Genomic DNA, 57,671 nt, shown 5'->3' with positions numbered 1-57,671 from the left:
ATCTGACAGCAAAGAGCCGCATCTCTATCTGATCGACGGCTCAAGCTACATATTCCGCGCCTATCACGCCCTGCCGCCCATGACGCGGCCTGATGGCACGCCGGTAAATGCGGTTTACGGCTTCTCCAATATGCTGTTCAAGCTGCTGCAGGACCTGAATGACGGGGAAAAACCCACCCACCTTGCAGTCATTTTTGATGCCGCGCGCAAAAACTTCCGCAACGACATCTATGCTGAATATAAAGCCCACCGCCCACCGGCACCGGAGGACCTTGTCCCGCAGTTCTCCATCATCCGCGACGCCGCCGTCGCCTTTGGTGTGCCCGCGATTGAGATGGAAGGTTATGAGGCAGATGACCTGATCGCCACCTATGCCCATCAGGCGCGCGAAAAGCGCTGGCGCGTGACCATCGTCAGTTCCGATAAAGACCTGATGCAGTTGCTCGACGACGGCACAGATATGTTCGACAGCATGAAGAACAAACGCTTCGGGCCTGAGGGCGCGCTGGAGAAATTCGGTGTCGCGCCTGACCGCGTGGTCGACGTGCAGTCGCTTGCAGGGGACAGCGTGGATAATGTGCCCGGCGTGCCCGGTATCGGTGTCAAAACGGCGGCCCAGCTCATCAACGAATATGGCGACCTTGACACGCTGCTGGAGCGCGCGGGCGAGATCAAGCAGAACAAGCGGCGCGAAAACCTGATCGAATATGCCGAGATGGCACGCATAAGCCGCCAGCTTGTGCGCCTTGCCAAGGATGCGCCGGTTGACTTTGAGCTGGCGCACATGACGCTTGAAGACCCGGCGCCAGAGCCCTTGATGGCTTTCCTAGACGCGCAGAACTTCCGCTCGCTCAAGGTCAAGGCAACGCACTATTACGGGGTGGATGTAGGCGCGGACCCGATCACCGACGCCATTACCGTTGAAGAAACCGAGTATGAATGCGTGACCGAGATGGCCACGCTGGAACGCTGGATCAGGATGGCGACACAAAACGGCGTTGTCGCCGTGGATACCGAGACCACGTCGCTCAACCCCGCACTGGCGGACCTTGTCGGCGTGTCGCTGTCTGTTGATCCCGGCAAGGCGTGCTATATCCCCGTCGGCCATGCGATGAACGGCGGGGACCTTCTGGCCGAAAAACCGAACCAGCTTGATAAAGCCACAGTGATCAAAGCACTGAAACCGATGCTTGAAGACCCCAGCGTTCTCAAGGTCGGCCAGAACCTGAAATATGATATGTCTATTCTGGCACGCGAAGGCATCCTGATCAGCCCGATTGACGATACCATGCTGATATCCTATGCGCTGGACGCGGGCAAACACGGGCACGGCATGGATGAACTTTCAAGCCTGCATCTCGACATTACGCCAATCCCGTTCAAGGAAGTTGCGGGTACCGGTAAAAACCAGATCACTTTTGACCAGGTTCCGCTTGATAAAGCCACCGACTATGCCGCCGAAGATGCCGATATCACCGGTCGCCTGTGGCGTATCCTCAAGCCGCGCCTGGCCCAGGAAAAAGTCACCACGGTATATGAGACGCTCGAGCGCCCGCTGGTGCCTGTGCTCTCCGCCATGGAACGTGAAGGCATCAAGGTTGACGTCAGCGTGCTCAAGAAACTGTCGAACGAATTTGGCGCGGGCATCGAGCGGCTGGACAAGGAAATCCAGGAGATGGCTGGCAGGCCGTTCAACGTGAATTCTCCCAAGCAATTGGGCGAGATCCTGTTTGACGAGCAGGGCCTGCCGGGCGGCAAGAAGTCAAAAAAAACCGGCGCGTGGCAAACCAATGTGGATGTGCTCGAAAAACTGGCTGCCGAAGGGCATGACATCCCGCAGAAGGTAATGGAATATCGCCAGTTCTCGAAGCTCAAGAGCACCTATACCGACGCGCTGGTGCATCAGGTGAACAGCCGCACCGGGCGCGTGCATACAAGCTTCCATCTGGCATCCACCACCACGGGGCGTCTGTCATCCAACGACCCGAACCTACAGAATATCCCCATCCGCACCGAGGAAGGCCGCAAGATCAGGCAGGCGTTTGTAGCCGATGAGGGCAATATTCTCATCGCGGCTGACTATAGCCAGATTGAGCTGAGACTACTGGCCCATATCGCCGACATCGGCACGCTGAAGCAAGCGTTTGCCGACGGCACCGATATTCACGCCATGACGGCAAGTGAAGTTTTTGGCGTACCCATCGAAGGCATGGACCCAATGGTGCGCCGCCAGGCCAAGGCCATCAACTTCGGTATTATCTACGGTATTTCAGCCTTTGGGCTCGCACGTCAGCTTGGTATCAGCCGGGGTGACGCGCAAGGCTATATCGATGCCTATTTCGAGCGTTTCCCCGGTATCCGCAAATATATGGACACAACGGTCGAATTCGCCAAGGAGCATGGCTATGTCAGCACGCTCTTTGGTCGCAAGTGCCATATCACAGCGCTGACCGACAAAAACCCGATGCGACGCGGCTTTGGCGAACGCGCAGCCATTAACGCACCCATTCAGGGCTCTGCCGCAGATATTATCCGCCGTGCCATGATCCAGATGCCCGACGCGCTTGAGCAAGCGGGCCTGACGGACGTGCGTATGCTGTTGCAGGTGCACGATGAACTGGTGTTCGAAGCGCCCGAAGGGCTGGCGGAAAAAGCCATCCCGGTGATCCAGAAAACCATGGAGCACGCCGCCCTGCCCGCGCTTGAGATTTCCGTACCACTTGATGTGGACTGTGGCACCGGCAAAAACTGGCAGGAAGCACACTAGGGAACCACGTGACTGTGACAGCAGCAACAAGCCGGGCGGCGAGCGAGAGTGTTAGCTATCCCGCCGGTTTGGCCGCGTCATAATAGTGGTTTTCACCCTCGTCGGCATATCCATCCAGCAACGACAAGCCAGCCGCTGCCAGCACTCGCTCATAGCTGTCAGCGCCAAGCGAAACGGAGCGCCGACCGGTAAGCTGGTCATCCCATTCGCAGCGCGCGCGTGGGGCGCTGAACAGAAACCGGCCGCCCGGCCGGAGGGCCGTCGCGACCCGGTGGATCAGCTTTCGCTGGTCCTCTTCCGCCAGCAAAAACATCAACCCCACGGCAACGGCCGCATCGAACTGACGGTTAAAAAAGCGACTGTTCTGCGCTGCCTCGCACGCACTTGGTGCGTCAGGGAAATTGCAGCGGAACGCATCCAGCAGGGTCGGTGATGCATCGATACCAAATATGTGAAAACCTTCTTCATGCAACACTTTGCTGATCGGCACGCCCGAGCCGCAGCCAATGTCTGCGACCGCGCCGCGCCGGGGCAGGTTATCCCGCGTCCACGCGCGAACGAGTCCCGCACCGATGTTGCTGCGAACCGACTGGAACTGTTCGGCAACACCTTCCCAGCCTTCTGAAAGGTCTGCACTCATGTGTCTAACCCCCTTAACGCCCGTGGTTTTCTATATACCGTGCCAGTGTTGGTGCAAATGTAGCTTGTCCCATCACTGTCACCCTTTGCGGCAAACGCTTTTTTGATGTGACGCCGTCATCTGTAATATTCCATACTGCGGGACAGGGTCAACAAAGGGGATAGGGATGGGCAAACGGGCCATCGCGTTCATCACGGCATTACTCATCAGCCTGCCGGCGGCGGCAGAAGGCACGCTGTCGGACAATATCGTCATCGATAGCCAGGTGCTGGGCTATGCACTACAGTTCCGCGCCTATATCCCGGAAGGTACCAAAAAAGACGACGCATTGCCGGTTGTCTTTGTCTCTGACGGGCAATGGTATATCAGCGATGGCGCCATGGTAGATGTGCTTGATCGTGAGATTGCCGCAGGCACCCTGAAGCCTGTCATCGCCATTTTTGTCGATAGCGGTGAGCCCGGCAACCCGGCGAATAATCGCCGCAATGACCAGTTCATGTGCGACCCCACCTATGCGCAGTTCTACCGTGATGAGCTGATCCCGACAATCGAGCACGCCTTCCCGGTCAGCCGCGCGCGCGAGGACCGGCTGATCATGGGGCTGTCGTTCGGCGGGCTCAACGCCGCCTGCTTCGGGCTGATGATCCCCGACAGCTTTGGCCTGATCGGCATGCACTCGCCGGCCAGCGGCAAACACCTCAAGCTTTTAGCCGATATGTACGGCGACCGGGAAACCCTGCCGCTAAAGCTGTTTTTCTCCACCGGCACAAGGCGCGACAACACCAAGGAAGCACGCAAATTCCACCGCGTACTGAAGCGCAAGGGCTATGATGTGACCTATATTGAGGTGCCCTTCAGCCACGACTGGGACAACTGGCGCCCGCTCGTTGATGACCTTTTGCTCACTTTTTTTGCGACAAATCAGTGACTAACCTTGCCTAAGTGATCATCCGGGGCCATGTTACCGGTGTCTGCAGCCTCCCCCCTGCCTTTGGCTGTGACCCGACGAGGCACGCGTTAGCACCTCGTTTTTTAAAAACAGCGAGGCATTTCATGCATCTTAGCAAACAGAATACGTTTGGGCTGGCCCTTTTGCTTGGCACCGTCGTCGCGCTCATGCCGCTGGCGATCGATATGTACCTGCCCGCCTTTAGCGCCATCGGGGCGCATTTCGATACCAAACAGTCGCAAGTCGAGCTGTCGCTGACCGTCTATTTTATTGGCGTGGCGCTGGGACAGCTTGTGTATGGCCCACTGTCTGATCGGTACGGCCGCCGCGTGCCCATGCTCATCGGCTTGGCCATTGCGGCCGTCACCTCGGTCGCCTGTGCTTATGCGCCCACTATTGAATGGCTTATTGCCGCCCGTTTTTTCCAGGCTATCGGCATGTGTGCGGGCGGGGTTATTTCGCGCGCCATCATCCGCGACATGTATGAACCCATCGATGTCGCCAAATTCTTCTCCCTGCTGATGCTGGTGATGGGCGTGGCCCCTATCCTGGCCCCCATCCTCGGGGCGCAGATGAGCCTGTATTTCGGCTGGCAATCGATTTTCCTGCTTATGGCTGCTGTCTGTGTGATGGACATGCTGTCGGTGTTTTTCCTGCTGCCAGAAACCCATGAACCGAACCCCGGGGTACGTCTGAGCACCACCTTCAGCACTTACCGCGATATCCTGCGGGACCGGCATTTTGTCGGCTACTCAATGGCTGGGGGCGCCGCGTTTTCAAGCATGTTCGCCTATATCACCGGTTCGGCCTTTGTGCTGATCGACTATTATGGTGTGCCGCCTGAGAAGTTCGGCTTTTTGTTTGGCATTAATGCCCTGGGTTTCATCATTATGAGCCAAGTCAACAGGGTCCTTTTGAAGCATTATAGCTATAAGGTCATTTTCCACACTGCCCTCAAGGTATTGTTCGCAGCCGGCATTGCCTTGGCTGTCGGCGGCGTGGTCGGCGTAGCGCTTCCGCTGTTCCTCATCCCACTGTTTATCTTTGTCGCAGCGCTGGGGGTCATCGCACCCAACGGTATGGCTGGCGCGCTGGAGGGGGAAGCAAGACGGGCCGGAGCAGCATCGGCTCTCGCGGGGTCGCTACAGTTTTCGTTGTCGTTTGTATTTTCAGGTGCTGTCGGCCTTGTGCACGCCAAATCGCCCCTGCCCATGTGCCTGATCATGCTATCCGGCGCAACGATTGCAATGCTGTTTGCGCGCATGACCAAAGGCACTGCGCGCCGCGCTGCTTAACAAAAAAGGGGCAGCCTTGGGCTACCCCTCGGTCGATAATTTATCTGTGTGCTTCACTCAAAAACGTTGGTGAACACGTAAAAAAGTGCCGCTGACAGCAAGGCAGAAGCAGGCACCGTGATAACCCACGCAGCCGCAATGGTCAGCATCTCACGGCGGCGCACCAAGCGGCGGCGCTCACGCTTTTTCTTATCGCTCGCACTTTTCTTGAGTTTTTGGTTGGGCTGGGTCGACAGGTATTCACGCAGGAAACCCACGCCAAATACACCGCCCACAGCAATATGGGTGGAAGATACCGGCAAGCCCAGCCAGCTTGCGCCAATCACCGTAATGGCTGCCGACAACGCGACACAGAAAGCACGCATCTGGTTTAACTTGGTGATCTTTTCGCCGACCGTACGAATGAGCTTGGGGCCAAAAAGCAACAAGCCAATCGAAATACCGATCGCACCGATGATCATAACCCAAAGCGGTAAGGATACCTTCCCGGTGCCCATGTCTGTGCTTTGTGCGGCACTGACGATTGCCGCCAGCGGGCCAACCGCATTTGCCACGTCATTGGCACCGTGCGCGAAGGATAGAAGCGCCGCAGAGCAAATCAGCGGTACAGTGAAAAGCTTTGCCACTGATTTACGGCGGTTCTCAAGCGCAAAAGAACTTTTGGCCACCAGCGGTTTTGTAGCAACCCATGTGAGAGCCGCAGCGCCAAAGCCGATCAACCACAACATACCTGTGCCTGGAACCCACAACTTTTTCAGCCCCTTCATCACCAGATACATCGAAAATGCGCCCGCCATAATGGCAATAAAAACCGGCACCCAGGTACGGGAGGCTTCCAGCATGTCGTCTTTCGCCAGAATGAGCTTTTTGATCATGAACAGGAAAAGTGCCGCAACCACGCCGCCGAGAAGCGGGGAAATCACCCAACTTGCAGCAATGGCACTCATCTTCACCCAGTCGACGCTGGCCATACCGGCGGCGGCCACACCGGCACCGACGACACCGCCTACAATAGAATGGGTGGTGGATACAGGCGCACCAAACCATGTGGCAAGATTAAGCCACAGAGCGGCAGCCAGAAGCGCACCCATCATGGCCCAGATGAAGGTCATCTGGTCAGCCATGGCGGAGGGATCAACGATGCCCTTGCGAATGGTCGACACCACATCGCCGCCCGCAAGAATGGCTCCGGCCGCCTCAAAGACCGCGGCAATCAACAAGGCGCCAACCATAGTCAGTGCTTTGGACCCCACCGCAGGCCCAATATTGTTGGCAACATCGTTGGCACCGATGTTCATCGCCATGTAGGCACCGATCACAGCCGCCGCGATGACAAAAATTCCTGTTGGGCTGTCGGCCTGCGTAGCCGCTGTATAAATGAGCACAAGCACCAGAAAGACCACAGAAATACCCATGTTGGACATCGACCGGCCCTGTGCCCGCGCACCCGCTTGAAAGCCCTGCAGCTTTTCAAGATCTACATTGACCTTATGTTTTTCCATGACCTGCCCTTCCGTTGCTGGCAACCCCCGCGCCGCTTTTCGCGCCTTATAACAGCGCCGCGCAGAAAAGTAATAAAAATGTCATTATCTCGGCGTGTGCAATAAAAAAGGCGGCCGAAGCCACCTTTTTAAACCCTTATCGCACAAACGCTTAGTAGCGGAAACGCAGCGTCAGCCCATAAGTGCGCGGATCGCCGAGATAGGCGTTCAGGCTACCACCTGGAATGGTCGAATCGAAAGTGTCCACCACATAGGCTTCATTGAACAGGTTCCGTGCCCAAAGTTGCAGCGACCATGCGCCGTCGACATCACCCACACCGACACTGGCGCCGACGAGGAAGTAAGCATCCTGGAACTGACGCTCATCCTGGCTAACAGAAAGGTTGGTATAGCTGTTGTAGTAAACCTCAGTACGGAAGAAACCTTCGAGGTTGTCGTTGATCGCACGGCGGTACATCGCCGTTGCGTTACCGGTAAACTTCGGTGTCTCGGACAGTCGTTCGCCGGAAAGGTCCTGCAGTGGACGCAGGATACCGCCGCCTTCAGGTGCTACGAACTCACATCCGGTAGCGTCGTGCGCCGGGCATGGGCCGTTGGTGAAGTTGTCGTATTCCGCCGTCCAGAGCCAAGTGAAACCACCTGTGAACAACAGTTCAGGCGTCGCCTGGAACTTGCCGTCAAACTCGAGGCCCTGTGCTTTTGCGTCCACGTTGCCGGGCACGAAGCTTGAACCTGTGAAGATGTTTTCCTGGAAACCGTCAACCTTCTGGTCAAAGAGCGCAAAATCAAGGCTCATGCGGTTGTCCATAAGGCGTGCCTTCAGGCCCAACTCCCATGCGGTGGCAATTTCCTTGTCAAACTGGAAATCACCAACACGGGCGGCGGCGCTATCAAGCGCAAAACCACCAGCCTTGTAACCACGCGAATAGCTTGCGTAGACGGTGACATTGTCATCCAGTTCCATGTTCGCGATCAGGTTACCCGAAATGTTATTGTCGGTGAAACTGTCGTTCACATTCTCCGCAGGCGGGAAGAACTGAAGCCCGGTGAGACCGAGAAGCGGGTTATAGTCAGGGTTGGTCGCAACTGCACTGGCTTGCGCCGTGGCTGTCGGAATAACCGTGGACTGGATCACCTCAGGTGGCACACCTTGAGCTGTCGCCTGGGCAACAGCTTGCTGCACAGCCTGACCGACAAAAATTTCCACAAAATCAAGTGCCGCAAACGGGTCATTGATAACAATGTCCGAATCCATCGACTTCTTGTCATGTGTATAGCGCAGGCCACCTGTCAGGGTGAAGCGGTCAGTCACGTGCCAGTCAACCTGCACAAACGCGCTGAAGCTTTCATTATCCTGATTGAACAGACCTTTTTGCTGACCGCTGCCGTCCGCGAGGAACACGCCCGCAGGCAGACCAAGCCCGGCTTCAAGCTGGCTGATGGCACCGCCCGAGAGGATATCTGCGAACGGACGAAGACCCGGGCCCTGAATGGTCTGGTTATCGGCTGTCAGGTCCTGATTGAAATAATAGATGCCTGCCATCCACTCCACCGGACCATCGGTCGTGGAGGTAATGCGCAGTTCCTGCGTGAAGGTATCGTAATCCTGATCCAGCACCCGGCGCTTGTTCAGTTGCAGGTCGGAGAAGTCGGCATCGATATCCTGAAGTTCACGGTATCCGCGATACGCTGTGATCGACGTCAGGGTAAAGTTCTCAAAGTCGATATCGATCTGGCCGGAGACGCCATACGATTCGAGATTGCCGACGATCACTTCACCGTCAATCGCGGTTTGTCGGTCCTTGATATCCGGCGCACCATTAATTTGCGAGCCAAGAACGGTCAAAGCCTGCTGCGAACCGGGGGCAACAACATAAAACGGTGCCGCACAGCATTCCTCGTTCAGGTCGCTATAGTCGCCAATGATGCGGATACGCGTTGTGTCCGTTGGCTCAAACAACACCTGGCCACGCAGGCCATAGCGGTCACGCTCGTTGAGAATGCGGCCGTCAAGGTTTTCGACCGTGCCGTCCCGTTTGTTAACGTTCGCGTCAAGTCGTACCGCCAGCTTGTCTTCCATAATCGGAATGTTGACCGCGGCTTTACCGACTTTTGAGTCATAGTTGCCGTAGGTCAGTTCGCCTTCAAGCTCAAGATCGTAGTGCGGGGCCTTGGTGACATAGTTGATCACCCCCGCCGACGTGTTTTTACCGAACAGGGTGGACTGCGGCCCGCGCAGAACCTCGACCCGTTCCATACCAAGGAAGTCATTGACAGACGCGCCGTTACGCGACCGGTAAACACCGTCTACAAACACACCTACGGCTGGCTCAAGACCAAAGTTGAAGGTGGAGGAGCCGATACCCCTGACCGAAAAGCTGGTGTTCGACGCTGACGCGCGCTGAACGATTTGCAGGCTTGGTACAAGCGTCTGCAGCGAGCCGAGGTCACGCGCCTGTGCAAGTTCCATGGTGCTGCCACCGATGGCCGACACTGCAACGGGCGTTTCCAAAAGTGTGGCTTCGCGCTTTTGTGCGGTTACGAGAATTTCTTCCAGTGCATAACCTGCACTGGTCTGATCGTCCTGCGCAAAAGCGGCGCCGGTAACCAACATCGCACCTGCGGCTGTTGATAGCATAAGTTGAGCACACCGCACGCGTGTGCGCCGTTCATTACTGAATTGCATACTTCCCTCCCTTGGACCTTGAACCGGCTAGGGCTGGCACCCGTATCGCCGGTTTAAAACAATAGTGCCTCCTGATTTACGGGCACGTCAAGCAACAGTGATAGCAATTCCCGAGATTTGAGGAGCCAGTGTCACTCTCGCACCACACACCAATTTCGGCAGGTTTTAGGCAAAGCTGGCCGGGGAGTCAGGATTCCGTAACGTCATATTATACTGCTTTTTCGGATCATGCCTGAAATGCAGGCCGAATGATCAAAGCCGCATTTTTATCAAAAAATCGTGCTTGTGGCGGAAAGCTGGAAGCAAGGTCAGACAGCCGCCCCAATCACCCTGCCAGCGCCACACATTTCTGCCGGCAGAATAGCTATGCAGCTTCTGATGAAGGAAGCTGAAACCGACATAAAAAAGGGGCAGCCAAGCCACCCCTTTTCCGTCTTTTCCAAATAAGCCCATGGGTTTGGGCAAATTATTCCCTAAAACGATGCCACGATCTTGGCATAAACCATACGACCACGCGGATCATGCGTCCGGCTTTCGTAGCCGCCGTTGGTCATGACATAAGGTGGTGCCTTGTCAAAGGCGTTGATTACACCGAGCTGCAGGCTGGAGCCTTCCAAGCCATCGCTGAAAGCGCTGAGCTGCAGGGTGTATTGTGCATCAACGGTGGTCATCGAACCAACACGGTTGCCAGGATTCTGGTCATCGTCCATGCCGCTGATGTGGCGGACATAGAAGCGGGCGTCATGGTTCTCATTGGCCCATGCCAGACCCGTATTGATGCGCCATTTTGGTGTCGGGCTACCGAAGTTTGCGAAGTTACGGTTGCCAGCACCGTCAATCTCGCCTGCCTGTGGATCGTCCAGATCATACTTCAGGACGTGGGTTGCCTCGAAGAACGGCATGAAGGTACCCATATCGGTGTCCATATTATACTTCACCGATGCATCAAAGCCCTGTGTTTTCACGCTTGACGCGTTGAGATAATCCACAACCACCATGATGATGCTGCCTGACACGCCATCCGGGCCACTGCGGATAACCCGCGTTGGGTCGGTTGGGTTGGCGTTCACCACAGCCTGATAGTTTTCCTGAATGATCACATCGCTGAACTTGTAGTTCCAATAGTCGACATCAATCTCAAGCCCTGTACCTTCCGGGCTCCAGGTGGCGCCGAAGTTCCACGCGTTACCTTGCTCCGGCACGATGTTGCGGCCCCCGGCAGGTGCCACCGACCGTACCGCAGCAAAGGCGGTGCCGCCCAGCGGATCTGTAACCTGGTTCAGCGACGTGCCACCACCAGAGACCTGCAACACGCTCGGCGCACGGAAACTGGTTGAATAGCTACCCCGCAACGCAAGATTGTCATTCGGCCGGAACAACAAGGAGACTTTAGGGTCAGTTGTTGCACCAATGTCACCGCCATACATCTCGTGACGCAATGCCAGCGATAGATCAAGCTTGTCGGTAATCGGCACGAGTGATTCCGCGAAGATACCAACCGCTGAGCGGTTTTCACCGAAATCAGAGTTCCCGATCACGAATGCAAAGCCGTCGGCATTTGAGATATCGTCATAGTCACGACCCCAGAATTCATCGCGAACCTGGATACCCAGCGCAAGGCCGATATCGCCGGCAGGCAGTGAACCGACGGACCCGGAGACAACAGCATCAAAAACCGTGGTCTTGGATGTGCCGTCGATCACTTGTTCACCAATGACATAGTCAAGGATGTTCTGGCTGTTCGGCGCTGTGGTGTAGCTGGTTGCGAAAGGATTGTAGAACTCACACCCCGCTGTACCCGGCGCGACAGATCCAATCCCCGCGTCACAGGCGCCATACCCGATCAGCGCACGCTGGAAATTCGCGGTAACCACATCACGCGTGCGAATTTGATAGCTGTTTTTCGCATGGGTTACACCAAAATCATAGCTCCAGGTATCGCTGAGGCTACCGGTCAGTTCCACATTCATGCGGTACGTCTCGGAGCTGAACATATTGTTTGAGACGGCGCCGCCGTTACCGATGGCACGGCCAAGGAAGCTTACACCTTCACCAAACGGGTTTTCCGGGTGGTATGCTGGCACGCCCGCCGACCCGATCTGCAGATACGGGAAGGTTGGCGAGTTGCCGCGGATCGCGCTGGTATCGGCCCAGCCACCTTCAAGGCGAAGCTGGTGGCCGTCACCAAGGTCCTGTGTGATTACCGCGTAAGCTTGCTTGCGCTCTTCCTCAGGGACAAGGCTGTAGTAGTCACCGAAATTGAAGCCGCAGGTGCCAACATTCAAGCCATTCCCCAGGGGAACAGCGACATCAGGGATACCGCCGAATTCCTCACAACCATAGGGGTCGATGACAGGTGCTGTGGTGCCGATGGCCGCAATGATAGACGGCACATAATAAGAGCCCGGGTTACCCAGCACGGAACTGTCGTCAGCCACAGTACTGAAGCGTCGCTCAGCCGTTGTGAGCGGCGACCGGTCATAATAGCTGAACGCCCCCATAAAGTGAGTGTTCTCGCCACCAAAGCCGAACTTGGCTTCATAGAGCTGGTCGCTTTGGCTGCCCTCATCGGTCACCATCTGATATTTTGCGCTAACTTCAACACCTTCGAACTGATCATCGGTGATAAAGTTGACCACGCCGGCCACAGCATCGGTACCGTAAATGGCGGCAGCGCCGTCTTTCACAATCTCGATCCGGCGGACCGCGATTTGTGGCACAAGGGACGACGTATCAACAAAAGCGATACCATCGTTTGTGGTCGTACCAGCCACCACCTGACGGCGGCCATTCAACAAAACAAGCGTTGAGGCCACCCCAAGGCCGCGCAGGTTGAAGTTGGATGTGCCTGATGTTCCGTTCTGGGTGAAAGCATCCGGGTTGTTCTGCGCACCATTGTTGATGGTGAGCGTCTGGACAAGATCGGCCACATTGCTGGCACCAATCTGGTTCAGGTTTTCCGACCCTATCACCGCAATAGGTGACGGGCTATTGAACTGGTTTTTACCTTTAAGATACGTCCCCGTCACAACGACTTCCTCGATCTCCATCATGGAGTCGGATTCATCTTGGGCATATGCCGGGTTCAGTGCAGATAGACAGATACAGCCTGCGGCAAGCGCAGTTGTGTTAAACAAGCGGTTCTGGCGCATGTTTCCCCTCCGTTATGTTAAAAGCACCAAAAAAGTGCTTTTCCTTCCCACTATAAGTGGATAGGTCAAAAGCAAGTGCCGTCAAGGAGGGGGTGATGATTCTGAATTGCGGCCGCGAAGGTGTGGCATAAGGGCCACAGTTTTGGCGCCCTACTGGCTCAGCCTCACCCCGGTTAATTGGGGTGGATGAGCGCCTGTTTGACAAAAATCTCCGCCTTGCCGCCTCCGAGGCGATGGTCAAGGTACGGCGTCAGGTAGGCTTTGACGATATCGGGATCAATAGGACGATTTACATTAAAGTGCTGACGCGAGAGCACCGTCAGGGCCGCGTTAAAATCAGACCGCACCTGCGGTAACCGGGTGCGCACAAACTCAAAGTCGCTGGTATTGTCCATCACCAATACAAAATGCAGCGCCACCTGACCTTCCACAACACCACGTTTGATAACCGAAAGATTGAAAGGCACCATGTCAAGCTGGGGCTTGCCGACAATCTTCTCGACTTTTTCGCCGGCTTCTTCAAACGCAAAGACGGACGTGGCACCACCTAGCGCCATGATCGGCGCCAAACCCGCCCAAACCAACAGAGATAAAAACCGCATCGCTATATTGCTTCCTGTCTGTCGCCATGAATGCTGACATGCACTCTGCACCGGGATACCTGAAAGATCACTTAACATCATTCCGGCCTTTTCCAAAACCGGCCCACCGCACGCTATAATAACCTGCATTTTCGTATTCGTCTTTTTTTGCAATATTTGTTGCATTAAGCGATGAATAATTGTCTTTTTTTGCAATAAACTGGAAGCAGGAAATGATGGGAAATTATTTTTTTCGCTAACCCTTTGTTATAAATAACTTAATTTGCAGAAAATTTTTTGGCACGGCCCTTGTATATATAGAAGCACCTCTCGAGCAGGGGTGCGGGAATGGGTAATTTATTTACTCGACCCCCAATCGTGCACCTGTTCCCGCGTACCCTGCCGAGAGGTCCTATTTATCAGAATGTCAAAAAAGCCGCGCAGTCCTGTGCGGTTTTTTGTTTTCAAAAACCATTACGCCGACAGCATCGTTGCCGGTACCCGGGCCTCACCAGTTTTCACATGAATGAATTACTCAGCACAGTCCGGCAAGCCTGTCAGACAAAAAGGCTGACGCTGGATGAAGACGCGCCGGATTGCAGGCGTGCAAGCCCGGTCTGCAGATTGGCCAGTTGCGCCTGCTGGTATGGAGATACCGTGCCTTTGTTGGCATTGCCGTTTTTAAGCTGCTCGATAAGCGGATTATAGTCGAGCGACCGGTAAGCCCGCTGCACCGTGGATACCGCACTATCCAAAAGGCCCAGCACATACTTAGCTGCCTGCTTGTCATTGATATGAATGGCGCCATCAAGGCCCAGCGCAAACACGCCGCCCACATCGTCTTCAGGGGCAATATCGTCATCATCATCGCTGGAAATGTCGAACACTTCATTTTTCGGCAGGATACGGCCTGGCTCCAGCCCGATACGTTCCAGAAGGTCGCGGTCGCCCTTGCCCTTAAAAAATTCGATCGGCACGCCGTCATCAAGCGCACTGATTTTAATTTTCTGGCCTTCATCGGTATTGGACACCTCAACCTCAAGCTTGCCAAAGCCAGCGATACGCAGTTTCCGCTTCAAATCATCAAAGGTGTCGCCCTCGTCAAGTTCGACACGCTTTTTGGTGCCACCATCGACGGAGATATAAAAATAGTCATCGACCTTGGCCGAGGTTTGGGTCTGGATATCCAGGGTCTCGTCAATCTGCACAGTGCCTTGCGGCAGGCCAAGTTTTTCAAGGACAGAATCGCCCTTGCTGGTAAACGCCACACCGCCGACGGTGGAACTGGCAAGGCTTTCGCCAAACTGTTCAATGTCTTCAACGGCGCCACTGGTGCCATTGATGCGCGCCACAAAGCCGTCGCTGGAGCCGCGCCCGGTTTCACCCGCGAAGGTACCACCCGTCGAGCCTGCCACATATACCGTACCGTCAGACACCGTCACATCCGCAATGCGGTCGGTGGCAGACGTCGACAGATAGCTGGTGAAGTCGGCGCTGAGACCCGTAGCCCCTGACAGCGTCAACCCGCTGACAAAACCTTCAAAGCCACCTTCCGCCGTGCCGTTTACCGTCGCGGCACCACCGGCATCAAGGCTGGCGTTTTTGGTCACGCCGGCAATATAGACCTTGCCGTTTGTGTTATCGATTGTGACACCCTGCACCGATCCGCCGGAGCCCAGGCTGCCCAAATCAACACTTGATGTCTGGTTGGTCAGGTCGCTGCTGTCGATGCGGCGTATCACGGCATTGCCGTCTTCTTCACTCGCGACCACAAGGTTGCCGTTTGCGTCCACCGCAATGCCCTTGATGGCTTCGTTATCGCTGGTACCAAAAACGGTCGAATCCTGCAGTGTGCCCGTGCTTGAAAGCTTGAGCAGCAGGGCGTCAGACCCGCCCGAGAAACCGGATGTCGCACTAATGCCTGATTTGGTATACCCACCGACAAAAATTTCGCCCGCCGCATTCACTGCAACACCCGACGCGCCGGTCTCGCCATAGGTGTCTAGCTGGTAGCGGAAAATCTCATCGCCGCGCTTGCTGATCTTCTGCACATAAAGGTCTGTGCTGTTGATCACATCACCGCTTGAAAGCGCGCTGTCGGTCTGGCCGACCAGAATAACGTTATCGTCCGCGTCCACCGTGATGCTCTGCACGTTTGCACTCTTGGCCGCGCCCAGAAGGCGGGAAAATACCACATTACCTTCGCTGTCGAATTTGGTGAGAAACACATCCTCGTCCGACGCGGTGTTAAGCTGGTGGCCGAAACTGCCCGAAGACGTGCCCACAACATAGATCCCGCCTTCACTGTCGACTGCAACACGTTTGGCCTCAGTGTCAGCATTGACCTTGTTGTCGCTGTCGATGTTGGTCAGCGAACCTGTATTGTCGGTATCTTCCGCCTCATCGGTCTCTTCATCGTCCTCTGTTGCCTTTGCAAGGGCATCGGCGAGCATCTTGTCGCGCATTTCCTTGATCTTGGGGTCGATGTCGTCGTCGTCTTCTTCCTTGACGAGGCCCTTGACCTCGGTCGCGGCATAGTCAATCGCCGCAAACGAGGTGGTGTCGTCCACAGTGATGGTGCCATCAAGGTTGTTCAGTTCGGTGATGCGGCTAGTAACAGCATAGTCATCATCCAGCTGCTTGACCGCACTGGCCACATAAAGTGTCGGCGCGGATGCCGCCGCCGACAGGCTCACTTCTTCTGTGATCGTGCTGTCGATCTGCAGGGCATAGCGCCCGCTGCTGCCGTCCCGGCGCACGTCGAAGCGTGTCTGGTGTTTGATATATTCTTCGCCCTCGTCATCCAGCGCGGTCAATGCCTCGATCTTGGTGTTGACAAAATCCTTGATGTTATTGAGGGACAGCGTGCCGGACATCTCGCCCAGGTCGATGGTGATGTCGTCCGTCGCACCACTTTTACTGATGGAAACCGTAAAGACTTCCGTGCCCGTCAACCCGTTGATCGCCGCATTCGGATCATCGGTAACAAGGCTGCCGTCAAAGCCGGTCTCGTTTTTGCCCAGCCGGGTCGATGCTTCGGTTTTATACTGCTTTTCGCCCAGAAACAGTTCCAGCTTTTCAAGCTCGGCGGTGGAGAGATAATCCCTGACCTCGGCAAGCCCGCTTTGAAACTGCTCATTGAGCCGTGCCAGCGACGCGCTCGAGGTCGCATCCTCAGAGGCATATTCCGCCAGAATGCGCAGGTTAGAGAGCGCTTTGAAAAGCGCAAACGTCGCCTGTTTGTCAGCATTGTCCGCAACAGACTTCAGGTCATCGGCCTTCAGGTCGATAAACTTTGTCAGGTCGCGGACTTCGCGGATCTGCTGGGTGAGTGTTTTGGTTTCTTCTGTCTGCTGCCATGGCGGCACGACACCGTCATCACTGGAACCGAAATTATAGGCGGCACGGTCCTCGGCCGACAGGGAAGCAAGTGTACGCTGGGCGATCTTGGCGTTGGCAGAGGCGGAGATCAGCGACGAGTCGACGCCCACAATCTGGAACGTGCTGCTTTGGCCACCAAGGCCAAATAGTCCACCTGAATTTGAAACGCCAAAAAATGCCATGGTTTCAATCTATCAGCATTCTGCTCTACTTGCTAAGCAATCGGTTTCACCCATATTGCAGTATCAGCAACGCGGCAAATTCTGCCGCATAGGCAATATGTTCCCCACGAAATTGCCCTGTCGAAACAAACGACTCGGATCCGAGGGAATTTTTTGCCCTTCAATTGCTTTTTACCGCAATTCTCCCTACATCTCTTGCAAGGACCGTGACAATCAGCCTGAGACGCACAGGCAAGAGACAGGCGAGACAAGGAACAGATCAATGAATGCCCTTTTTACCCTACTCGACAGCTTGCTTGGCTTTTATGCCCTCATTCTCATCATCAGCGTGGTCATGAGTTGGCTGGTTGCCTTCGGCGTGATCAATGTGCAGCAGCAGTTTGTGCGCTCGGTGATGTATTTTCTCCATGCGGTAACGGAACCGGCGCTGAGGCCCATCCGGCGCTTCCTGCCCAACATGGGTGGGGTTGATATTTCGCCCATCATCCTCTGGTTTGTCATCTACGCGCTTCGCATCCTGCTCAAGCACGACATCGCGCCGCTTTTCGGTGTGAATGTCTACTGACACGTCAAGCGTTAGCCTCGCGGATATCGCGGTAAGCACACCTGAGGGTTTGCGCCTGCCCGTCCGCCTCACACCCGGCGCCCGCAAGGACAGCCTCGACGGCTTCACCGAGACCGCGGACGGCCTGCGCCTCAAGGCCTGCGTGACAGCAGTACCCGAAAAAGGCAAAGCCAATGCAGCGCTTGCAAAGCTGCTGGCTAAAAAACTCAGGTTGCCCAAGACTTCCATACGCCTTATAGCGGGGGAGCAATCCCGGAATAAAATGCTCCTGCTTGAGGGCACGCCGGACAAACTGTTAGCTGCGCTCGACGCCAAATTTCGCGACCTTGGGCTTTTGGGTTAGCCGCCACCGCGATGGGCCGCCGGGCGCACCCAAGGAGACGCCCATCCATGGCAACCACACCTGACAATATTATTGACGGCAAGGCTTTTGCCGCCCGCGTACGCGCAGACGTTGCTGCAAGTGTTGCCACTCTCAAGGCCGACCACGGCATCACGCCCGGCCTGGCCGTTGTGATCGTGGGCGAAGACCCGGCGAGCCAGGTTTATGTGCGCAACAAGGTCAAACAAACCGCAGAGGTGGGCATGTACAGCATCCACCACGAGCTGCCCGCGGACACCGCGCAGGAAGCTCTGGTCGCCAAAGTGCGGGAGCTGAACGCAGACCCCGCCATCCACGGCATTCTTGTGCAACTGCCCTTGCCTGCGCATATCGATGAAGCCGCTGTGATTGAGACCATCGCGCCCGAGAAAGACGTCGACGGTTTCCATGTGGTCAATACCGGCCTTCTCGCCACCGGCGGGCGCGGTATGGTGCCCTGCACCCCGCTGGGTTGCATCATGATGCTGAAGGACCGCCTGGGTGACCTTTCGGGGAAAAAAGCCATTGTGGTTGGGCGTTCCAACATTGTCGGCAAGCCGATGGCCCAACTGCTGCTAGATGCCAACTGTACCGTCACTATTGCCCACAGCCGTACGCGAGATCTCGCCGGTGAAGTGCGCGCCGCCGATATCGTCGTCGCCGCCGTCGGACGGCCGGAGATGGTCAAAGGCGACTGGATCAAGGACGGTGCCACCGTGATCGACGTGGGCATCAACCGCATTGACGCCCCCGAACGCGGTGAGGGTAAAACCCGTCTTGTCGGCGATGTGGAATTCGAGACAGCCGCCAAACACGCCGCTGCCATCACCCCGGTGCCGGGCGGTGTGGGGCCCATGACCATCGCCTGCCTCTTGAAAAATACCGTGACAGCCGCGTGCCGACAGAACAATATCGACCCCGACAGTGTTTAGGGCATAACGGAAACACAGGGGTAAAGGGGCGGGCAGCCGCTCCCCAAAGGGGAACCAGCGCTTATGTATGAAGCTTTCATCGCCGCCTTCATCGGCCTGTTTGTGATTGTCGATCCCATCGGCATCGCGCCCGTTTTTGCGGGCCTGACCCAAAACATGCCCAAGGCCGTTCAGCACAAGATGGCGATCAAGGGCACGGTGATCGGCACGCTGATCCTTATTTTCTTCGCCCTTGTCGGCAAACCCTTCCTCGGTGCGCTGGGTATTTCGATGGACGGCCTCCGGGTCGCGGGCGGCATTATGCTGTTCATCATCGCGCTTGAAATGGTTTTCGAAAAACGCACCGAACGCAAGCAAGAATCGGCTGAGAAAATGGACGACTATTTCGAGGACATCTCCGTCTTCCCGATCGGCCTGCCGCTACTGGCCGGCCCCGGGGCCATCGCCACCATTATGCTGACCATGTCGACGTATGAACATGACCTGATGGCGCAGGGCGCGGTGCTTGCGGCGCTCGCACTGGTGATGATTATCACTCTCGTCATCTTTTTCACTGCCGGCAAGGTGATGGACCTTCTGGGGCCGACCGTGAATGCGGTGCTGACCCGCCTGCTGGGCGTTATCCTTGCCGCCCTTGCCGCACAATATGTTCTGGACGGGCTGAAAAACACCTTTCTGGGGTAACGGATTCGCGCGCTATAGGCCATTGCACACATTTTACCGGAAACTGTCATATTCCTGCACATATCCTGCACAGGTTCTGCACATCACGCTGTGACCGAGGCACGCGTTGACAGCCCCCCGGCTTTCGGTCACTCTCGCCCGCAAATGGAACCATCAGTGTAGGGACAAGATGAAAAATATATTCACTATATCGGCCGTGGCTTTTGCGCTTGCGGCTTGCGGCGACGCTCAGAATACTGAGGAAAATCAAAGCACTGCGCCATATGAAATGAGCGCCGAAGCCTTGGGTGCACATATCAAGGAACTCGCCTCCGACGCATATGGCGGCCGCGCGCCTGCCTCCCCGGGGGAAGAGTTGACCGTGCGCTATATCGAGCAACAGTTCAAAGACGCGGGCCTGAAGGGCGCAAACGGTGGCAGCTTCATACAGGACGTGCCGCTTGTCTCCGTGGAGACCAAAGGCGCCCCTGTGATCACGCTTTCAAAGGACGGCGAGACGCTGGAACTGGCCTACCGCAACGACCATGTGCTCTGGACCCGGCACGAACAGACAGCAACCAGCGTGGCAGACAGCGAGATGGTGTTTGTCGGCTACGGCATCAATGCCCCAGAACGCGGCTGGAACGACTATGAAGATATTGATGTAAAAGGAAAAACCGTTGTCATCCTTGTCAATGACCCCGGCTTTGCGACCCAGGACGCCGACCTGTTTGAAGGCAACACCATGACCTATTATGGCCGGTGGGACTATAAGTTCGCCGAAGCCGCCCGCCAGGGTGCCGCCGCCGCCATCATCCTGCATGACACCAAGCCTGCAGCGTACGGCTGGGGTACGGTCGACAGTAGCTGGACCGGACCGCAGTTTGACATGGTGCGCGACGACAAGGGCGCGTCGCTGGCCGAGGCCGAAAGCTGGATCACCACTGAATCCGCCGACAAGCTGTTTGCGCTCGCCGGTCTCAACCGCGCTGAACTGCAGGCTGCGGCCACAAGACCCGGCTTCACGGCGGTGCCAATGGGGGTGAATTTCTCGGCCGGGTTTGCGTCTGAAGTCAACCACATCAACTCGCGCAATGTCGCCGGCTACATCAAGGGCAGCGAACATCCGGATGAAGTGTTTATCTATATGGCACACTGGGACCATATCGGCACCGACCCCAATGCGGAAGGCGACGGCATCTATAACGGCGCCCTTGATAATGCCAGCGGTACCGGTGGTCTGATCGAGCTTGCCCGCGCTTATGCGGGTGCCGGCAGCACGCCGGAGCGCTCAGTACTTTTCCTCGCTGTCACGGCAGAAGAGCAGGGTTTGCTGGGGTCGGCCTATTATGCTGCCAACCCGCTGTTCCCGCTAAATAAGACCGTCGGCGGCATCAATATGGACGGGCTTAACTATTATGGCCCCACGAAGGACGTGACCGTGATCGGTCTCGGCAATTCAGAGCTGGATGAGTACCTTGATCAGGCCGCAAAGATGCAGGACCGTGTGCTTGTCGCTGATCAGGAACCGGAAAAAGGTTACTTCTACCGCTCTGACCACTTCGAGCTGTCAAAACTTGGCGTGCCGATGCTGTATCCCAACTCGGGTTACGATCACCGCGAAAAGGGCCGCGCCTATGTTGACGGCCTCGTCGCAGACTATCTGGAAAATCGCTACCACCTACCCGCAGACGAATATGATGCCAGTTGGGAGCTTTCCGGCGCGATTGAAGACCTTCAGCTTTATTATAATACCGGACGTCTGGTGATTGATGCGACCGACTGGCCAAACTGGAGCGAAGGCAGCGAATTCAAGGCACTGCGCGACAAGCAGCGTACCGGTGAATAAAATCTGTCATTAAAGAACGGCAAAAGGCGGTCCCCGTGGCCGCCTTTTTTCATACATTGTCTGCGAGCATCTGTGTTCAGCTCGCGGCCATTTCCTAAACTAATGTCCCTCTTCTCGCACCGATCACGCAGTTTTAGTCTGACTTCAGGGTATTTGAGGGGACACGGCACATGAACAAGCGCTTTAAAGCCCTTGCCTTGATAGCACTTATGCTGAAAGCGGCTCCGGCGGCTGTTGCCGATTGGCGCAGCGGCTTAAACCTTGAGGATGCAGACCTCAAGTTATTTCGTATGGTCATGATCAGCGAGGGTGTGGAAGCCGGTGCCATGGAATATGGCTGGACCCGCATCGGCGACCGTTATCTGGTAGAGGACCGTACTCATATGGTGCCCGATACCCTTGAAAGCGCCAGCGCCCTTATCGATGCACAAACCTTGCTGCCCTATAATGTGATGATCAAATTCTCCATGACCAGAAGCATGATGAATGTGGATCTGCGCTGGGCCGACGGGCACAGGCGCGGCCAGATGATAACCCGTGGCACAGACAAAAGCGAAACCGTGCGTGACATTGATCTTGTTGAGGACAAGCATGCCCCCCTCCGCATGGCCGCTATCGGATTTATTGCCGCCATGCCGCTGGACGAAGGCTACCGAACGTCTTTTGACTGGTTCAACACCATGGCCAATCGCGTCGAAAAAGTGCGGGTTGCGGTCGCTAGCCGGACGCGGGTGTCATCCCCCGCCGGCACCTTTGTAAGCCACAAAGTGGAGTTGCGAGGCGTTGCGCCGGGGAATAATCTCTATATCACTGCCGCGAAACCACGCCGTATCGTACGCATTGATGTGGTTGGACAGGATATGTATTTCCTGCGCGCGCCGGATTAATCCGAATAGCCGAAGGCCCTGAGGGTCAGCAGCACCACCGACAAGGTCACTGCCGAGCCACCTGTCGAGATCAGCACCGTGGTGGCCGCCCGGCGGGAGCCTACACCGTGTTGCATGGCAAAACTGTAGGCGATCATGCCGGACGGCAGCGCCGCCATCAGCGTGGCCACGCCTACCCACATGTCCGCCAGCATCAGCCAATAATGCGCGACTGAGAAGACAATGACCGGCAGGACAAAAAGCTTGAGAACCATGGCCACGGCTGCCTGCATAAGGTCCCCCGATATCTGCACGCGCGAAAGCGCAAGCCCTGCTGCGAACAAGCCCACAGGCGACGCCGACGCCGCGGGCAGGCCCACAAGCCGCTCAAGCCACAAGGGATAGGGCAAGCCAAGCGCAGACCAGGAAAGCCCCGTGAGAAGGGCGAGGATAATCGGATTTTGCCGAATGCTCATGAAGGTGCGCACCAATATGCCGGGACCGTCCCCGCGTCCCTTGGCATGTTCGATAATGATCGTGGTGGTTGGCAGCAGCGTGAGCGAATGGAAGCTCAGCAGCACAAGGAAAAGCCGCACCCCTTCCGCACCGTATGCGCCTTCAATGATCGGGATACCGACAAAACCGCCGTTGGCGAAGCAGGCGGAGAGCGCAAAGATACCCTGCTCGGCAAGGGTAAGGCGAAACACAAACCGCGCGATCACCACCGCGACACCGTAAAGGAACAGCAGCGAGCCATAATAAGCGCCCACCAGCACCAGTTCACTGGGCTGTGGCAGATCGCGGGGCGCAAGCGAACTGAACAGAAGCGCGGGGATGGCGATATACCAGACAAAAGCGATCAGGATCGCGCTGGAGCCTTCAGGGAAGAGCCGGGTACGGCCAAGACCGTACCCAAGCATGATCAGGAGGAAAACCGGGGCGATAATGGTCAGGATATCAGCCACGGAACCTCGCTTGTTTTATAAGGCGCCTATGCCGCACCGGTTATTCGTATGACGGCGGCAATGGCACATTGCCGCGACGCTTGAGTAGCTGGAGCCTGAGTGCATTCAGCTTGATAAAGCCCTGTGCGTCGCGCTGGTCATAGACTGTGTCCTCCTCAAAGGTCACATGCGCCATTGAGTACAGGCTTTTCGGACTCTTGCGGCCCACAACATGTACACCGCCCTTGAACAGCATCAGCCGAACCGTGCCGACAACATGGTCCTGGCTCTTGTCAATAAGCGCCTGCATCATCTCACGCTCCGGCGAGAACCAGAAACCGTTATAAATCAGCTCGGCATATTTGGGCATGATTTCGTCCTTGAGGTGCATGGCACCGCGGTCAAGGGTGATCTGCTCAATGCCCCGGTGGGCCGCCAGCAGGATAGTGCCGCCCGGCGTCTCATAGATGCCGCGTGACTTCATGCCGACAAAACGGTTCTCCAGAAGGTCAAGCCGGCCAATACCGTGCTTCTTGCCGTGCTCATTGAGCGCGGTCAGGAGCGTGGCCGGGCTCATGCTCACACCGTTGATGGCAACAGCGTCACCCTTCTCGAAATCAATCTCGATATACTCCGGCTCGTCCGGTGCGGTCACCGGGTTGTCGGTCCGGGCGTAGACATATTCTTCCGCTTCCACCCATGGGTCTTCAAGCGCCTTGCCTTCACTGGACGTGTGCAGAAGGTTGGCGTCCACGCTGAACGGCGCTTCGCCGCGCTTGTCCTTGGGCACCGGAATCTGGTGCTGTTCGGCAAAGTTGATCAGGTCGGTGCGGCTGTGCAGGTCCCACTCACGCCAAGGTGCAATCACCTTGATATCGGGGTTGAGCGCATAATAGCCAAGTTCAAACCGTACCTGGTCATTGCCCTTGCCGGTCGCACCGTGGCAGACGGCATCAGCGCCCACTTCACGTGCAATCTCGATCTGGCGCTTGGCGATCAGCGGCCGCGCGATCGCGGTGCCCAGCAGATACATGCCTTCATAGACCGTGTTGGCGCGGAACATGGGGAAGACGTAGTTTTTGACGAAATCTTCGCGCACGTCCTCAATGTAAATTTCTTTGATACCCAGCATTTCCGCTTTTCGTCGTGCCGGCTCAAGCTCCTCACCCTGCCCCAGGTCTGCGGTAAAGGTCACAACTTCACAGTCGTAGGTCACTTGCAGCCACTTGAGGATGATCGAGGTATCAAGCCCGCCTGAATAGGCAAGCACAACTTTTTTCACTTGGTCCGACATAGGGAAACTCCGGTAATGCGTTTTGCACGGCGCAGTATAAGTAGGCAAAGGCTTTGGTCAATTGCCTTGCACGTTTATTTTTTAGGACTTTAGTGCAGAAAAACTTGTTTTTGGACACGCCAGAGCGAATTGCACTGAAAATAGAGGGCGAGCAACCCAAGCGCCAGATAAAAGCCCCCGGCACGCTCGGCAGTTGTCGGATCACGACTTATGCTATATGATACGCCAGCCTTTCAAAAGGAAAGGACGCGCAAAATGCGCGGGACGTTAGCTAGAGAACTGGCCATGCTGAGTGTGAATACCAATTCGGGCGCCTTGTCCGCCCTGCGCAATCTGGAAGCCAACCACAAGTGGCTTGAGACATTGCAGGAGCGTATCGCCACCGGCTATAAGGTCGGCTCCGTCACCGATGATGCAGCAACTTATTCGATCGCGCAGCGCATGCGCGGCGACCTCGCAGGCCTGAATGCCGCCATTGGCAGCATCGACCGCGCCACCGTTGCCGTAGACGTTGCGGTTGTCGCTACCGAAAGCATTTCCGACATTCTGACCGAGATGAAGGGCAAGATGGCCTCACTGGTCAGCGCGCGCGAGAACGGTGACGACAGCGCCGCTACCGCCTACACCCGCGACCTTGACGCCTACCGCGACCAGATCAAGACGATTATCTCAAGCGCTACCTTTAATGGCACCAACCTGATTGACCACAGCAACGGGGTGATCAGCGCGCTGGCCAATTCAGACGGCAGTGACACCATCGATTTTGAGCATCAGGACCTGTCGTTTGGCGGGGCGCTTATCACGCTGACCGATGACAGCGATTATTCTATGGCGGAGCTTGAAAACTCAATCAAAAATGTGAACGCAGCCATGTCGCACTTCGGCACTGCCTCGCGGCGGCTGGAAATTCAGAAGGAATTCACCAACAAGCTGCATAATGTGATCGAGGAGGGCATTGGCCGCCTTGTGGACGCCGACCTTGCCCGCACCGCCGCCGACCTTCAGGCCGCGCAGATCAAGGAACAGCTCGGCATTACAGCGCTGAGCATCGCCAATCAGGCACCGCGCAGCCTGCTGACGCTTTTTGGGCTGAAGTCCTAGACGGGTTTTCCGCCTTAGCCTGTCACCCAGCCAAGCGCGCTGTCGCTTTCTTCCACATGCACAGGGGCAGGGACCGCAGCGTCCGCTTCACGCGCGAGCTGCGCCTTGGATTTTTTCTCGGACGCTGACTTGAGCTGGCCGCAGGCCGCCATGATATCGCGCCCGCGCGGGGTACGAATGGGCGCCGAGATGCCGCCTTCATACACAATGTCTGAGAAACGCTGGATCTGATCCCAGTCGCTGCACTCATAAACGGTGCCCGGCCAAGGGTTGAACGGAATGAGGTTCACCTTGGCGGGCAGCTTGTATTTGCGGATGAGGCGCACCAGTTCCCGCGCGTCGGCGTCGCTGTCGTTCACGCCCTTGAGCATGGCATATTCGAACGTGATGCGGCGGGCATTATGCGCACCGGGGTAATTGGCACAGGCGGTCAGCACCTGATCAAGCGAATATTTTTTGTTGATTGGCATAATCTCGGAACGTACATCGTCGCGCACCGCATGCAGGGATACCGCCAGGTTCACACCAATTTCCGTGCCGCAGCGTTCCATGTGCGGCACCACGCCGGAGGTGGACAAGGTGATGCGGCGGCGGGAAAGCTGGATACCCTGATCGTCCATAATAATCTCGAGCGCTTTTTTGACATTGTCGAAATTATAGAGCGGCTCACCCATGCCCATCATCACGATGTTGGTCACCCGGCGGCCAGCCGTGGGGTTTTTCCATTCGTCAAGGTCATCCCGCGCGATCATCATCTGCGCCACAATCTCGCCCGCTGTCAGGTTACGCACAAGGCGCATGGTGCCAGTGTGGCAGAACTTGCAATTGAGCGTGCAGCCAACTTGGGATGACACACAGAGCGTGCCGCGGTCTTCCTCAGGAATATAAACCGCCTCGGCCTCATTGCCGTCAGCAAAGCGGATAAGATATTTGCGTGTGCCATCGTTCGAATATTGCGCTTCGACAATCTCTGGCCGTTTGATGACAAAATGCTCGGCCAGTTTGGTGCGTACATCCTTTGACACATTGCTCATGTCGTCAAAGCTGGTGACACCGTGGTGGTACACCCAGGACCACACCTGATTGGCGCGCATGCGCACCTGCTTCTCGGGCACGCCGATCTCTGCGATCACAGTTTTCAGTTCCTCACGGTCGAGGCCAAGCAGGTTGGTCTTGCCGTCAGCGTCAATCACAAGGCGTGGGGAAATAATCGGCTCATGGCCGTTGGGGGTAACTTGCATCATATGTCTCCTGCCTTTTGTGGGCATATGCTCACGCCAGGGCGTTTCGGGCAGCGGGCGTTCCACCACGGCTGCGGGCTCAAATATGGCCGCGCTTATACGCCTGCACCGCCCCAATGTAAAGATCAGTGATTGACGGCTATGGCCGCGCTTCATAAGCTTTCAACGCAACCCCGCACGAGGACCGCCACCATGCCAGTGCCCACGGGCTACACCATCGCAGCCGCCCAATATACCGCCAGACGCGGCGACATAAGCGCGAACCTTGGCAGCCATATGCGCATGGCGGGCATGGCCGCGCAGGCGGGGGTGGATTTTCTGGTATTCCCCGAGCTTTCCGTCACCGGGTATGAAATGGACTTGGCCGAAAGCCTTCAAAGCACGCCGGATGATGCGATGTTCGCCCCCTTGCAGACGTTTGCAAGCCAACATGATATGCGGGTGATGGTGGGCATGCCGCTGCGTGCACCATCGGGCAAACCCTATCTGGGTTCTGTCATCCTCGGCGGTGCCGCGCCGGTGGCCTACCACAAGGTGCATGTGCACAAAAGTGAGGAACCCTATTTCCAGCCAGACGACAAGGTAGGCATGGCCGAACACAAGGGCACAAAGCTTGGCCTTGCCATCTGTGCCGACCTCAACCACCCAAGCCACGCCGCCCGTGCCGCCGATTGCGGCGCAGACATCTATGCCGCCAGCGCGCTGATCTCGGTAGAAGGCTATGACCGCGAAGCCAAAATGCTGGAAGGTTACGCGCGCGCACACGATATCGCCGTGATGCTATCGAACTACGCCGGCAAAAGTGGCCCCTACACTCCGCCTGGCGGCAGCGCCATCTGGGCACCGGGCGGCGAACAGGTCGCCATCATGAACGATACGCAGGAAGCGCTGGTGCTCGCCACCCGCACCGAAAGCGGCTGGGTGGGCAGAACTTTGATTTCCAATAACTGAAACACGGCGGACGATTATACATCAATCCGGGTTCAGTTGCAGGCCTTGGTAATGGCGTTATAGGCCGCGGTGAAGCCTGACAGCGAATAGGTGTCCGTCGTGTTGGTGCCGCGCTGGCTGGTAGCCTTGACCACAAGGTTTGCGCCCGCTTTCATGGCGGCCACCACAGCGGCGTCATCCTTCGGGTCATAGGCCCAAGCGCCCGAACCTTCGGTGAAGAAGCGGAAGCTGTGGCGACCATCAACCGAGATGCTGGCTTCACTGCCACGGCGGATCGGGTAGCCCACCACTGCGTTCACTTCACCCGTGACACCAAATTTTGGCCGGTGGGTGACGGTCATATATATCTGGCCGCGGGTGGCGTTTTTCCGGCTCGCCGTACTGCGTTTCGGGCTTGAGATGATGTAACAGGTCTTGGCGCCATTTGCCGTACCTGCCATGGCGTCCCAATCACGGTAGCTGCCCAGCAGGCGTGGTTTGCCCTGCGCCTCGGCACCCGCGCTCAGCATAAAGGCGCTCATAAACAAAGCCAGAAGCAGAAATGAAAGTCGCATACGTCCCTCTTTTACCATGTCATCCCTTGTACCGTGTCATCAAACGGGTTTCCCCGCCCGCCGGGCCTTGCGGCTAACGGCTTTATTCCTTTGCTTCCCGCCTGGCCCGGCGCTCAAGGCGGCTGAAACGGCCACCATGCACGTGCGCAGGCTTCTCGACAGGGTCTTGCCCGGCCATCAACGGCCGATCGGCAAAACCGCCAAGCATGCGCAAACGGTCATACATGACTATAGCACCAGCTGTCGCCACGTTAAGGCTGAACTTTGTCGGTATTTTGATCATATAGTCACAGCGCGCCGCCATCTCGGCGCTGAGGCTCCTGCGCTCGGCCCCAAGCACATAGACCGCGCGGGTCGGGTGGCGAAAGCTGGGCAGGTCTATGGCGTCATCGGTGATCTCGATGCCGACAAGCTTGCACCCCTGCGGCACGTCCACCTCCGCCGCGCTGGCGTAAGCATAAAACGGGATCTGGGTGTGGGTTTTGCTGGTGTCGGCAAAGTCAGCGGTCACCGGCGCGCCCGAATGCTGCGCAACTGCGGGCTTGACCGCAAAGGCGAAGCTGGCGCCAAAACCGTGGGCGGTACGAATAAGGTTGCCCATATTACCCTCCTTGGACACCCCGTCGATCCCGATACCAAAATAGCCGCGCATGCGCCCTCACACTCCTGACAATTACGTGCTGACGTCCTGATCACCCGCCCGGACCGTCTCGGGCTTTGCTTTAGCATAGGGATGCGCCGCTGCCAAAAGGCATGACACAACAAGCACCACGGATGCGATGATCAGCGACAGCTCAAGGTTCCACTCAAAGGCAAAACCGGCAGCAATGCTGGCGATGGGCAACAGCCCGACAGACATGAACATCAGGATGCTCATCACACGCCCCAGAAGCTTCTCCGGCGTGGCTTTTTGCAGATAGGTAGTGAAATGCACCCAGATATAACTGTCGCCGCAGCCGGCGATGAAAAACACCAGCATCGCCCACCAATAGGGTGGATACAGCACAATCAGGCCGATGGTCGCGCCTGAGAAGGTGAAGATGAGGAACATGACCCGCACGACATCCTCGTCGCGCGGCCATTTGAACATGCCGCCCGCCATCGCGCCCAGAAGCGCACCGCTGCCGTAAGCCGCGATCTCAAGCCCGTACACATAGGCGCCTTCCTCAAAACGTGCGTCCGCCAGCGCCGGCAGGCCGATAAAAATCGGCGCCTGAAAAAAGGTTTCCAGTATGGCGATGCCGATGAAGCCAAGCCTGACGGTGGGGTTGGACCACACCCAGCGGATACCCTGCCAGATGGCAGACGCCATGGATTGGCCCGCCTCGCCCTCGTCCTTGTCGTATGAACGCGCCCGGATGAACAGGAGCGTGAGGAATGAAAACGCAAAGGTCAGTCCATCAAGGAAAAAAGCGCGCGCGAGGCCGATACGGTCCTCGGCAAAACTGCCGCCCGCTTGCGTCGGTTCGTGGCTCACGGTGCTGGCTTCCCCCGCGATCACAATACCCGCGATAACGGGGCCGATGATCACCCCCAGCCACATGGTGGTCTGCACCAGCGAGTTACCCGCCTGCAGATCATCCTTTTTCACAAGGCTTGGTACAATTGAGGTGGTGGCCGGATAAAAGAATGCATCGGCCAGACCAAAAGCCACCGCCGCGATAAACACAATCTCTATCGTGACCGAATCGGCATACAACAAATAAGCCAGCAGCATCACGAGGCCCAGCCGCAATATGTTGGTCCACAGCATGACACTGCGCGGGTTGGTGCGGTCCACCAGCGCACCGCCCCACAGCATCAGTACCGCCCGTGGCAGACCTTGCGCCGCGAAGACCAACCCCATCAAAAGCTTGCTGCCGGTCAGTTGCAGCACCAGCCATGGGAAGGCCAGCATGCTGATATGATCGCCGATAACCGACACAAACTGGCCAAGCCAGTAAAAGAGAAAGTTGCGATCTTTAAGAAGCTGCAGCATAACAGGGTCCGATATTCATAGGTTCGGCGGGGTCGCCATCTAGCCACGGCATCTGCGGTGCGGCAAGGCCGGATAGCTCCTGCATCCCGCATGTAAAGGTTTTGTGATCACATGGCTGATAAAAAAGCAACATCCCCCTGGCTCAGGCTCGGCATCGACTTTGGCCCGCTGATTGTCTTTTTCATCAGCTTCAAGTTTGGCGACATGTTTATCGCCACCGGGGCCTTCATGATCGCCAGCGTGGTGGCCATGGTGGCCTCGCGGGTGCTCACCGGTCATATCGCCCCCATGCTGAAGGTTACCTTCGTGATTGTCATGGTCATGGGTGGCCTGACGCTGTACCTGCAGGACGAAACTTTTGTCAAAATGAAGCTGACGGTGATCAACAGCCTGATTGCCATCATCTTGCTGGCCGGGCTTTTCACAGGGCGGCTTTATATCAAGATGGTGATGGAACTTGCACTTGAGATGGATGATGAGGGCTGGCGCAAGTTTACCCGCAACTATGTTCTTTTTCTCATAATCATGGCTGTGGTCAACGAGTTGATCTGGCGTACGCAGTCAGACGACTTCTGGGTCAACTTCAAGACTTTCGGCTACATGGGCGCAACTTTCATCTTTATCATGGCACAAATGCCCATGCTGATGAAATACATGCCCGAAGAAGACGCAGAAAAAGAAGAGGACAGCGGCAAGGCCTAGCGGCTGATGACCCCAGACGCATCCGGCGGGTTGGTAAACGGCGCAAAGCCACTTTTGCCGCGCACCGCCCTGTGGTGGTTCAGAACCCAATGCACACTCGGGAACGCAAGTTCATCCCAAGGGATATCTTCCCAGTCGAACAGCGCAACTTCCAGGCTTTCTATACCCGGCGCAAACTCCGGCGTTTTCAAGGTTGCCCGGTACATCAGATGCACCTGACTGATGTGCCTGACCGAATACACCGCCAATAGGTCGGTAATCTCAATATTAGCCGTGGCTTCTTCATAAGCCTCGCGTGCAGCGCCTTCATCGGGCGCTTCGCCGTTTTCCAGAAAGCCTGCCGGGATGGTCCAACGGCCTTTTTGCGGGAAGATGGCCCTGCGGCATAACAGGATTTTACCCGCGTGTTCCACCACAGCACCCGCAATGATACGAGGGTTTTCATAGTGAATGAAACCACAATCACTGCACACAAGCCGTTCGCGCTCGTCCCCGTCGGGGACACGTTTTTCAAATGTATCGGGAATACCGGTTGCGTTTGCCATACGCCGTAAGATAAGCCATGCGCCGCCGCCGTCCAGCGTCAATTAACGCTGGCAGCAATTCATCAAAGGCTTAAACGCGAATATCGATGATCTGACCCAAACGCACATCACGCTGCACACCGCCCTGCTGCGACAGCCGACCAACGGGTGCCTCGCGGGTATTGGCGTTCAACTGGCTGACTTTTTCGCTGGCAACCTGAAGCTCGCGCGAGCTGGAGAGTTCCCCTGTCCGGCCAGACCCTCTCGACTGTTGTGCCGGGGCCTGCCTGCTGGTGTCGGATTGTTCCCGCGCCTGCTGGTTCAGCTTGTCTTTGATCAGGTCGCTGGGCCGTGGCGTCAGGTCGGCGCTCGGGCGCACTTGCGCCTTCTTGCCAGCATTTGCCTGCAACTGTGCCTGCAGTTGAGACTGCAAACCGGTGGAATTTGAATTGATTTCAACCATCGCTCAGACCACTACACAATAATACTGACAACTCAGTTCTGGCAAATTTATGCGCTGGATAAGGCCACGGACTTCTTCGGACCAGTCGAATACATAGCTGGCAGACATGCTAACGGCTAATTGTCACCAGAGTATTAAAGATCGGGATTCGCCCTCAAATTGTCAAGTAGAGCCTTGAGCGGCGCGGCTTTCCCCGCTTCCACAACACTGATGCCGCGCTCAAGCGCCGCGACAGCCGCCTCCTGATTCCCCAGCGACAACTGCGAACGCGCCAGCATCATCCAGCCTTCCGGATCATCCGGGTTGTCCTCAAGACGGCCAGCCAGCCGCGCGATCATGCTGTCGATAAAGGCGGCGCGGTCTTCTTCGCTCATGGCGGCAACCGCAGCCATCTGATCATTGCTCAGTTTTGGTGGCTTGACCCCCAGCGCAGAAAGCTTCTGCCGCACAGACCCCATCCACGGCGCGTCAGGTGCCGACCGGTCAGCCAAAGCCGTCCACGTGGCGCGGGCCTTATCGGCGTCACCCATCTGTTCATAGGCAAGGCCCAGATAATATTGCGCCGCCGGATGATTGGGCGCCTCATTGAGCACCCGCGCCAGCACCAGTCTTGACGCTGGTGTGATACGCCCGCCCGCCATCGCCAGCATGGCTTCAAACTGGTGCACGCGCCACTGGATCTCGTTTGGCTGAAGCTCTGCCAGCCGCGCAAAGGCGTTGGCAGCGGAGGAATAATCCCTGATTGCCCGCGACGACTTTGCCAGCACATCCCAGGCCTTCACGTCTTCGGGGTTTTCATCCAGATGCTTGCGGATCGACTTCAGCGCCTCGCCGTAGGTCGGGCCGCCTTCCTCGATCTCGGTGTGGCGGCCCTCAGCAACGAAGCCGGGTTTGGCGGGCAGGTCAGGCCTGCCGACAAACCAGTAAAATACCACCGGCACCAGCACCAGAACACCTGCGATCGGCCATAGTGCCTTACCACTGCCGCGCGACAGTACGGACCCTTTACCCGCACGGGCCGCCTTGAGGATACGGCGTTCAATTTCTACCTTCGCCGCTTGCGCTGACGTATCGTCGATCACACCGCGCGCCACATCTGCGTCGAGCTCCCTGAGCTGCGACCTATAGTGGCTGACAGGATCAAGGCCCTGTGCCGTTTTGCCTTCCCCGCGCAACAGGATCATGAGCGCGGTTACCAGTATGAGGCCAAGGAAAAACCAGATCATTTTTCGCTCTCCTCATCGGCCAGAATATGTTTGAGCTCCGCCTCTTCTTCCGCGCTTAAGGGCGCAGGCGGTCCTGCCCTGCGGCGGCGGGCAAGGGCAATCAGCACCAGTGCAAGGAACAGGAACGGCGAAGCCCACAGAAAATAGGTTCGGGGCTTCACCGGTGGTTCCAGCAGCACCCAATCGCCATACCGGGCCACCAGATACGCGCGTACATCGTCAGCGCTGTCACCCTTTGCGATACGCTCGCGCACCACCTGCCTCAGGTCGCGCGCCAGATCAGCGTTCGAATCCTCAATCGACTGGTTCTGGCACACAAGGCAGCGGATATCTTTCATCAGCTCCCGCGCTGTGGCTTCCATGGCGGGGTCGTCAAGCGGCTTTTCGTCCACCGCCACGGCAAAGGCTGCGCCCGTCAGCATCAACATAACCAGCAGCATACCCACCCGGCGCATCATTTTACTGCCTCATAGGCGGGCAGCAATTTGGTCTCAAGGCCATCACCCACAATCGGACCCCAATGGCGGTAGCTAATCATGCCGTCACCACTGATGACAAAGGTTTCCGGCACGCCGGTCACGCCAAAATCGATGGCGAGGCGACCGTCACGGTCTACCGCCGCGCGGCTGTAGGGGTTGCCAAGCTCCTCAAGGAAAGCTCGCGCCTTGGCGGGGTCATCCTTGTAGGCCACGCCAATGATCGTGGCACCGTGCTCACCAGCCAGCTTCATCAGGTTTTCATGTTCAGCTCGGCAGGGCACACACCAACTGGCAAAAAAGTTCACCAGCACAGGCTGGCCTGACTTCAGGGCCTCATGGCCAATCTCTGTCTCAGCGGGCATGAGGCCGGGCAAGGTAAATTCCGGCACCGCTTTGCCGATCATCACACTTTTGATCTCGTTGGGGTTGCGGTCCTCCAGCGTCATCATGCGCAGGAACACGGCAAACAAGGCAAGGACAATGATCAGCGGCAGGAAACGTTGCATGGCTTAGCCTTTCGCCCCCTTTGCCTTGGGCGCGCCAATGCGCAACCGCCGGTCGGACAAGGACAGCATACCGCCCAGCATCATCATCAGCGAGCCGATCCAAAGGCCGGAGATAAACGGTTTGAAATACAGCCGTACAGACCAGCGGCCGGACCCCGCCGCCTCGCCGATCACCGCGTAAAGGTCACCCCGCACCAGTGGGTAAATCGATGCTTCCGTGGTGTTCATTACCGGGTCTGTATAGAGGCGGTCTTCGGGGGTGAGCGCGGTCACCGCGCGGCCATGGCGGCTGACGTCAAAATAGCCACGCACTGCTGTGAAGTTTGGCCCGGCCACAGGGCTAACACCACCAAACTTGAAGTCAAAGCCGCCAACTTCTGCGGTATCGCCCGGCGCCATCACGACCAGTTTTTCTTCCGTCCAGGCTTCGGAGATGGTGATGCCGAACAGAATCACTGCAAGGCCAAGGTGTGCAAGGCTCATGCCCCAGCTGGCGCGCGGCAGGCCCCTGAGCCTCTGCCATGCGCTGTCCGGCTTTTTGAAAAGCTGGATACGCTCGGTGATTTCAAGGAATACGCTCACGCTCAGCCACACGGCGAGGCTAAGGCCAAAGGCCGTCATGACCGCCCCGCCCACGCTTTGCCACCAAATGACAAGCCCTGCCACGGCGGCCACCACAAGGGCAGGCACCACGATCTGCGCCGCCCGGCCAAGCCGCCCGCGTTTCCACGCCAGCAAAGGGCCAAAGCCAAGTGCGACAATCAGCGGGCTCATCAGCACCGCTGCCGCATATTCAAAAAACGGCGGGCCGACGCTCAATTGCCCGGCGCCCAGCGCCTCGACAAACAACGGATAGAGCGTGCCCACCAGCACCACCGCCGCAAAGGTCGACAGCAGGATGTTATTGAGCACCAGCGCGCTTTCGCGGCTGACAAGGCCAAACACCCCGCCAGGCGCCAGGCGGGGCGCGCGCCATGCATACAGTGTGAGCGACCCGCCAACCACGACAGCGAGGAAACCAAGGATGAAAACGCCGCGGGCCGGATCAACCGCAAAGGCATGCACGCTCGTGAGCACGCCGGAGCGCACAAGGAAGGTACCAAGCAGCGAGAAGGAAAAAGCGATGATCGACAACAGGATGGTCCAGCTTTTGAGCGCGTCGCGTTTTTCGACCACAATTGCGCTGTGCAAAAGTGCTGTCGCCGCGAGCCACGGCATGAAGGCCGCATTCTCGACCGGGTCCCAGAACCACCAGCCGCCCCAGCCCAGTTCATAATAGGCCCACCATGACCCCAGCGCGAGGCCACCGGTGAGGAAAACCCACGCCGCCAGGGTCCAGGGCCGCACCCAGCGCGCCCACAAGGGGCTGACTTCGCCTTCAATCAGCGCCGCCACAGCAAACGAGAAGGCAACCGACAGGCCCACGTAACCGAGGTACAGCATCGGCGGATGAAAGGCGAGGCCGGGGTCCTGCAACAGTGGGTTAAGCCCGTTGCCTTCAATCGGTGCGGGGTCAAGCCGTGCAAAAGGATTTGAGGTCAACAGGATGAACAGCAAGAAGCCAACAACCAGAAGGCTTTGCACCGACAGCACCCGGGCCCGGAACCGCGCGGGCAAAAAGCGGCCGCGCAGGGACACCGCACAGGCAAAAAGCGTCAGGATCAGAACCCACAGCAGCAGACTGCCCTCATGGTTGCCCCATACGCCGGAAATTTTATAGAGCATCGGCTTGGCCGTGTGCGAATTGGACGCCACAGCGATCACCGAAAAATCTGAAATAACAAAGCTGTAGGTCAGCGCGGCATAAGAGATAAGCACCATGACAAACTGGCCGATGGCGGCGTTGTCTGCCAGTGCAACCAGCCGGACGTTCCCTTGCCGGATACCAATATGCGGCGCTACCGCGCCCAAAAGCGCAAATGCCAGCGCGATCATCAGCGCAAAATGGCCCAGTTCGGCGATCATCAGCGGCTGTCCCCGCCACTTGCGTAAGGCTGATTGAGCCCCTCGGGGTGGCTGCAGGCTTCTGCGTTTTTGGGCATGGTGCCGGGCGGGGCGTAGTTTTCATCATGCTTGGCCAGCACGGTGTCGGCCACAAAAGTGCCGCCCGTGTCCAGCCGGCCTTCGGTTACCACGCCCTGCCCCTCGCGGAACAGGTCTGGCAGCAAGCCCTTGAAAGTAACAGGGATATCGGCGGCACAGTCGGTAATGGTGAAATGATAGGTCAGGCCGTCTTCGGCCTTGGTGAAGGACCCCGGCGCCACCAGCCCGCCAAGGCGAAAACGTTTGCCCGGCTCAACCTCTTTGGCATGCACCGCACTGGGCTGAAGGAACAGGCTGAGGCTGTCGCCCCCCAGCGCAAACAGCACCAGAAGCACCGCCCCGGCGATCGCGGCGACAGCAACAGATGCCACCAGAAGCCTTTGCTTTTTGCGGGTTTTAAGGCCTGCCATGATTATTTTTCCTTCCGGCGACGAGGGCGCAATGCCTCAACCCGCGCCCGGGTTTTCCGCACCCCGCGCACACTGCTGACCGCAAGGCCAACAAGCGCCAGCGCCGTCAGGCCATAAGCGATCCAGACAAATGTGGCATAACCGCCCATATCAAGGAATTCCGCCATTTTCAGCCCCGTGCCTCAAGCGAACCCAGCACACTGAGTTTACGCAGGTTGATCTCAAGTTTCATGCGGTAAAGCAGCACCACAACAAAATAGGCCTTGTAAGCCAACGCAAGGGTAAGGAGCGGCCACAGCATCTCCGCTGGCATTGACGGGCCTTCCATGCGCATCACGCTTGCGGGCTGGTGCAGCGTGTTCCACCAGTCGACGGAGAATTTGATGATCGGAATATTTACAACTCCGACGAGCGCGAGGATCGACGCCGCCCGGCCCGCCTTATCTTCTTCATCGAGCCCGCGCCACAGCGCCATATAGCCGAGGTAGAGGAAAAACAGCACCAGCACCGAGGTCAACCGACCGTCCCACACCCAGTAAGTACCCCACATGGGTTTACCCCACAGCATACCTGTGAGAAGCGCTAACCCTGTGAAAACCAAGCCGATTGGTGCAGCAGCCTTACCGGCCAGCAGCGCCAGCGGATGACGCCATACAAGCGCCGTGAAGCTGGCCACCGCCACCACCATATAGGTGAACATGGCCATCCAGGCGGCGGGCACATGAATATACATGATGCGCACGCTTTCGCCCTGCTGGTAATCCGCCGGGCTCGCGTATAGCGCGAGGTATAGGCCATAGAGAAAAGCCGCCGCCATAACGACTTTGGCCCATGGCAAAATGGCGTCTGCCAGGCGGTTGAATTCAGCGGGATTGGCGAATCTGTGCATGGCTTCTACCTACCCGCAAGCGCGCGGGGGAGCAAGTGCGACGTGATGCCACGCGCCCGCGCGGGCGCTGGCGGCGGTAAATATGTGCAAAAACAGCCTGAATCTGTGCAGGATGTGTGCAACAAAAACGCCGATTCGGTGCGAATCTGTGCAATATCTGTGTTCGCATCTGTGCATCAAACTCACTCCAGCGACAGGCGGAGCGCCGCCGCAGATGCAACCGGACCGATTACCAGCGCCACAAGTGTCACCGCACCCAGAAACGCGAGATGCGGCATCGCATCGGTCATACCCGCAGCAGCATCAATGGCACCAACGCCAAAAATAAGTGTCGGCACATAAAGGGGCAACACCAGAAGCGACATCAACACCCCACCGCGCCGAACAGAGACGGTGAGCGCAGCGCCAACACTGCCGATAAGGCTGAGTGCGGGCGTCCCGATCAGAAGCGACAGCAGGAGCATGCCGTAGGCCCCGGTGTCCAAATTCATCAACATGCCAAGGACGGGTGACAGCGCCACCAGCGGCAGGATGGTCGCCACCCAGTGCGCGATGATTTTGCCAAGCGCCACCCCGGTAAGGCCCAGTGGCGACAGCGCGAGATCATCGAGGCTGCCGTCTTCATAGTCAGCCTGATAAAGCCGGTCAAGCGACAGGAGGCACGCCAGAAGCGCCACCACCCATATGACGCCGGCGGCGATGCGGCCAAGGGTTTGTGGCTCAGGCCCCACACCAAAAGGGAACAGGCTGACAGCAATAAGGAAAAAGCTGAGCGCCATGGTGCCGGTGCCGCCCTGCGACCACGCCAGCCGCACGTCGCGCAGGAAAACCGCGCGAAAGATGCCCGCACCGCTCATAACCCTGCCGCCTTCATAACCATGCCTCATCGATCTCAAGCGTTGGGGTAAAATCGTCCAGCGCAAGCTCATCCCCCACAACGCCAATGGGGTCGTGGGTGGCGGCGATGATCATACCGCCCGAGGCCAGGTGCGCGGTCATCAGGTCCGCCAGCGCTTGGCGGCTGGTGGCATCAAGCCCCACGGTGGGTTCATCCATCAGCCACAAGGGTCGGTCCAGCAGCGCAAACCGCATTAGGTTGGCGCGGTGTTTTTGCCCGCTGGAAAAAAACCGCGCCGGGCGGTCCAGAAGTGCGGTCAGGCCAAACAGCGCCGCCGCCGCATCAAGCCGCGCCTCAGCCACCGCGGCGCCGGTCATCAGCGAGGCATAGGCCAGCGCGTTTTCCCTGAGCGTCATCACCGGTTTGAGCGCATTTTCATGCCCGGCATAAATAAGCGCGGCATCATAAGCCGGGGGATTTTGCGTCCAGTCGCTGTCACCGTACATAAGCGTGCCCGCCCGCGCCTTCACGAAACCCGCAATCAGCCTGAGCAGGGTGGATTTGCCGCTGCCGTTCGGCCCGCGCAGATAAAGCAGCCCGCCCGCGTGCAGCGCAAAACCGAGGCCTTCGAAAACCCGCCGGCCGCCCCGGCTGGTGGCAAGGCCGCGCGCCACAAGGCTGTGGGCATCAAAGGAGCGGTGGTCAGGGCCGGTCATCGGGGGCAAAATTCCTCGCGCAACAGGGTTAAGGACAGGCAGGCAGGCGTGCCGAGCGCCCAAGCTAGCGGGTCGCTTTCGTGCACTCAAGCAAAACCGGCGCGCCATAATATGCCCATATGATTATGGCAGCTTCCCCTTTGTGTGAGAGTGCCTATATGATGAAGGGCATGGTTATACCGGGCCCGCACTGCCCAGTGAGGATACAGGAAAAGGTTTTAGGGGTTTATGGAGCAATACGGCAATATCTGGCCACACGGCCTGCTGGTCGCGGCGATCGTGCTGCTGCTGCAACTGGTCGCCAGTGCCCATATCCTGCGGCACAAGGATGACGTGCGCGCCGCCGTGGCGTGGATCGGCCTTGTCTGGCTTGCCCCCCTTTTTGGCCTTGTTTTTTACCTGCTGTTTGGCATCAACCGTATTGAGCGGCAGGCGAAGCGCGCGCGGATACGCCGGGGCCTGCCTGCGCGCAAAGACCTGATCACCGACCCTGACGGCCCCACGCTTTATGACGCGTTGCCCGACGCGCCCAACCGCTGGCACGCGCACGGACGGCTGGCGGGCCGGGTAACCGGCCATGCGCTGACGCTGGGTAACGAGATCAGCCCGCTTGAGGGCGGGCGCGCGGCCTATGACGCCATGATTGACGCCATCGACAACGCCGAACACACCGTGGCGCTGACCACCTATATTTTCCAGGCCGATCAGGCAGGTCGCCGGTTTATCGCTGCCCTTGCCCGCGCCCATGAGCGCGGCGTGGAGGTGCGCGTGCTGGTGGATGCCGTGGGCACCCTCTATGGCCTGAGGCCGGTGACAAACCTGCTCAGGCGTCGGGGCATTCCGGTGGCCACCTTCAACCCGGCGCGCCTGTCATGGCGGTTGGCGTTTTTTAACCTGCGCACCCACCGCAAGCTGTTGATTGTTGACGGTATCAAAGGCTTTGCCGGTGGCATGAATATCCGCAAGCACCACCTTGAGGATGAGGACGGCGGCCAGCGTGTGCGCGACACACACTTCAGCCTGAAGGGCCCCATTGTCAGCCAGATGATGGAAGCCTTCGCCGATGACTGGGCCTTCTCGAAAAAGGAAGAGCTGGGCGGCGAAAAATGGCTGCCCACCATCACCATCACCGGCACTGGCCCCGGCATCCCGGCGCGGGCGGTGCCCGACGGACCCGACGAACCGCGTCAGCGCACCGCCATGATCATGGAAAGCGCACTGGCGAGCGCACGGCAGCGCGTGCAGGTTATCACGCCCTATTTCCTGCCTGAACCCGCACTTGTCGTCGCCCTCAAACAGGCCGCCCTTCGGGGGGTGGAGGTTGATATACTGGTACCGGCCAAAAACAACCTGCCGTTTTTTATGCTGACCGCACTTTCGGGCGCGCGCCAACTGGTGGAAGCAGGCTGCAGGCTGTTCCTGTCACCGCCGCCGTTTGACCATACCAAACTGATGATCGTCGATGATGATTGGGTATTTTTCGGCTCGTCCAACTGGGACGCGCGCTCGCTGAAGCTGAATTTTGAATTTAATGTCGAATGTTACGACCGCACGTTTGCCGCACAGATGACCGACTGGGTGCATGGCCGCTATGAAACCGCGCTGGAGATGACCCGAGACGACTTCCGCGCCCGCCCCCGCCTGCACCGCGCCATGGGCCGCCTGCTATGGCTCGCCAGCCCGTATTTGTGAGGAAGGCGCGCTCATCCATTGACTAAGCCACACCTTCGCGGGAGTGACCCCCTGCTGTCATGCCCGCGAACGCGGGCATCCAGAGAGTGTTAAAAGCAGCGCGCTTTCAGACAGCGACCGCGTCGCAAGGATCTACAGCTTGGGCCTCAGCCCTCTTTCGGCAGATATTTCGGCATACGGGCTTTGATCTCGGCGTGCAGGTCTTCTTCGAGCCCGGCCATGAACAATAGCTCGGCGATGAGGAAGGAGGGGGCCATGAAAATTTGCAGGATATTGTCAAACAGTGCCGGTTTGCGGCCCTCATATTTATGGCCCCAGAACTGAATGACCCAGCCAACGATAAACAGTGTGAGAAACACCTTGAGCGGCACGCCATCCCCCATGGCGGCGATCTCAGCCGCGCCGTAGCTGAGCGCGCCATATATCAGCGCAGCAATGGTGCCCACAAGCGGGGCGGAGATAATATAAAACAGCACGAGGGTGGCCATAAGCGCCGCGCCCAGGGTGACAGGCCCCGCGCTGGTGGCAAAAAGCGGCACGGTCGAGGTGATCACCAGCACAGAGAACACGATCATCGGCACGCCGATATGGTGCGTGGCCTGATTGCGGCCATCGCGGTGATAGGCCGAATACATCGCCATTTGCTCATAGAACCAGTTTTTCATCTCGCACACTCCCCCGTTTGATTGCTTCCCTGCGTTAAAATGGACTGATCGGTCCAGCGGGTCAAGCACGGGCCGGTTGGTCAAGGCGGGAAAAGCTTTCCTTCAACGCGCGGCGCGCTAGGTTACAGGCAACAGACAAGAAGCGGAGCGAACCATGGCCTATGAAACCCTGACCCTTGAGCGCGACGGCAGCACGGCGGTGCTGAGGTTGAACCGGCCCGAGCGCATGAACGCCTTCACGCCGACCATGGCCGAGGAAATGGAGACGGTGTTTGACGCGGTGGACGCGGATGACAGCGTGCGCGCGCTGGTGGTCACCGGGGCCGGGCGTGCGTTTTGCGCCGGAATGGACCTGACAACGAGCGGCAATGTATTTGGCCTTGATGAAAGCATCGACCCCATGTCGCCCGAGATGAAGCGCAACCGCGACACCGGCGGGCGGGTGGTGCTGAGGCTGTTCCGCATGAAAAAACCGGTGATCGGTGCCATCAACGGTGCCAGCGTGGGCGTAGGCACCACCATGCAACTGCCGATGGATGCGCGCATTGCCTCCCCCTTTGCCAAGTTCGGTTTTGTGTTCGCCGAACGCGGTATCACGCTGGAGAGCTGCGCCAGTTGGTTCCTGCCGCGCCTTGTGGGCGTGGCCCAGGCGCTGGACTGGAGCCTGAGCGGGCGTGTATTTGGCGCCGAGGAAGCGCTGGCGCATGGCCTGATCAGCGAGATCGTCGAGCCTGACAGGTTGCTTGCCCGCGCGCTGGAGGTTGCGCACAGCTACACAGCCCGCACCAGTGCCATGTCGGTCGCGCTCAACCGCCAGCTTATCTGGCGCATGATGGGCGCGGCGCACCCGATGGAGGCGCACAAGGCCGAAAGCCGCACCATGCTTTACACCAGCACGCGCGACGGGCGCGAAGGTGTGCAGTCTTTTATGGAAAAGCGCGAGCCCGTGTTTGAGGACAAGGTCTCAAACGGCCCGGCGCCGGGGCTGGACTGGGACGCCGAACCCCCGTTCGAATAAGGCCGCCTGATAACGCGGCAAGAAAATGCCGGGCAAGGCAATAAGGCCCTGCCCGGCAAGGCCGGGGCAGTGGGGTGCAAGGCAAAAGCAGGATCGCCAGAGAGTTCAACCCTGCCATGCGGTGCGGGCCCCACGGCCCCGGGCATGGGGTGTTTTATTTATATTCGATCGTGACCTCACCGAGCCGGGTGCCGTGCAGGCCCTGCCCGCCGTCCTCATCCGCGAGGCCATAAGCCGACAATGGCTGGCTGTGGCGCTTCAGCAACGCATCGCTCTGCAGGTCGTGCGACAACGCGCCACCGGCTTCACCAAACTGGATATACTGGATGGTGAGCGTTGCGCCGACGGGAACATTGCCGCCTTCAGGCGGTGTGACAAAGACGTCCAGCACACCGTCAGACCGAGGGGCCACCGTGTTCATGTTCACGACGCTGTAGTTAGGGTTATTGACAACACGTTCTTCATTGATTGGCGCCCCGAGACACGGCGACTGCGATCCGAGCGTGATGGTGGTGCCATTTTCAAAGCCCTTTGCCGTCACAAGGAACATGACCGAAACCGGATAGTTGTCGAGGTTGCCGAAGGACTGGCTTTGCGACACCGTGCCAGTGCGGTTTTCCTCGATCGACAGGTTGCGCCACGCGATTGCAGGATCATCCACCACCCAGTTGATAAAGGCGCCGTTGTTGGGGAAGCCAGCCGGAATGTTGTTTGGCTCCGCGTTGGTCTGAACCTGCGCCACAAGGCAGTAATGCACATTGCGGTTTGGCGGTGTCCAGCGGAAGGGCGCACTGCCCAGCAGGTGCTGGTCATTGCCCGTGGCTGTGAAGGTGACATCGTCGCCAGGTTCCGGGATTTGTGTCCACCGGTTCGGTGTCATGAACAGGCAGGAGGGCACACTATAGAGGTTGACCCTGCCAACCACTTCGTTACCGGCACCCACATTGTCACGGCTGGCGCCGCGCACATAGATATAGTTGGTAATCCCTTCCACCAGCGGCTGGCCCATGTCGCGGTCCCAGTCGGTGGTGATCAGCTCATTCGGGTCATCCAGCAGGCGCTGCCGGGGAATGATGTCCGGTGACATCGATGCGGTGCGCGCGCCGCTCGGGATCGAGCCGGTGTCCTGAAGGTCGTCGCGCATATAGATCTGATACGGGTTTGTGACCGCAGCTTTGATATTGATCTGGTCGTCCATTGGAATATCTCCTGTGTTCCAGTTGTTGAGACGTTTCCCGACGGCGGCTTGCTCCCTAGCTATCATCGTCATCGGGACCAGTGGACCGGACCGCATTTCAGAACATCACCCTACCCCCGGCGACATCCGCAAGAAATACCGGCGGCTGGCATGAGAGAAATAGCAAAGCCCATGCCACATTTTTTATTTATTTAAATCAATATGTTAGGTATATTTTTCGCCCCCCGTCCGTGCCAGACACGCCATGCTGACATGGCTGGCACAGTTGACACCTCAGGCCGTGCGGATCGCGGCGGCAGGTGACACGCCGGAGGCACGGAAAAGGGGCACCATAAGGGATGGCGGGGTCAAGGGATCAGGCTGAAACAGGGAAAGGGGCGGCGCGCCATAGGGCCAGCACTAAAGGCCCAGCGCCTTGATACGCCGCTTCAGCGCGTCACGGCCAACCCTGAGCTCTTTCACCCAGAGGTCCAGTGAGCCGGGGTGTTGTGCCATGACGGTGCCAATACTGGCAGCGTCCAGATCCTCGGCGCGTCTTATGCTCGGGCATTGCTGCATGAGATTATAGAGCGTGCCCCGGGAAACCCCCAGTTGCTGTGCCGCTTCCTTGATCTGCCAGCCGGTGCCGTCCAGTGCTGTGAGCAGTTCCTGCTCGGACACGTCGGATGCGTCGCGGTATTGCTGCCGCGGCGCGGGTGCTGCCTTTACCGGCCCTTCCTGCGTCCCGGCACTCTGGCGGGCAAGGTAGCGCGCGACAACATCGTCCGGGTGCTCGGCCAGCACCATTTGTTCAACGATGTTTTTCAGCTCACGCACGTTCCCCGGCCAGTCATGCAAAATGAGCTTGATGACCTGTGCCGACGAAATATCCTCCATGGCGACATGAGCGTATTGCCGACGGAACTGACGGAGGAAATGCAGGATCAAGACACCCATATCAACCCGGCGGCGACGCAAGGGCGGGACTTCGATCACGAACCGTTCCATTCGCCGCAACAAAGGCTGGCTGAACGCTTCACTTTCAAGGGGTTGATCCGTCGCGGCGATAATACGCGCATTGGTGCGGCTGACCTGTGCGGAGCCGACACGGCGCACCTCGCCGGTCTCCAGCGTGCGCAGCAACATGGGCTGCACAGCCTCGGGCGCATTGCCGATTTCATCAAGGAACAGCGTGCCGTTGCTGGCCTGTTCAAACAAGCCCGCACGCCGCTGGGTGGCACCGGTAAAAGCGCCCTTCTCAACCCCGAACAATTCGGCGGCGGCCAGCTCCGGCGCCAGCGTTGCCATATTGACGCTGAGCATCTGCCCCGATGAGCGCGGGCTAAGCGCGTGCAGCGCGGCCGCCACCAGCTCCTTACCCGTGCCCGTTTCCCCGCGAATAAGCACCGGTACACCGCTTGGGGCGGCCTGTTCGATCCCACGGCGCACATATTGAATATCGCCGCTGATGCCTATCATGCCATGGTGTTGCAGGCTTCCGTCCGGGTCGACAGGTTTTTCGAAAATCGCGAGGATAACTTCATCGGACAACGTCAGGATGATCGTGCCGCCGAGCTCATCCAACGATACTGTCGCGGGGCTCAGAAGCGGCTTGCCGTTCACCGTGACACGCATTTTACTTTCCGGTGGCAAAATCTCGTAGCAGCGGCTGCCTGCACTTTTAATCCGGGTTGCCGCGCGCGACACGTGGCGGTCCTGCAAGGGGCTGCCGTCCCGGTAGGGCGGGAAGGCAAACAGCGGCGCGGCGCGGGAAATGGTCCAGCCATCCCCGGCGTGACTCAGAAGGGGAGCCACCGCACCGATTCGGGAACGATCCGGATGCCATACGATTCCGACCGCCAATATGGTGGCTTGACCATATTTTCCCTGAGACTGGTCAGAAGCAAAACTTATGGTTTTGGTATCAAGATCGAGGGAATTGTTCATATCAGGCCCTACACTCCCACAGGCAGGCGACTTGCCCGCCTTAACACGGGGCAGTTATATAAAGTGCACCCTGGATATTTATATAGATACAAAAATGCGCATATGATAGCAAATGTACAACTTTGGGGTTCGAGTGCATGGCCGTTCAGGACAATGACCGATACAAGATTTTATATGCGATCGGCTCAGGATCGCATGGTACAGTCATGTGTGCGCTCGACACTGCCCTTCAACGCAAGGTAGCGTTAAAAACCCTGAAATTCGACGATGGGGGCGGCCGCTCCTTGCAACAACATCCCGGCTGGCAGGAAGCATTGACACTGGCGCGCTTCAACCATCCAAACATCGTCAGCATCCACGAAATATACGAGGATCATACTACCGCCTATCTGGTGACAGAATTTGTCGCGGGGGAAACCCTGGGCAAACGTTTGACCGACGGGCCACTTGATTTTGGCGACGCCGTCACCCTTATGCTGAAACTGGCAGATGGGCTGCGCGGCGTACACGCCGAAGGCATCGTGCATGCGGATATCAAACCGGACAACATCATGATTCGCGAGGATGGTGAACCCGTTCTGGTGGATTTCGGCATCGCCCGTGAGGCAGCGTCATCGGCAGATGAAACCGTGACGCTGGAGACGGACAGCACCGCAGTTTCCAACAAAATCGAAGGCACCCTGGCCTATATGGCGCCAGAAGTCCTGCGCGGGGAAAGTCCGACCGCGCAGTCGGACATCTTCTCGCTTGGCACCGTGCTGTACGAGATGCTGAGCGGTGACCGGGCCTTCAAGCAGGCGACCGAAGCAGGCACGATGCATGCTGTGCTCACCAATGACCCGCGCCCGCTTCACAAGCTTTGCCGCACGGTACCTGGCGACTTTTCCGATCTGGTGCGCCGCATGATGGAAAGAGACCCTGCACGCCGCCCCGAGAGCATGCAAGCCGTGTATACAGAGCTGCATAAATGGTCCCCGGCAGGCATACGCGACAAGAAACGAAAGCGCCGCACCCTGGGCGCAGGCATTGTGGCCGTCCTCTTGATCACAGGGGCTTTGTTATGGCGTTCCGCCTTGTGGACACCGCCAACCACCGTGTCCGGCCTCATGGCCAAAGGACTTGATGGCCTAAAGGCGACGGCGACGGCAGAACATATCGAAACCTCGATTGATGCGTTCCAGCAGGTCTTGCTGCGCGCGCCCGACAACGCAGCCGCGACAGCGGGTTTAAGCCTCAGCCTTGGCCGAAAATATATCTTCGGCGAAAGGAGCCCGGCCCTGCTTGAGCAGGCTACCGCATTGGCCGAGAGCGCTGTCGCGCGGGACCATCAACTGGCACTGAGCCATGTTGCACAGGCAAGAGTTTTGGAATTTGACGGACAGGATGCCGAGGCAGAGAAAGCATACCAGACAGCGCTGCAGCTGGACCCCAGCAACTTTTTCGCGTTTCGCGGCTATGGCCGGTTTCTGATCAAACGTAACGATATGGCTGCCGCGGAAGACCTGTTCACAAACGCGATAAAATACCACCCCGCCGAAAGCAGCCTGTTCGACCTCCTGGGCCGGGTATACTTCCGGCAACAAAAATACGACCAGAGCCGCAAGGCGTTCCGCGACAGCCTCGCGCTGTCGCCTGACAACGTTTATGCCTACGCCAGCCTGAGCGCTACTCACTATATGCAGGATGATACCCCGACAGCTATCGCCGTGTTGCAGCAGGGCCTGCAGGTGCGCAAGGCAGCCGCGCTTTATAACAACCTCGGCACGTATTATTTTGCGTTGGGCCAATATCCGCAATCAGCCGATGCCTTCGAGCGTGCGCTGGCGCTTACCGGTAGCGGCGACGACTACCGCCTCTGGGCCAACCTGGCCGATGCCTACCGCGCCACCCCTGACCAGCAATCAAAAGCCGTAGCGGCCTACAGGCAGGCGCTGAGGATACTGGCGCCCCTGCTGTCGCAAACCCCGACGCGGCCAGACCTTGTCAGCCGGGCCGCACTTTATCACGCCAAGGCAGGGGACTTTGAGACAGCGCAGTCCCGGCTCACCGAGGCTATCGAACAAGCGCCCGAGGATGCCACCCTGCTGTACCGCGCAGCGGTCACTAGTGAAATTCTCGGCAAGCGAACCGAAGCGCTGGACTTCACCCGTGCCGCCCTGACCCAGGGTTACCCGATCAGCGTCATCAAGGCAGACCCGGAACTGGCAGCGTTGCGCCAGGACAAAGCGTTTTTAAACATTGTTCTCAGTCAAGGCACACCAACAGGAGGCTAACATGTATGGAATTCCCGCATCACCGCAACACCAGACCAACGCCCGTTATATTTTGTCCCTTTCATTTGACCCCTGCCAGCATTCGCAGGCGCTGAGGTATCAATTCATGCGCTCTCCGGACGGCAGCTCGGTCCAGAAAGCTGTCTACGGGAAGAAGGCCGGCTGCTATTTCTTTGAGAAAAACGATACATTGCTCGTGCAGGTTTATGCCTTATGCAGCCACGACCCGTCGATCAGCGAGCTACCCTCGATCGACATCAAGCAACTGGCACTGACCCTGAACGACTATGTTGTGGAAATGGAAATGGGCACGCATTTCGAAGGGGATTTCTACAAAATGTATGTCTCGAAAGACCCCTATGTTTTTAAATATAACCCCGAGCCCTGGCCGCTTAAGGCCTTACTCAACGTCACGATTGACGGTGAGCCGAGAACCTTCAGCTTCGACCCTGAAGTGATTGTCGGGGACGGGGAAGACTAAGCGCCGCTTTTCGCGCGTCCGCGTCAAAATACCCATGCGCTGCGGGGCAGCACCTTCGACGGGCTGCCCCGCACATGCCCAGGACTACAAATGCCCGGTATCTTGCCGGGCGTCAGATCTCGTCAAGCGTTGCTGTCGTCGCGCGCCCGGAGGCCGCTCAGGAACACGACCACGGCAAAACCACCAGCGGTATCGACAAACGCCAGCCTGCCGCCATGGGCTTTTACCACCACATCGGCAAGGCTCAGGCCCAAACCGAGGCCCGGAACATCCCAGTTTTCGCCGCGATAAAAACGCTCGGTCACACGCGGGCGTTCGTCTTGCCGGATGCCTTCGCCCTCATTTTCCACCGAGAAGCGGACGCGCTTGCCTTTCCGGGTCAGGGATACCCTGATGGTGGATTCACGCGGCGCATATTTGACCGCGTTATCAATCAGATTGGCGATCATCTGGAAAAGCAGGTTAGGGTCTCCGGCCGTGAAAACCGGCCCGGCAATCCGGCAGTCAAGGGTCAATGACCTGTTGTCCACTTCCGGCTGATACAGCTCGGCCGCGTCAGTAACCAGCGTGGTGAGATTCACACGGTCACGCACTATATCATGGCGGCCGGTTTCAATCCGGGCAATGCGCAGCAAGGCTTCAAACACCGCTTTAAGCCGCTCGGATTCCGCGATAGCGCGCGCCGCGTGTTCGGGCTCCAGCTTGCCCTGCTCCGCGCTGTCGGCCAGTTCCTCCAGTTCGGCATGCAAACGGGTAAGCGGCAAACGCAGTTCATGGGCCACACTATCGGAAACACGGCTTATCGCCTCGACGGATTTTTCGATCCGGTCGAGCATTTCATTGAGCGTTGCCGCCAGTTTGTCAAAATCGTCGCCCGTACCAAAAGTATGCACACGCCTGGACAAATCCCCGTTGATAACCTGTTGGGCGGCTGTGTTGACTGCTTCCAACCGGCGGCTGACCGCAAGGCTCATGAAAACACCACCCGCACTGCCAAGGAGCACGGCAATGACCGATGCCGCCACCAATGCCTCGATCAAACGTTCTTCACGGTCGCCGATATCCTCGATATCACGTCCGACAATCAACCGCGAACCGTCGGCAAATACCTGCTCAAGCGACAAAGCCTGATAGTCGATCTCGTCACCCTCCAGATACCGATCAGCTTCAATTTCATAGAGAGAGAACTGGGGCACACTGGGCCAGCTTGGCAGGTTGGACGTAATGGCGTCCCCCTGGGCGCTGATGAATACATGAAACGCCTTGCGCGCTGCAGGGGCCTGTGCCCTGCTCTCAAGCGCCTTGACCAGCACTGCCGCGCCTTCAAGCTTGTATATGGTCGCCAGCGTATCGCGTTCAGCCTGCACGATGGCCGCCGTTTCCTCGCGCGGGGCGGCCACCATTGCCCAATAGGTGACGCCGGTCAGGATGCTGACGGAAACCACAAACAACAGCACATAAAGCATGACCAGTTTGAAGGCAAAACTGTGTCTCAGGTAGGTCAGGAAGAATGGTTTCACGGTCTATATCCTCATGCCGACGGGCGGATCATATAACCCGTACCACGGACGGTATGGATAAGCTGGGCGTTGAACCCCTTGTCCACCTTTTGCCGCAAGCGGCTGACATGCTGATCAATGATATTGGTCTGTGGGTCGAAATGATATTCCCACACTTTTTCAAGCAGCATGGACCGGGTTACCACCCGACCGGTGTTGCGCATGAGATATTCCAGAATTTTGAATTCCCGCGCGGTAAGTTCAATGCGCCGTCCCGCCCGGATCACCTCATGCGCAAGCAGGTCGAGCTGAAGGTCCATAACGGCGAGGCTGGTTACATCCGGCTTCGCCGGACCGCGGCGCGCCAACACCTCAATGCGCGCCAGAAGTTCGGAAAAGGAAAAGGGCTTGGCAAGATAATCATCCGCGCCGGCGCGCAAACCCTTAACCCGTTCGTCCACCTCGCCAAGCGCGCTCAGGAGCAGTACAGGCGTATGGTCATCGGCGGCGCGCATGGTTTGCAAAATGGTAAGCCCGTCCACACCCGGCAACATTCGGTCAAGAATAATGACATCAAAACTCTCTGCCGCTGTCATGTAGAGGGCTTTTTTCCCATCGCTCGCGTGCTCCACCAAATGCCCTGCCTGCCGCAGGCCCGAGGCGACATATTCAGCGACGCGTTTATCGTCTTCCACTAGCAATATCTGCACAAAAACCCCGATCCCGCTATTGTGGCTATTGGGCCTTGCGTGCCCCTGTGACCGCATCGATCACAAGCTCTGTTGGACCCGCAGGGGTCATGATCTCGATTTCATATTGAGGCTGATCGTCTTCGATCTCGAACCGCATATACTGTATATCGCCGCCAACCTCTTTTTCGATCACGTGCATCCGCGGCAGCACAGACGGCACATTGCCCGCCATTTTCAGCCGCTTACCCGCTGCCACATCAATCCACAAGTTGGACAGGAAGGGTTTTTTTGCCCGCACGATGTTGCCCGTGTGACCATTGATCCATAGCTGGAAATGATCTCCCGCCCTGGATACATTCACCTTGTAGCAAAGTGTGTCATCCTTGATGTCCAGCTCCGCCTCAATGAGGCGCGCCTTCAAATTCTGCTCGGCAATCTCACCCGCCCTGATCAACCCGATCAGCGCCGGTGCATGACCCTGGCTGCCCTCATCGGCGTGTGCCGGGGCCAAAGCCAAGGACTGAAACGCAAAAAACACCGTCGCCGCCATGATGAATGCCGGAACTCTGGCAAAGATATTAACTCTGGCAAAGATATTTTTCATTGGGTCGTCCTCTTGACTATCACTGACTGAGCGCACGCTAACCGTAGTCATTAACGGCAGTGTTTGGCAAAGATTTGTTTTTTGTCATGAATGTCGGTTCCCTTTGCCTCCAGACCGGCTCAGGTGTTTCAAAATCCGTATGCAACAACAACATACGGACAAAACCGTGACCCAAACATCCCTTTTGACCGGTCCTGCGGTGCAGGCGGCACACACGGTTGCGCCGCCGACTGCCACCAGATGCCCCCGTCCCGCCATGCAACAACCGAATATCGGTTTTCTGTTCAATCATGAACAGGGCCACCAGCTTGCCCACAGCGCGCCGATCCTGGCAGCGCTGGCCACAAGGGAAGATCAACTGGCACAGTTGCACGCCTTTGTCTCAAGCCCGGCGCGGCAGCGGGAGTTGAAAGCCCTGATCCCGGCACCGGCATGGCGCAACATCACCGTGCATAACATCGCCCCGCCCACCACAGCGCGGTGGGCTGAGGCCCTCACCGGCGGTGCCGTACCGCTGCAACGTATCGGTTCGCTTGTCAAACATCGCGCACTGCTGAAAAGCATGGACGTACTTGTCGCGCCGGAGACAACCTGTACCCTGCTGAAAACTCATCTGGGTTGCCACAATACCAGATTTGTCTATACCCAGCACGGGGCCGGTGACCGCGCGGTCGGCTTCAAGAAAATCATCGCCCGCTTTGATCATGTGCTGGTACCGGGCCACAAGATCAGGAACCGTATGCTAGCCGCAGGTATCGTGCGCGAACATGGTTACAGCGTTGTCGGGTACCCTAAATTTGATGCTCTCTCTCCCTCTGCCGGGCGCAGCACCTTCCCCAATGACAACCCGACAGTGCTCTATAACCCCCACTTCCACCCGGCGCTGTCCTCCTGGTACCGGGATGGGCTGAAGGTGCTGGAATTCTTTGCCGACAACCCGCAATTCAACCTGATTTTTGCACCGCACGTCATGCTGTTTACCCGGCGTGTCCATGCGTCCTGTTCGCCGCCACGGCTACGGTTCAGCGGTACTATCCCGGCGCGTTTCCTGCGCTGCGACAATATTCTTGTCGACCCAGGCAGCCAGCGCTCGATGGATATGACCTATACGCGCGCTGCCGATATCTATCTCGGGGATGCATCCAGTCAGGTCTACGAGTTCCTGACCAGGCCCAAGCCATGCCTGTTCCTGCGCAGCCATGGCGTCAGCTGGGCTGACGACCCAAACTATGCCCATTGGCACCTGGGCAAGGTGCTGGACAGTCCGGACGGGTTGGGCGCCGCGCTGAAGAACCTTTCATGGTTTGACGACACATTGCGAACACGCCAACGCCGTGCATTCCGCGCCACGTTCGGCGAGGCTCCCTTTGGTGCATCCGACCGGGCCGCCAACGTCATTATCACCCTTGCCGCCGGGCGCCACCGGGCGACAGTCCCCTTCCTGCCGTCCCAGACCTCATACGCCGGACACGCCCAACCCGGATATCCCAAACCCGGGCGCTCCAAACCCGGGCGCTCCAAACCCCGGCGCTCCAAACAAGGAGATTATCATGCATAATGGTCTCATCCTCGCGCGCGAATCCGCGGCGCCTTTCACTGCCCCCGCGTGGCCGCAGGCGGAAAGCCGGACCGAGCCTGACAGTACCCCGCTCCCCGACAGCCCCGGCGCGGCAGCAACATGCTGCGCCATTGTGCTGGCAGGCAGGCGCGCCGAAGCCGATACCATGCAACAGCTCCGGAACGGACACGGCAAAGCCATGGCCATGATGCTTGGCAAACCGATGCTGGCCCATGTGATTGAGGCCCTGGCAAAGTCGGGCATGGTGCAGGAAATAGTGATCTCGGCGCAGGTCGACCTCACCACCGATCCCCGCCTTGTAGCCGCCGCCGGGGGAATTGCGCTCCGGCACGCCCCCGCACAGGACAGCGTATGCGCCAGCGTCCGGAAGGCCTACGCCATGGCAGGCGGGCAGGCACTGGTGACAACGGCTGATAACCCGCTGTTGCAAGCTGAAACAGTGCAAAACTTCCTGCGCGGTGCAACGGCGCATGAAGGTCTGGCGGTCGGGCTTGTCGCCAAAAGCGTGATCCGGGCGAAGTATCCTGCCAGCAAACGCACCTATTACCGCTTTCAGGACACCGCCGTTTCCGGGGCGAACCTCTTTTATCTTCGCGGGCCAAAGGCCCCGATGGTGCTGGACTTCTGGCGGCAGGTGGAAGCCCACCGCAAGCGCCCCTGGCGCGTGCTGCGCAGTTTCGGATGGGGCACAGTGCTGGGCATGGCTCTGGGCCAGTTCAGACTGCAGGAAGGATTTGAGCGCGCGTCACATGTTATCGGCTGTCCGGTAAGGCCACAGCTGCTGGAGGAACCGGAAGCCGCCATGGACGTGGACAGCCCAAAAGACTTTATCGCCGCAGAAGCTATCCTGCGCGACCGGCAACAGGAGCGTGACGAGATCACGCCGGATCGGGCGGCAAGCGGGGCACAGGGTGTCGCAGTGTTTGACCTTGACCGCACTCTCACACGGCGCGGTACCTTCACGCCGTTTTTACAATCCACACGATCAGGCGTTGTGTCGCGCTCGGTGCTGATGCTGCGATTGCTGCGCCATATGGTGCTTTATAAGGCCCGCCGCATCTCACGGCTTGAACTGAAAAACCGCATGCTGGCCGCAACCTTCCGCGGCAGGACCCCGGCAGATATCGAGGGTTTTGCCCAAAGGTTCGCACGCCGCGTGCTGGACACTGGTCTGCGCGACGGCTGCACACTGGCCCTGGCGATGCACAAGATGGAGGGCGACACAATGGTGCTGGCCACCGCGAGCGTCGACCTTTACGCCCGTCATATCGCCGCCGGTCTCGGTTTCGACGATGTCATCTGCACAAAAACTGTTTTTAGCGAAAAGGAGGTTATGCCTGTGCGCATTGATGGCGACAACTGTTATGGCGCCAGCAAGCTCCTGCGTCTGCGTGATCGCCTGCTTGCGGGCGGCACACTGGACCGGGGGCAGGTTTTTGTCTCGTTCTACAGCGACCATCATGCCGATATGCCGCTGCTGGAATGGGCTGATACCCCTGTCGTCGTCTCGCCCGGCATCCGTACCCATGCCATGGCAGTGAACCGGCAAATGGCAATCGTGGAATGGTGACCCCGACTGGATTCGAACCAGTGGCCTACAGATTAGGAATCTGTCGCTCTATCCTGCTGAGCTACGGGGCCGCACCAAAGCGATTTTGATGTACCCGCAAATCGCGCCAGACGTCAACCACCGAACGGCCATGACCTTTGAAAAGCGGCTCCGCTTTTATAGGCTGGTGAACAGGTCGGCCCTTACGATAAGTTAACGTTTTTACCCTTAGATTGGCATTGGGGTCGTCAAGGATTGAGACGTGAATTTCCGTAAACTTGTTGCACCGGTATTTCTAGCTGTCGCAGTCAGTATCGCCGCGTTTGGGGCGCTTGTTGTCTTCGCGGCCGCACGGCAGGATACAGCCGCCCTCAGCGCCGAAAAGCGGGTCGTCGCACACGGGATGGCCTCTCTGCTTGATGCGCTGGCCGTGCTCGCCGAAGACAACGCCTGGTGGGATGCCGCCGTCGAAAACATCTTCCTGAAGGAAGATATCGATTGGATCGACTATACACTTGGCGAGTCTGTCATGGGCATCAACCAGGTACACGGGGTGCTGATCATACGCGCTGATGGCACTATGGCCTATGCAAATTTCACTGCTGCATTACCCTCGCCCCACAGCATCCTCGATCACGGCCTTGCCACCTTGGTAAAGACCACGAAGCCACCACAAAAACACCAGCCGCTGAGCCGGTCCGGTTATTTGAAAATTGATGACAGCCTGATCGCATTTGGGGCGAGCATGGTGCAGTCCACAGGCGCCAATGATGTTGGGAACATTCTGGGCAAGCGACTGCCTTTTGTTGTCTTTATCTCGCTCGTCAGTTCCGGCGATGTCGCGCAAATTGGCAGGGAAAACGCCATAGAAAACCTGAGACTGGCGGAGCAAATGCCAAACCTAGACAGCAGTTTCGCGGTTATGGATATACAAGGGCAGGAGGCCGCTTTTCTCAGTTGGGAGTCTGCAGCACCCGGCAGCCAGATGATTCGCTATATGATCCTGCCTGCCATTCTCCTGCTCGTGGTCATTGGTTTTGCGATGGCGCGCTTCCTGAAAAGGGCCGGCCGGCTGATAGAGGAGCTCGCCGGTGCCAACAAGGCCAAGTCGGCCTTCCTCGCATCCACGAGCCACGAGATCCGCACCCCGCTCAACGCCATCATCGGTTTCACCGAGATGATTTCGCTCGAGCTTTACGGCAAGGTAGAGGGAGAGAAGAACAAGGAATACCTGAAGCTGATTAAAGACAGCGGCGAGCACCTGCTTTCTATTATCAATGATATTCTCGACATCTCTAAACTGGAGGCTGAGCGCTTCGAGGTATATGCGGAAAGGGTCGACCCCCGCGAGCCCATTCGCGCCGCCTGCCAGCTTGTTGCCGCATCGGCGAGAGAAAAAGACATCGAGGTTGATCTGACCTGCCTGCCTGGCGATGTATTGTCTGACGAGCGCATCATGAGACAAATTCTTATCAACTTGCTGTCAAACGCCATTAAATTCACCCCGCTAGGGGGCAAAATTATCGTAGACGGCAAAATCAAAGGCAGATTTTACGCCCTTACGGTCGAAGATACCGGCGTTGGCATGACCGACACCGAGATAAAGGTCGCGCTCTCGCTTTTTGGCCAGGTGAACGACAGTCTCACCCGATCGCAAAAAGGGACTGGCCTCGGCCTGCCCCTTGTCACACGGTTTGTGGACCTGTTGAATGGCACCTTCAATATCACATCCACACCGGGTGTCGGCACCCGGGTGACAGTGTCTTTCCCACTTTTTGAATATGACCCTCATGTGTAACAGCCATCAAAGCCTGTAGCGGCTGAGCTGCTCATAGATTGGCATTGCCTTATCGGCGATGCGGGCCAGATGGGGCTCAAGCGTCGGTATTTCTTCCTGCCGCGGTGCCATAAAACCGGTGGAAGCCGCCACACTTTTGTACCAATAGGGCGCCCAAACCCCGTCGCTGCTACGCGGCCCGGCGGGCCAATTGAGCATGGGTTCATCAAACAGGACACCAAGGGCTGAACACAGCTTTCTCAGTTTGGCTTCCGGCCGCCTGAGCACATCGGCGCTTTCGATCACAGGTGGCACTTTGCCAAGCTTGTCGGCCTCGCGGTTAAAAATCTCCAATTGGGCTTCAAGGCCAAGGTCCGCCAGCGTGACTTCTTCCCGCGTTTTTACGTAACTGGCCAGCATCAGACGCGGATCGCGAATAAGAAACGCATGCCTGAGCGCCCCAAGCCAGTCCCGTCCCATCTCCGGCAACAGATGATGGCACATGTGTTTCTGGTAGTAGATAGCTGCCCCGCCCGGTATCGGGCCGGTAAGTGCATCAGCCACCCGCCGCCAGTCAGTGGGTTGAGACGCTAGCACGTCATTCCGGCCGGGATGGTCAGCGCCTGTCGCCTTCAGGTAAGCTGCATACAGCGGTTCATCCACCACCACTGTGTCGGGCCGGTTTTCAAACGACCGCATCATCGCGGTCGAAATATTGCGCGGTCCAGACCACATGGCGATACGCACCGGCGCACTCATGCACTGCGCCCTTTCGACGCTTCTGCGGCAATGCGTGCTTTATATAAGGCACGCAGGCGTTCCACCATTGGACCCGGCATAGCGTCGCCATCTTCGCCAATGGTACGACCATCCACTTCAGCCACCGGTACAAGGCCCGCGAAAGTACCGGTGACAAAAGCTTCAACGGCACCGTACACATCCGTCAGGCTGAAATCACACTCCCGCACGGTAATGCCTGCCTCTCCCGCCAGGGTCAGCACCATTTTTCGGGTGATGCCGCCAAGGCAATACCGGCCGCTTGATGTCCAGACCTCGCCATCGCGCACGATGAAAAAATGCGTGCTGTTGCAGGTGGCGACAAAGCCGTGCGGGTCCAGCATCAGCGCTTCATCCGCGCCCGCCTTTGCCGCCTGAATGCAGGCCGTAATGCAGTTAAGCTTGGAATGACTGTTGAGCTTGGGGTCCTGCACATCCGGGTAACCCCGCCGCACATGGGCGGTAAAAAGTCGGATCCCACGGTCAAGCGTCGCCTTCATCGGCGCCTTGAATTCCGGGATGATCACAATCGTTGCCGGGCTGATGGTAACGCGCGGGTCCTGATAGGGCGTAGCTTTAATGCCGCGTGTCACCATCAGGCGAATATGCACACCGTCATGCATCTTATTAGCGTCCAACGTATCATACAGGCGCTTTATAAGCTCGGCCTTGGTGACGCCTATATCCATATCAATGGCCTTGGCGCCCTCA

51 protein-coding genes and 1 tRNA gene (2 of these 52 cut by a window edge) are annotated in these 57,671 nt (G+C 57.9%); 19 read left to right on the top strand and 33 right to left on the bottom strand.

What is annotated here, in order from left to right; all coding sequences use genetic code 11:
* A protein-coding gene (polA, locus tag ACN0VM_RS03785) for a DNA polymerase I (RefSeq protein ID WP_417449512.1) crosses the window boundary here: on the top strand, positions 1-2,767 show its 3' portion. Its footprint begins 8 nt before the window's first position; 2,767 of the gene's 2,775 nt are visible here — the last part of the coding sequence; its start codon lies beyond the left edge, outside the window; its stop codon occupies positions 2,765-2,767.
* Between the two features lie 55 nt (positions 2,768-2,822).
* Here the strand turns inward: polA and ACN0VM_RS03780 are convergent, their stop codons facing one another.
* The gene (locus tag ACN0VM_RS03780) at positions 2,823-3,407 is read right to left on the bottom strand and encodes a class I SAM-dependent methyltransferase (protein WP_417449511.1); all 585 of its coding nucleotides are present in this window, start codon (positions 3,405-3,407) and stop codon (positions 2,823-2,825) included.
* Between the two features lie 166 nt (positions 3,408-3,573).
* Here ACN0VM_RS03780 and ACN0VM_RS03775 point away from each other — a divergent pair, with 166 nt between their 5' ends.
* The gene (locus ACN0VM_RS03775) at positions 3,574-4,335 is read left to right on the top strand and encodes an alpha/beta hydrolase (RefSeq protein ID WP_417449510.1); all 762 of its coding nucleotides are present in this window, start codon (positions 3,574-3,576) and stop codon (positions 4,333-4,335) included.
* A 125-nt stretch (positions 4,336-4,460) separates the two neighbouring features.
* On the top strand, positions 4,461-5,651 hold the full coding sequence (locus ACN0VM_RS03770; protein ID WP_417449509.1) for a Bcr/CflA family multidrug efflux MFS transporter: 1,191 nt from the start codon (positions 4,461-4,463) through the stop codon (positions 5,649-5,651).
* A gap of 53 nt (positions 5,652-5,704) precedes the next feature.
* On the opposite strand, the gene ACN0VM_RS03765 is transcribed toward ACN0VM_RS03770, so the two are convergent.
* The 6 genes from ACN0VM_RS03765 to ACN0VM_RS03740 form a co-directional block, all read right to left on the bottom strand.
* Entirely contained in the window at positions 5,705-7,153 is a 1,449-nt protein-coding gene (locus ACN0VM_RS03765) for an inorganic phosphate transporter (protein ID WP_417449508.1), read from the bottom strand.
* Positions 7,154-7,304: 151 nt separating this feature from the next.
* A complete protein-coding gene (locus ACN0VM_RS03760; protein ID WP_417449507.1) occupies positions 7,305-9,839 on the bottom strand; it encodes a TonB-dependent receptor in 2,535 nt (844 codons plus the stop codon).
* A gap of 252 nt (positions 9,840-10,091) precedes the next feature.
* On the bottom strand, positions 10,092-10,304 hold the full coding sequence (locus tag ACN0VM_RS03755) for a hypothetical protein (protein ID WP_417449506.1): 213 nt from the start codon (positions 10,302-10,304) through the stop codon (positions 10,092-10,094).
* Between the two features lie 8 nt (positions 10,305-10,312).
* The gene (locus ACN0VM_RS03750) at positions 10,313-12,991 is read right to left on the bottom strand and encodes a TonB-dependent receptor plug domain-containing protein (RefSeq protein ID WP_417449505.1); all 2,679 of its coding nucleotides are present in this window, start codon (positions 12,989-12,991) and stop codon (positions 10,313-10,315) included.
* A 173-nt stretch (positions 12,992-13,164) separates the two neighbouring features.
* Entirely contained in the window at positions 13,165-13,593 is a 429-nt protein-coding gene (locus ACN0VM_RS03745; protein WP_417449504.1) for a hypothetical protein, read from the bottom strand.
* 536 nt (positions 13,594-14,129) lie between these two features.
* On the bottom strand, positions 14,130-17,135 hold the full coding sequence (locus ACN0VM_RS03740) for an SBBP repeat-containing protein (RefSeq protein ID WP_417449503.1): 3,006 nt from the start codon (positions 17,133-17,135) through the stop codon (positions 14,130-14,132).
* A 262-nt stretch (positions 17,136-17,397) separates the two neighbouring features.
* Between ACN0VM_RS03740 and ACN0VM_RS03735 the strand changes: the two genes are divergently transcribed.
* From ACN0VM_RS03735 to ACN0VM_RS03710, 6 genes are all read left to right on the top strand, one after another.
* Positions 17,398-17,700: a YggT family protein gene (locus ACN0VM_RS03735; protein ID WP_417449502.1), complete on the top strand. Its 303-nt coding sequence runs from the start codon at positions 17,398-17,400 to the stop codon at positions 17,698-17,700.
* Positions 17,690-18,043: a DUF167 family protein gene (locus ACN0VM_RS03730; RefSeq protein WP_417449501.1), complete on the top strand. Its 354-nt coding sequence runs from the start codon at positions 17,690-17,692 to the stop codon at positions 18,041-18,043. The genes ACN0VM_RS03735 and ACN0VM_RS03730 overlap by 11 nt, the downstream gene beginning before the upstream one ends.
* A 47-nt stretch (positions 18,044-18,090) precedes the next feature.
* Positions 18,091-18,993 (top strand): bifunctional methylenetetrahydrofolate dehydrogenase/methenyltetrahydrofolate cyclohydrolase FolD, encoded by a 903-nt coding sequence (folD, locus tag ACN0VM_RS03725; protein WP_417449500.1) that lies wholly within the window; start codon positions 18,091-18,093, stop codon positions 18,991-18,993.
* 63 nt (positions 18,994-19,056) lie between these two features.
* A complete protein-coding gene (locus tag ACN0VM_RS03720) occupies positions 19,057-19,677 on the top strand; it encodes a MarC family protein (protein WP_417449499.1) in 621 nt (206 codons plus the stop codon).
* Between the two features lie 169 nt (positions 19,678-19,846).
* On the top strand, positions 19,847-21,505 hold the full coding sequence (locus ACN0VM_RS03715; RefSeq protein ID WP_417449498.1) for a M28 family peptidase: 1,659 nt from the start codon (positions 19,847-19,849) through the stop codon (positions 21,503-21,505).
* 170 nt (positions 21,506-21,675) lie between these two features.
* A complete protein-coding gene (locus ACN0VM_RS03710; protein ID WP_417449497.1) occupies positions 21,676-22,392 on the top strand; it encodes a hypothetical protein in 717 nt (238 codons plus the stop codon).
* On the opposite strand, the gene ACN0VM_RS03705 is transcribed toward ACN0VM_RS03710, so the two are convergent.
* Together ACN0VM_RS03705 and ACN0VM_RS03700 are read right to left on the bottom strand one after the other, a co-directional pair.
* The gene (locus tag ACN0VM_RS03705) at positions 22,389-23,336 is read right to left on the bottom strand and encodes an AEC family transporter (protein WP_417449496.1); all 948 of its coding nucleotides are present in this window, start codon (positions 23,334-23,336) and stop codon (positions 22,389-22,391) included. The two genes, ACN0VM_RS03710 and ACN0VM_RS03705, sit on opposite strands and share 4 nt — an antisense overlap.
* 40 nt (positions 23,337-23,376) lie before the next feature.
* Positions 23,377-24,609: an argininosuccinate synthase gene (locus ACN0VM_RS03700; protein ID WP_417449495.1), complete on the bottom strand. Its 1,233-nt coding sequence runs from the start codon at positions 24,607-24,609 to the stop codon at positions 23,377-23,379.
* 255 nt (positions 24,610-24,864) lie between these two features.
* On the opposite strand from ACN0VM_RS03700, the gene ACN0VM_RS03695 reads away from it, so the two are divergent.
* Positions 24,865-25,710 carry a flagellin gene (locus ACN0VM_RS03695; RefSeq protein WP_417449494.1) on the top strand — a complete coding sequence of 282 codons (846 nt, stop codon included), beginning with the start codon at positions 24,865-24,867 and terminating at the stop codon, positions 25,708-25,710.
* 14 nt (positions 25,711-25,724) lie between these two features.
* Here ACN0VM_RS03695 and rlmN read toward each other — a convergent pair whose 3' ends face one another.
* Positions 25,725-26,951 carry a 23S rRNA (adenine(2503)-C(2))-methyltransferase RlmN gene (gene rlmN, locus ACN0VM_RS03690; RefSeq protein ID WP_417449579.1) on the bottom strand — a complete coding sequence of 409 codons (1,227 nt, stop codon included), beginning with the start codon at positions 26,949-26,951 and terminating at the stop codon, positions 25,725-25,727.
* 192 nt (positions 26,952-27,143) lie between these two features.
* Here rlmN and ACN0VM_RS03685 point away from each other — a divergent pair, with 192 nt between their 5' ends.
* Positions 27,144-27,902, top strand: a complete 759-nt coding sequence (locus ACN0VM_RS03685; RefSeq protein ID WP_417449493.1) for a carbon-nitrogen hydrolase family protein — start codon at positions 27,144-27,146, stop codon at positions 27,900-27,902.
* 32 nt (positions 27,903-27,934) lie between these two features.
* Here ACN0VM_RS03685 and ACN0VM_RS03680 read toward each other — a convergent pair whose 3' ends face one another.
* From ACN0VM_RS03680 to ACN0VM_RS03670, 3 genes are all read right to left on the bottom strand, one after another.
* On the bottom strand, positions 27,935-28,456 hold the full coding sequence (locus ACN0VM_RS03680; protein WP_417449492.1) for an invasion associated locus B family protein: 522 nt from the start codon (positions 28,454-28,456) through the stop codon (positions 27,935-27,937).
* An 82-nt stretch (positions 28,457-28,538) separates the two neighbouring features.
* Positions 28,539-29,108 carry an RNA methyltransferase gene (locus ACN0VM_RS03675; protein ID WP_417449491.1) on the bottom strand — a complete coding sequence of 190 codons (570 nt, stop codon included), beginning with the start codon at positions 29,106-29,108 and terminating at the stop codon, positions 28,539-28,541.
* A 21-nt stretch (positions 29,109-29,129) separates the two neighbouring features.
* A complete protein-coding gene (locus ACN0VM_RS03670; RefSeq protein WP_417449490.1) occupies positions 29,130-30,434 on the bottom strand; it encodes an MFS transporter in 1,305 nt (434 codons plus the stop codon).
* Between the two features lie 111 nt (positions 30,435-30,545).
* Here ACN0VM_RS03670 and ACN0VM_RS03665 point away from each other — a divergent pair, with 111 nt between their 5' ends.
* The gene (locus ACN0VM_RS03665) at positions 30,546-31,136 is read left to right on the top strand and encodes a septation protein A (protein WP_417449489.1); all 591 of its coding nucleotides are present in this window, start codon (positions 30,546-30,548) and stop codon (positions 31,134-31,136) included.
* Here the strand turns inward: ACN0VM_RS03665 and ACN0VM_RS03660 are convergent.
* From ACN0VM_RS03660 to ccmA, 11 genes are all read right to left on the bottom strand, one after another.
* Entirely contained in the window at positions 31,133-31,681 is a 549-nt protein-coding gene (locus ACN0VM_RS03660) for an NUDIX hydrolase (protein WP_417449488.1), read from the bottom strand. The genes ACN0VM_RS03665 and ACN0VM_RS03660 overlap by 4 nt on opposite strands.
* A gap of 70 nt (positions 31,682-31,751) precedes the next feature.
* On the bottom strand, positions 31,752-32,123 hold the full coding sequence (locus ACN0VM_RS03655; RefSeq protein ID WP_417449487.1) for a hypothetical protein: 372 nt from the start codon (positions 32,121-32,123) through the stop codon (positions 31,752-31,754).
* Between the two features lie 134 nt (positions 32,124-32,257).
* On the bottom strand, positions 32,258-33,349 hold the full coding sequence (ccmI, locus tag ACN0VM_RS03650) for a c-type cytochrome biogenesis protein CcmI (protein ID WP_417449486.1): 1,092 nt from the start codon (positions 33,347-33,349) through the stop codon (positions 32,258-32,260).
* Positions 33,346-33,807 carry a cytochrome c-type biogenesis protein CcmH gene (locus ACN0VM_RS03645; RefSeq protein ID WP_417449485.1) on the bottom strand — a complete coding sequence of 154 codons (462 nt, stop codon included), beginning with the start codon at positions 33,805-33,807 and terminating at the stop codon, positions 33,346-33,348. Before ACN0VM_RS03645 ends, ccmI begins: the two co-directional genes overlap by 4 nt.
* Positions 33,804-34,334 (bottom strand): DsbE family thiol:disulfide interchange protein, encoded by a 531-nt coding sequence (locus ACN0VM_RS03640; protein WP_417449484.1) that lies wholly within the window; start codon positions 34,332-34,334, stop codon positions 33,804-33,806. Before ACN0VM_RS03640 ends, ACN0VM_RS03645 begins: the two co-directional genes overlap by 4 nt.
* Before the next feature lie 3 nt (positions 34,335-34,337).
* A complete protein-coding gene (locus tag ACN0VM_RS03635; RefSeq protein ID WP_417449483.1) occupies positions 34,338-36,299 on the bottom strand; it encodes a heme lyase CcmF/NrfE family subunit in 1,962 nt (653 codons plus the stop codon).
* Entirely contained in the window at positions 36,299-36,787 is a 489-nt protein-coding gene (gene ccmE, locus ACN0VM_RS03630) for a cytochrome c maturation protein CcmE (protein WP_417449482.1), read from the bottom strand. Before ccmE ends, ACN0VM_RS03635 begins: the two co-directional genes overlap by 1 nt.
* Before the next feature lie 2 nt (positions 36,788-36,789).
* Entirely contained in the window at positions 36,790-36,954 is a 165-nt protein-coding gene (ccmD, locus tag ACN0VM_RS03625) for a heme exporter protein CcmD (RefSeq protein ID WP_417449481.1), read from the bottom strand.
* A 2-nt stretch (positions 36,955-36,956) separates the two neighbouring features.
* A complete protein-coding gene (locus tag ACN0VM_RS03620) occupies positions 36,957-37,676 on the bottom strand; it encodes a heme ABC transporter permease (RefSeq protein WP_417449480.1) in 720 nt (239 codons plus the stop codon).
* Positions 37,677-37,858: 182 nt separating this feature from the next.
* The gene (ccmB, locus tag ACN0VM_RS03615; RefSeq protein ID WP_417449479.1) at positions 37,859-38,533 is read right to left on the bottom strand and encodes a heme exporter protein CcmB; all 675 of its coding nucleotides are present in this window, start codon (positions 38,531-38,533) and stop codon (positions 37,859-37,861) included.
* Between the two features lie 13 nt (positions 38,534-38,546).
* Entirely contained in the window at positions 38,547-39,230 is a 684-nt protein-coding gene (ccmA, locus tag ACN0VM_RS03610; RefSeq protein ID WP_417449478.1) for a heme ABC exporter ATP-binding protein CcmA, read from the bottom strand.
* A gap of 228 nt (positions 39,231-39,458) precedes the next feature.
* On the opposite strand from ccmA, the gene ACN0VM_RS03605 reads away from it, so the two are divergent.
* Positions 39,459-40,922, top strand: coding sequence for a phospholipase D-like domain-containing protein (locus ACN0VM_RS03605; RefSeq protein WP_417449477.1), 1,464 nt, complete (start codon positions 39,459-39,461; stop codon positions 40,920-40,922).
* A 146-nt stretch (positions 40,923-41,068) separates the two neighbouring features.
* Here the strand turns inward: ACN0VM_RS03605 and ACN0VM_RS03600 are convergent, their stop codons facing one another.
* Positions 41,069-41,587 (bottom strand): DUF962 domain-containing protein, encoded by a 519-nt coding sequence (locus ACN0VM_RS03600; RefSeq protein ID WP_417449476.1) that lies wholly within the window; start codon positions 41,585-41,587, stop codon positions 41,069-41,071.
* A 154-nt stretch (positions 41,588-41,741) separates the two neighbouring features.
* Between ACN0VM_RS03600 and ACN0VM_RS03595 the strand changes: the two genes are divergently transcribed.
* Positions 41,742-42,605 (top strand): crotonase/enoyl-CoA hydratase family protein, encoded by an 864-nt coding sequence (locus ACN0VM_RS03595; protein ID WP_417449475.1) that lies wholly within the window; start codon positions 41,742-41,744, stop codon positions 42,603-42,605.
* A 154-nt stretch (positions 42,606-42,759) separates the two neighbouring features.
* On the opposite strand, the gene ACN0VM_RS03590 is transcribed toward ACN0VM_RS03595, so the two are convergent.
* Together ACN0VM_RS03590 and ACN0VM_RS03585 are read right to left on the bottom strand one after the other, a co-directional pair.
* Entirely contained in the window at positions 42,760-43,803 is a 1,044-nt protein-coding gene (locus ACN0VM_RS03590) for a hypothetical protein (protein ID WP_417449474.1), read from the bottom strand.
* Positions 43,804-44,202: 399 nt separating this feature from the next.
* The gene (locus ACN0VM_RS03585; RefSeq protein WP_417449473.1) at positions 44,203-45,729 is read right to left on the bottom strand and encodes a sigma 54-interacting transcriptional regulator; all 1,527 of its coding nucleotides are present in this window, start codon (positions 45,727-45,729) and stop codon (positions 44,203-44,205) included.
* Between the two features lie 137 nt (positions 45,730-45,866).
* On the opposite strand from ACN0VM_RS03585, the gene ACN0VM_RS03580 reads away from it, so the two are divergent.
* Positions 45,867-48,002, top strand: coding sequence for a protein kinase domain-containing protein (locus ACN0VM_RS03580; RefSeq protein WP_417449472.1), 2,136 nt, complete (start codon positions 45,867-45,869; stop codon positions 48,000-48,002).
* A 1-nt stretch (position 48,003) separates the two neighbouring features.
* Positions 48,004-48,483 (top strand): hypothetical protein, encoded by a 480-nt coding sequence (locus tag ACN0VM_RS03575; RefSeq protein ID WP_417449471.1) that lies wholly within the window; start codon positions 48,004-48,006, stop codon positions 48,481-48,483.
* Between the two features lie 122 nt (positions 48,484-48,605).
* Here the strand turns inward: ACN0VM_RS03575 and ACN0VM_RS03570 are convergent, their stop codons facing one another.
* Genes ACN0VM_RS03570 through ACN0VM_RS03560 form a run of 3 tightly spaced genes read right to left on the bottom strand, consistent with a single transcriptional unit; the run spans position 48,606 to position 51,278 of the window.
* Positions 48,606-50,003, bottom strand: a complete 1,398-nt coding sequence (locus ACN0VM_RS03570; RefSeq protein WP_417449470.1) for an ATP-binding protein — start codon at positions 50,001-50,003, stop codon at positions 48,606-48,608.
* Between the two features lie 11 nt (positions 50,004-50,014).
* Positions 50,015-50,692: a response regulator transcription factor gene (locus ACN0VM_RS03565; protein WP_417449469.1), complete on the bottom strand. Its 678-nt coding sequence runs from the start codon at positions 50,690-50,692 to the stop codon at positions 50,015-50,017.
* A 25-nt stretch (positions 50,693-50,717) separates the two neighbouring features.
* On the bottom strand, positions 50,718-51,278 hold the full coding sequence (locus ACN0VM_RS03560; RefSeq protein ID WP_417449468.1) for a PepSY domain-containing protein: 561 nt from the start codon (positions 51,276-51,278) through the stop codon (positions 50,718-50,720).
* A gap of 166 nt (positions 51,279-51,444) precedes the next feature.
* Between ACN0VM_RS03560 and ACN0VM_RS03555 the strand changes: the two genes are divergently transcribed.
* Positions 51,445-52,836 carry a hypothetical protein gene (locus ACN0VM_RS03555; protein ID WP_417449467.1) on the top strand — a complete coding sequence of 464 codons (1,392 nt, stop codon included), beginning with the start codon at positions 51,445-51,447 and terminating at the stop codon, positions 52,834-52,836.
* Positions 52,829-54,427 (top strand): HAD-IB family hydrolase, encoded by a 1,599-nt coding sequence (locus tag ACN0VM_RS03550; RefSeq protein WP_417449466.1) that lies wholly within the window; start codon positions 52,829-52,831, stop codon positions 54,425-54,427. Before ACN0VM_RS03555 ends, ACN0VM_RS03550 begins: the two co-directional genes overlap by 8 nt.
* Here the strand turns inward: ACN0VM_RS03550 and ACN0VM_RS03545 are convergent.
* Positions 54,422-54,498 (bottom strand) — tRNA-Arg (locus ACN0VM_RS03545). The genes ACN0VM_RS03550 and ACN0VM_RS03545 overlap by 6 nt on opposite strands.
* Before the next feature lie 170 nt (positions 54,499-54,668).
* On the opposite strand from ACN0VM_RS03545, the gene ACN0VM_RS03540 reads away from it, so the two are divergent.
* Complete coding sequence (locus tag ACN0VM_RS03540) at positions 54,669-56,204, top strand: ATP-binding protein (RefSeq protein ID WP_417449465.1); 1,536 nt, start codon at positions 54,669-54,671, stop codon at positions 56,202-56,204.
* A gap of 6 nt (positions 56,205-56,210) precedes the next feature.
* On the opposite strand, the gene ACN0VM_RS03535 is transcribed toward ACN0VM_RS03540, so the two are convergent.
* A complete protein-coding gene (locus ACN0VM_RS03535; protein WP_417449464.1) occupies positions 56,211-56,942 on the bottom strand; it encodes an HAD family hydrolase in 732 nt (243 codons plus the stop codon).
* Positions 56,939-57,671, bottom strand: the 3' portion of a protein-coding gene (locus tag ACN0VM_RS03530; RefSeq protein ID WP_417449463.1) for an aminotransferase class IV. It continues 203 nt past the right edge of the window; the window shows 733 of its 936 coding nt (coding positions 204-936); the start codon falls outside the window, past its right edge — the gene reads right to left on this strand; the stop codon is at positions 56,939-56,941. Before ACN0VM_RS03530 ends, ACN0VM_RS03535 begins: the two co-directional genes overlap by 4 nt.

Source organism: Kordiimonas sp. (assembly GCF_048260245.1).
GTDB lineage: Bacteria > Pseudomonadota > Alphaproteobacteria > Sphingomonadales > Kordiimonadaceae > Kordiimonas.
Note: the sequence above shows the minus strand (reverse complement) of the source record. Positions and strands in the feature narration are given on the sequence as shown.

Coding starts and splice junctions, on each gene's coding strand:
- ACN0VM_RS03645 (WP_417449485.1), bottom strand. CDS start 33,807: ATGATGCGCCGGGTGGGTATGCTGCTGGTTATGTTGATGCTGACGGGC.
- ccmE (WP_417449482.1), bottom strand. CDS start 36,787: ATGGCAGGCCTTAAAACCCGCAAAAAGCAAAGGCTTCTGGTGGCATCT.
- ccmD (WP_417449481.1), bottom strand. CDS start 36,954: ATGGCGGAATTCCTTGATATGGGCGGTTATGCCACATTTGTCTGGATC.
- ACN0VM_RS03585 (WP_417449473.1), bottom strand. CDS start 45,729: ATGAACAATTCCCTCGATCTTGATACCAAAACCATAAGTTTTGCTTCT.
- ACN0VM_RS03595 (WP_417449475.1), top strand. CDS start 41,742: ATGGCCTATGAAACCCTGACCCTTGAGCGCGACGGCAGCACGGCGGTG.
- ACN0VM_RS03745 (WP_417449504.1), bottom strand. CDS start 13,593: ATGCGGTTTTTATCTCTGTTGGTTTGGGCGGGTTTGGCGCCGATCATG.
- ACN0VM_RS03775 (WP_417449510.1), top strand. CDS start 3,574: ATGGGCAAACGGGCCATCGCGTTCATCACGGCATTACTCATCAGCCTG.
- ACN0VM_RS03700 (WP_417449495.1), bottom strand. CDS start 24,609: ATGTCGGACCAAGTGAAAAAAGTTGTGCTTGCCTATTCAGGCGGGCTT.
- ACN0VM_RS03715 (WP_417449498.1), top strand. CDS start 19,847: ATGAAAAATATATTCACTATATCGGCCGTGGCTTTTGCGCTTGCGGCT.
- ACN0VM_RS03680 (WP_417449492.1), bottom strand. CDS start 28,456: ATGCGACTTTCATTTCTGCTTCTGGCTTTGTTTATGAGCGCCTTTATG.
- ACN0VM_RS03550 (WP_417449466.1), top strand. CDS start 52,829: ATGCATAATGGTCTCATCCTCGCGCGCGAATCCGCGGCGCCTTTCACT.
- ACN0VM_RS03720 (WP_417449499.1), top strand. CDS start 19,057: ATGTATGAAGCTTTCATCGCCGCCTTCATCGGCCTGTTTGTGATTGTC.
- rlmN (WP_417449579.1), bottom strand. CDS start 26,951: ATGCAAGTTACCCCCAACGGCCATGAGCCGATTATTTCCCCACGCCTT.
- ACN0VM_RS03580 (WP_417449472.1), top strand. CDS start 45,867: ATGGCCGTTCAGGACAATGACCGATACAAGATTTTATATGCGATCGGC.
- ACN0VM_RS03665 (WP_417449489.1), top strand. CDS start 30,546: ATGGCTGATAAAAAAGCAACATCCCCCTGGCTCAGGCTCGGCATCGAC.
- ccmI (WP_417449486.1), bottom strand. CDS start 33,349: ATGATCTGGTTTTTCCTTGGCCTCATACTGGTAACCGCGCTCATGATC.
- ACN0VM_RS03620 (WP_417449480.1), bottom strand. CDS start 37,676: ATGCACAGATTCGCCAATCCCGCTGAATTCAACCGCCTGGCAGACGCC.
- ACN0VM_RS03640 (WP_417449484.1), bottom strand. CDS start 34,334: ATGCAACGTTTCCTGCCGCTGATCATTGTCCTTGCCTTGTTTGCCGTG.
- ccmB (WP_417449479.1), bottom strand. CDS start 38,533: ATGAGCGGTGCGGGCATCTTTCGCGCGGTTTTCCTGCGCGACGTGCGG.
- ACN0VM_RS03770 (WP_417449509.1), top strand. CDS start 4,461: ATGCATCTTAGCAAACAGAATACGTTTGGGCTGGCCCTTTTGCTTGGC.
- ACN0VM_RS03560 (WP_417449468.1), bottom strand. CDS start 51,278: ATGAAAAATATCTTTGCCAGAGTTAATATCTTTGCCAGAGTTCCGGCA.
- ACN0VM_RS03535 (WP_417449464.1), bottom strand. CDS start 56,942: ATGAGTGCGCCGGTGCGTATCGCCATGTGGTCTGGACCGCGCAATATT.
- ACN0VM_RS03635 (WP_417449483.1), bottom strand. CDS start 36,299: ATGATCGCCGAACTGGGCCATTTTGCGCTGATGATCGCGCTGGCATTT.
- ACN0VM_RS03655 (WP_417449487.1), bottom strand. CDS start 32,123: ATGGTTGAAATCAATTCAAATTCCACCGGTTTGCAGTCTCAACTGCAG.
- folD (WP_417449500.1), top strand. CDS start 18,091: ATGGCAACCACACCTGACAATATTATTGACGGCAAGGCTTTTGCCGCC.
- ACN0VM_RS03605 (WP_417449477.1), top strand. CDS start 39,459: ATGGAGCAATACGGCAATATCTGGCCACACGGCCTGCTGGTCGCGGCG.
- ACN0VM_RS03600 (WP_417449476.1), bottom strand. CDS start 41,587: ATGAAAAACTGGTTCTATGAGCAAATGGCGATGTATTCGGCCTATCAC.
- ACN0VM_RS03710 (WP_417449497.1), top strand. CDS start 21,676: ATGAACAAGCGCTTTAAAGCCCTTGCCTTGATAGCACTTATGCTGAAA.
- ACN0VM_RS03695 (WP_417449494.1), top strand. CDS start 24,865: ATGCGCGGGACGTTAGCTAGAGAACTGGCCATGCTGAGTGTGAATACC.
- ACN0VM_RS03670 (WP_417449490.1), bottom strand. CDS start 30,434: ATGCTGCAGCTTCTTAAAGATCGCAACTTTCTCTTTTACTGGCTTGGC.
- ACN0VM_RS03575 (WP_417449471.1), top strand. CDS start 48,004: ATGTATGGAATTCCCGCATCACCGCAACACCAGACCAACGCCCGTTAT.
- ACN0VM_RS03730 (WP_417449501.1), top strand. CDS start 17,690: ATGTCTACTGACACGTCAAGCGTTAGCCTCGCGGATATCGCGGTAAGC.
- ACN0VM_RS03660 (WP_417449488.1), bottom strand. CDS start 31,681: ATGGCAAACGCAACCGGTATTCCCGATACATTTGAAAAACGTGTCCCC.
- ACN0VM_RS03735 (WP_417449502.1), top strand. CDS start 17,398: ATGAATGCCCTTTTTACCCTACTCGACAGCTTGCTTGGCTTTTATGCC.
- ACN0VM_RS03780 (WP_417449511.1), bottom strand. CDS start 3,407: ATGAGTGCAGACCTTTCAGAAGGCTGGGAAGGTGTTGCCGAACAGTTC.
- ACN0VM_RS03590 (WP_417449474.1), bottom strand. CDS start 43,803: ATGGACGACCAGATCAATATCAAAGCTGCGGTCACAAACCCGTATCAG.
- ACN0VM_RS03750 (WP_417449505.1), bottom strand. CDS start 12,991: ATGCGCCAGAACCGCTTGTTTAACACAACTGCGCTTGCCGCAGGCTGT.
- ACN0VM_RS03675 (WP_417449491.1), bottom strand. CDS start 29,108: ATGCGCGGCTATTTTGGTATCGGGATCGACGGGGTGTCCAAGGAGGGT.
- ccmA (WP_417449478.1), bottom strand. CDS start 39,230: ATGACCGGCCCTGACCACCGCTCCTTTGATGCCCACAGCCTTGTGGCG.
- ACN0VM_RS03685 (WP_417449493.1), top strand. CDS start 27,144: ATGCCAGTGCCCACGGGCTACACCATCGCAGCCGCCCAATATACCGCC.
- ACN0VM_RS03765 (WP_417449508.1), bottom strand. CDS start 7,153: ATGGAAAAACATAAGGTCAATGTAGATCTTGAAAAGCTGCAGGGCTTT.
- ACN0VM_RS03760 (WP_417449507.1), bottom strand. CDS start 9,839: ATGCAATTCAGTAATGAACGGCGCACACGCGTGCGGTGTGCTCAACTT.
- ACN0VM_RS03740 (WP_417449503.1), bottom strand. CDS start 17,135: ATGGCATTTTTTGGCGTTTCAAATTCAGGTGGACTATTTGGCCTTGGT.